The following is a 55655-nucleotide window of genomic DNA, read 5'->3' as shown; positions in this document are numbered from 1 at the left end:
CTGACCAGCGATCGGAACGTTGATCGAGCCGACGTTGCCCGCATTTGCGCCCTGCGCAAGGCAGACATCGCGCAGCACGCCGGTCGGCTCCGGTGCGATGCGATCGCCCTCGTCGTTGATCGTGGCGCACGGATCGTTCGTCAGGTTGGTCAGCAGCGTATTCTCTGGCGTGAACAGTTCCGCAATATTCGGCGCACGCACGGCACGCGAATAACCGCCGCGAATGTTCAGACCAGCGGTCGGCGCCCAGTTACCCTGCACCTTCCATGTCGTGGTGTTGTAACCCGGCTTGCCGGCCGCATCGACCGTGTAGCTGGAATAACGCACACCAGCCTGGACGGTCAGTTCGTCAAAGAAGGGCCGGTCGCTGATGATCGGCAGCACGAGTTCGCCGATGGCTTCGTAAACGTCGTAGCCACCATCGATGTTCGGCGCAGCGCCGCCGGCACCGCCCAGATCACCCGAACGCGCCAGTTCGTCCGACTGCTGACGAGCGCCATATTTGCGATACTCGCCACCGACCGCGAAGGAGATCGGCTGAGCGGCCCACGGCGACGTGACACCGAAATCACCGCTAATGGTGCCGCGTACCTGGGCCAACGTGGTGCGGGTCTGCACCGTGCTGTTGGCGGTCAGGAATGCCGCGCCCTCCGGCGAAATGCCACCGGCAGTCGGGGAGAACCAATTGACCGGAACACACTCAGCATTTCCACTCAGGCAGGTTTCGGTGTTGGTTGCCAGCATCGATTCAGCGACACGCGAGTTAAGCGTATAGCCCTGGATGGTCTGAACCTGGTCGCTTTCGCCGTAGGCACCAAAGATATCCCAGTCGATAGTGTCGGTGATACCGCCACGCAGACCAAGACGATAATCGAAAACAGTGTTCGAATAGTCGCTGATGCGGGGGCCAACCTCAACGGCGCGGCGGAACATCGCGCTCGTCACAGTCTGATAATTAGGATCGTTCGGGTCCGTTGCCAGCGCGCCAGCATCGCAAGCCGCCTGGCCAATGCCGTTGGCCGCGCAAAGCTGATTGCGGATACCTGCAGTCAGATAAGGGTTGGCCAGGGGGATATCGACGGCGATACCGAACGAACCCGACGGCGCGATGATGGTGCTGACCGTGTTCTTGGTGAACAGGCCGCGCGAATAAACTTCGACGGCGTCGCTGATTTCATAGCGACCAGCGGCATAGATGTTGAAGCGTTCAAAAGGCGTCTGGAAGATGTTGTCCGGCGCGAAGTTGAACGGGGCATAGGTGCCGACGAGCGACTGACCGTCAGGCGCGACCTGAAGCGTGCCGCTGCCCGGAACGCTGAAGCGAGTCGGGACAGACGTGCCCGAACCTGCGCCCTGGCCGGTGCTGGAACTGATCGTGTTCTGACCGATCTTGCGAGCGCCCTGGTAAACCGGGTCCGCCTGCTGATAACCGATACCCAGCACGACGTTGCCGCGGCCGTCGTCGAAATTGGCGCCCGTGGTGACGTCGAAGCGGATGGTATGGCCGTCGCCTTCGTCCGTGATCTGGTTGGCCAGCGATGCTTCGAAGCCCGAGAAGTCCTGCTTCGTCACGAAGTTAACCACGCCCGAGATCGCGTCGGCGCCATAAGTGGTGGACGCGCCACCGGTCAGGACGTCCACGCGCTCGATCAGAGCGAGCGGGACGTTGTTAAGGTCGAACCGACCGTTCAATTCAGCGGGAACAATGCGTACGCCATCCAGAAGAACGACGTTACGGTTCGAACCCAAGCCGCGCAGGTTGACGAACGAGAAGCCGCCATTGCCGTTGTTAACAGCCGAACCAATGCTCGGGACGATACCCGGAATTTCACGCAGCAGTTCTTCTGCGACGTTGGCCTGCTGCAATTCAATTTCATCAGCCGTGGTCGCGTTGACCGGGGATGCCGACTGAAGATTGGGGTTACGGATCAGAGAGCCCGTAACAATGATGGTGTCGCCAGCAGCGGGCGCTTCGGCCGCCTGGGGCGCGTCTTGCGCGATGGCGGCGCTGGCGATCAGCGACGCGCCCAGGATCGCCGGTGCGGCGCTGGCACGCAGCAGTGCCCTTTTCGAAAATGTCTTCACGGTCCAGTCCCTTGCTCTGGAGTCGGCAGATTATCTGCCACCTAGTAGCCCGTACGGAGGGATATGGTGCCCGACAGCGATCCCCCCATATGGATTGGTGGAACCTGCGCGGGCTTCAGGGCGCTGTAAAGCATGGGAAAAGGCCGATCGCCGCTTTTGGCGAGCGCTGTATCATAATTGCAACAAGGCGGCAGTGCCCCGGTTTTACGATCATGTTGCAATATAATTTCATTGAAATGTCACGGAGTGCAGCTTTCATACATCACCCCGTTAAACGCTGTTCTAAAATATGTCATCTCTTAGCGTATGCGCGTTGCCACCCTCTCTTGACGCATATTTTCCGCGAAAGGCATGGTAAGGCAGCGGCGAACGGCAAGGGAGACAGAGTGACATGAAACGCGGATCGACGATGCTGGGCGTCATGGCGCTGGCGCTGATGACGGGGTCCGGGCTGGCTGCGACCAAAGCGCGCCCGCCTCAGGCCGAGCTTTTCACCAATTTGCTGCAATGCCGCTCAATCACCGCTGATGCGGACCGCCTTGCCTGTTTCGACCGCCAGGTCGGCGCTATGGAAACCGCTTCGCAACGCGATGAAGTCGTGGTCCTCGACAAGGGCGAACTCAATAAGACCCGCAAGACGCTGTTCGGCTTCTCCTTCCCGAAACTGCCTTTCCTGGGAGGCGGCGACGATGACGGTGCAGCCAAGGAAGAGGAGGGCGTCAGCCACATTCAGGCGACGATCGCCAGCCTGCGCAGCCTGGGTTATGGCAAATGGCAGATCGGGCTGGAGGACGGCGCACAATGGATGACCACCGAAGCGGTCACCGGTCGCGATCCTAAGGTCGGCCAGTCGATCGAGATCAAACGCGCGGCCATGGGCAGCTTCATGGGCAAGGTGGAAGGCGGACGCGCCATCCGCATGAAGCGGGTCAGCTAAGGTTCTATCAGCGCCCCTGCGGCATCGGCCCGGCGATCAACAACGGGTCGATGCGCGCATCGTGCCATTTCATGCCCCAGTGCAGATGCGGTCCGGTTGCGCGGCCCGTTGCGCCGACAGCCCCGATCTGTTGCCCCTGTGCCACATGGTCGCCCATCTTCACGTCGATCCGTGACAGGTGAAGGAAGGCGCTGTTGAGACCATGGCCATGGTCGATCATCAGCAAATGCCCTTCCAGCGTGAAGGGCTTGTCGATCGCCGCCAGGATCACCACGCCATCGGCGGGCGCCCGCACCGGCTCGCCCGTGGCGGCGGCGATATCGACGCCGCCATGATAGGACCCCGGCTCGCCCTGATAGATGCGCTGTGCGCCGAACAGGCCGGAAATGCGCCCGACGCGCGGCCAGATGAATGTCTGCCGCCATCCTTGCGCATCCGTCACCTTCGCCCGCGCCGCTGCTATCGCTTCCAGTTCGGGGCGGCGCAGCGCCAGAAAGGCTTCGCTGCTTTTGCCCACACGCAGCGGCGCGTTGATCCGCTCCAGACGCCAGGCGCGCGGCGCCACGATCAGTGACTGGGTGAGAACGCGTCCGTCGGCCAGGCGTGCGGTTAGCAAGGCGTCGGGCTTCGCATCCCGGTCGAAGGCGATCAGGAACCGGCCATCAGCGTCGATCGCCACCGGCTGGTCGCCGAGTGTCAAAGCCACTGTTCCAACAGGCGCCGTGCCAAGCAGCCTGCCACCCTGCACCGCTGCGCCCTCAAGCCGGAATGCGGCCGATACCGCATTTTGTGGCGCGATGGGCTGCGCCGTCGCCCCACCGGCAAGCCCAACAATTGCCGCCAGGACAATCGCCTTCATCGCTCGCCTGCCGCCTTCTGCTCCGCCTCCACCGACGCTTGCGCGCTGGCATAGGGCTCCTGCCGGGCGATGCTCCAGTAGCGCAGGTCCTGCAAGGCGATAGGCTGTCCGGTCATGGCGCACAGCACATGATCGCCGGCCTTCAGCACGCGAAAGCTGTAGGGCAGATAATGAAGCTGGGCGATCCGGTCGCGGCTGGACATCAACATGGGGACGACACTTTCTTCATCTGTCAGGAGAACAAATCCTGCTGTGCATGGGCGGGATCACGCGGCTTGCGCGTGGGTCGCGCCGACGGCGACGGCGCCATCCCGGCGGGGGCCTCAGCCTGCCCAACGGCCGCGTCCACGGTTCCATCGTGGAAGTGCAGGACGACTTGCTCGGCCGCGCGTGCGGCCTCGACCGACCGCACCAGCCGGTCGCCAGCCATGACCCGGGCATAGCCGCGTTGCAGCGGCAGATCGGGATTGAGCGACGCGAAATGCCGCGAGACGCGGTCGAACGCCGTGGCGCAATCGCGCTGCGCCCGGACCAGATTTTCCGGCCTCAACCGCAACCGATCGAGCCGCTCGCCCGCACGCGCCAGTTGCTGGCGCAGCAGCGCGGGGCGCAGCGCGCCGCTCGCCTGCCCCAGATGCGCGCGCGCATCGGCCAGGCGATGACGCAGACCGCTGGCCAAGCCGTCCGACACCTGGTCCAGCCGCTGCCGCTGGGGGCTCAGCAACGTGTCGGGCGTGGGCATCAGCCGCGCCTGCATGTCCAGCCGCTCGCGCGCCTGCGCCGCGCCGCGCCGAACGGCACGGCCCGCACGCAGCCCCATGTCCGTCAATCCCGCCAGCAATTCCGCGCGCACCGGCACCGCCATTTCGGCCGCCGCCGTTGGCGTGGGCGCGCGCCGATCGGCGGCATAGTCGCACAGCGTCGTGTCGGTCTCATGCCCCACCGCGGAGATGATCGGAATGCTGCATTCCGCGACCGCACGCACGACGATCTCCTCGTTGAAACTCCACAGATCCTCGATCGACCCGCCACCCCGCGCCACGATCACCAGGTCCGGCCGGGGCAGCGCACCATCGCCAGCCATTTCCGAAAAGCCGCGAACCGCGCGCGCGACCTGCTCCGCGGCGCCCTGCCCCTGCACCAGCACCGGCCACAGCAGCACCTGGGTCGGACAGCGATCCGCCAGCCGGTGGAGAATGTCGCGAATGACCGCGCCCGTGGGCGATGTGACGACGCCGATGGTGCGTGGCAGGAAGGGCAATGGCTTCTTACGCTCCGGCGCGAAGAGCCCTTCCCCCGCCAGCTTGGCCTTGAGCTTCTCCAGCAGCGCCATCAGCGCGCCTTCGCCGGCCAATTCCATCCGGTCGATCACGATCTGATATTTGGACCGGCCGGGATAGGTGGTGAGCTTGCCCGTGGCGATCACCTCCACCCCGTCCTGCGGCGCGAAGGCCAGCCGCTGCGCCCCGCCTTTCCACATGACGCCGTCGATGACGGCATTGTCATCCTTCAGGCACAGATACAGATGCCCCGACGCCGCACGCTTGAACCCCGAAATTTCGCCACGCAACCGGACATGACCGAACCGGTCCTCCACCGTGCGCTTCAGCATCCCCGACAATTCGCTGACGCTGAGCGGCGGCGCGTTGTCGCCCGCGCGATCCTCGGCTAACAGGCGGCCCGAACTGTCATAGGCATCATATTCCGGGGACATGGGCGACATGAACATCCTTCTGCTTGGCGGCGGCGGCCGCGAACATGCGCTGGCGTGGAAGCTGGCGCAATCGCCCGGCCTCGACACGCTTTATGCCGCGCCCGGCAATCCGGGCATAGCGCAGCACGCCACGCTGGTCGACCTTGATGCGGCGGATCATCGCGCGGTCTTGGACTTCTGCATCCGCCATTCGATCGGGCTGGTGGTGATCGGTCCCGAAGCGCCGCTGGTTGACGGGTTGGCAGACAATCTGCGCACCATGGGCGTTCCCGTCTTTGGCCCCAACCGCAAGGCCGCGCAATTGGAAGGGTCAAAGGGTTTCACCAAGGATTTGTGCAAGCGCGCAAATATCCCAACCGCTGCCTATGTCCGCGTGACCAGCAAGGATGGAGCGATCGCCGCGCTGGACGATTTCGCGCTCCCCGTCGTCATCAAGGCGGACGGCCTGGCCGCCGGCAAGGGCGTCATCATCGCACAAAGCCGGGAAGAGGCGCTGGAAGCTCTCGATTCGATGTTCTCCGGCGCATTTGGCGCGGCTGGCGAGGAAGTCGTGCTGGAAGAGTTCATGACCGGAGAGGAAGCGAGCTTCTTCGCCCTGACCGACGGCAGCGCGATCTTGCCCTTCGGATCCGCCCAGGATCACAAGCGCGTGGGCGATGGCGATACCGGTCCCAATACCGGCGGGATGGGCGCCTATAGCCCGGCGCGAATCCTGACGCCCGACCTGGAACAGCAGGTGATCGACACGATCATTCGCCCGACTGTCGATAGCTTGGCCGCTGAAGGCATGCCCTATTCGGGGGTTCTCTATGCCGGCCTGATGCTGACCGAGGCTGGGCCCAAGCTGATCGAATATAATGCCCGCTTCGGCGACCCAGAATGCCAGGTGCTGATGAGCCGCTTCGATGGCGATCTTGCCGCGCTGCTGCTCGCAGTCGCGCAGGGTCGGCTGGCCGATCAGGGACCGGTTTCGCTGGCCGAACGCGCCGCCTTGACGGTCGTCATGGCCGCCAACGGTTATCCCGGCACGCCGGAAAAGGGCGGGCGCATCGCGGGTCTGGACGCCGCCGAGCGGGCAGGCGCCAAGATTTTTCATGCCGGCACGGCGGACCGGAACGGATCGCTCGTCGCCAATGGCGGCCGGGTGCTCAACGTCACCGCGACCGGCGACAGCGTCGCTGCTGCCCAGGCCGCAGCCTATGCCGCCGTCGATACGATCGACTTTCCCTCCGGCTTCTGCCGCCGCGACATTGGCTGGCGCGAAGTGGAGCGAGAGGCGAAACAAGGGTGAACCCTTGCGGCGCGACGGAAAGCATCCTTAAATAGCAGAACGACACACCGAGGGGAGACGTAGCGCGATGCAGGAATTCTTCATGGACTATGGCCTGTGGCTGCTGATCGCGCTGCTGGTCCTTATCGGCCTGGTGTTCCTGCTTTCGGGCAAACGCAAGCCCGACGTGGAAACCCTGGCGGACACGACCGCGCCTGTGGAAACGGCTCCCCTTGCCGCCGCGCCGCCGGTGGCTGATCCCGTCACGGTGCCGCCGACGCCCGCTCCGGTGGCGACGTCGCCCGCGCCTGCCGCCGATGTCGAGCCCGTCGAGACAGTGGAGCCTGGGTCGGCGGTGGAACCGATCGCCGAACATGTCCCGCCGGCCGACGCCGAACCGATCCCCGCCTCACCCGCTATCGCCGCCCCGGCCGATGATGCTGCCCCCGACGATCTTCTCCGACTGAAAGGCGTTGGCCCCAAGCTCAAGGCCTTGCTGATCGAACTGGGCGTCAGCCGCTATGCGCAGATCGCCGCCTGGACGGATTCCGACATTGCCGCCATCGACGCGCGGCTGGGGAATTTCAAGGGCCGCCCGGTCCGCGATCAATGGGTGGATCAGGCAAAATATCTTGCGGCTGGCGACACCGCGGGCTTTGAAGCGAAATATGGCAAGCTTTAGCCGCGGCCCAATATCTCCTGCGCGCGCGGGGCGAGCCGTTCCTGCGCGGCGCCATGAATGCCCGGCGCAGCGCACAACAGGCCAAAGGCGGTGGGCTGCGGCCGGTTGAAACGCAGCGGATCGCCCAGCGCGTCGGTGACGGTGGCGCCAGCCTCCTCACAGATCAGCGCCGCCGCCGCGACGTCCCATTCATTGCCCCAGCGCACCGTCGCGACCAGATCGGCCTCGTCAGCGGCAACCAGCGCCATGCGCAGCGCGATGCTGTTGGGCTTTTCCACCGCGACCAGATCCCGGTCGGCGCGCGGCAACTGGTCTGCGGGCACCCGCGCCCCCGGCAGGATCGTGCGCGTTCCCGCCTTCAGCACCTTTCCATTGCGCGTCGCCCCGCGCCCTGCCTGCGCCACCCATAATTCGTTGCGCGCGGGCGCGGCCAATATGCCGATCCGCACCGCGCCATCTTCAACCAGGGCAACCGATACGGCCCAGCCACGCCGCCCGCGCAGATAATCGCGCGTGCCATCGATCGGATCGACCACCCACACGCGCGACAGGCCAAGCCGGTGGACGGTATCGGCCGTCTCCTCCGACAGCCAGCCGGCGGTGGGATCGATCGCGGTCAGGCTTTCGCGCAGCATCGCGTCCAGCGCCAGATCCGCCTCGCACACCGGGTGGCCGGGCACTTTTTCCCATTGCCGCACCCGTGTTTCGCCGTTGGCCCACAGGGTCAACCCATGGTCAGCCGCATCCGCCACGGCGGACACGATTGCGCGTACGGGAAGTTTAGCCTCCGGCAACGGTCATCCCGTCGATGCGGATGGTAGGTACGTTCATGGCATAGCGAAAATACAGGTCGCTCGCTGGCGTCAGGCTGCGAAACATGTCCTTGAGGTTGCCGGCGATTGTGATTTCCGACACTGCATTCATGACCGCGCCATTTTCGATCAGGAACCCGGACGCGCCCCGGCTGTAATCGCCGGTGACGGGATTGACGCCCATGCCGATCAATTCGGTCACGTAAATGCCGCGCTTCACGTCATAGCGCAGGTCGCCCGGCGACGTCCTGCCTGCCTCCATATACACGTTAGTGACACTCGCGCCCGGCGCGCCACTGCCGCCCCGGCTCGCATGTCCCGTTGGCTCCAGCCCCAATTGCCGGGCCGATGTGCTGTCGAGCAGCCATCCGGTCAGCACGCCATCCTCGATCAGCGCGCGCCGTTCGACCGGCAGGCCCTCACCATCGAACGGCCGGGAACGTAGGCCTCGCGGGCGCAGCGGATCGTCGATAATGGTGACGGCGGAATTAAAAACCGCCTCGCCCAGCTGATCGAGCAGGAAGCTCGACCGGCGGGCGATGGCCGGACCGACGATGCCGCTGATGAGATGACCCACCAGGCTTGACCCGATGCGCGGGTCGAAAATTACCGGCATGACGCCGCTGCCGACCTTGACCGGGTTCAGCCGGGCGACTGCGCGTTGCCCGGCCCGCGCGCCTACGGCGTCGGCATGGTCAAGATCGCGCAGATGCCGCGCCGAATGGCTGGCATGGTCGCGCTGCATGTCGGACCCGCTGCCCGCCAGGACGCTGGCCCAGGTTGCGTGGTTGGTGCCGGCATAGGCGCCGGCAAAGCCGTGACTGGTCGCCAGCGCCACCTGGCTGCGCCCGCTCGATGCGCCGCCGCCTTCGCTGTTGGTGATGCCCGGCACGCCGCGCGCCGCATCCTCCGCCATCAAGGCGCGCTCGCGCAGCGCAGCGGGTTCCGGCTCCTCCTCGTCGGTCAGGTCGAGCGAGGGCGGCCGTTTTTTGAGCAGCCGGTCTTCGGGTGCCAGGCCCGCATAGGGATCTTCCGGCGCTTCGCGCGCCATCGCAATGCAACGCTCGACCAGCGTGCCCAAGGTTGCAGGATTCATGTCGGACGCGGAAATGCTGGCCGAGCGCTGGCCGATGAAGACGCGCAGGCCGATGTCTTCGCCCTCGGACCGCTCAACATCCTCCAGCGCGCCCAAGCGCACCGACACGTTGGTCGACGCATTGCAGGCATAGATGGCGTCGGCCGCATCCGCGCCCGCCTTGCGCGCTGCATCGACCAAATCCTGCGCGCGCGACTGGGCTTCGTCTAGGCTGAGCATGGAGAGAAGATAGTCCTTGATGGGGGGAAAGGAAGGCCCGGCCTTACGCGCTTGGGGCGGCGGGAACAACCTTCCCCAGCCAATGGTCCAGCAGATGCCAGGCGACGGCCATCTGCGGCGGCGCGACGAAGGGCGCGTCCGAATCGCCAGCCATCGCCGCGCGCACGCCATCGGCATCGCACCAGAAAGCATGTTCGATCTCGGTCTCGTCAATCCGCAAGGCATCATCCTGCGCCTGGGCGACGCAGGCGATCATCAGGGACGATGGGAAGGGCCAAGGCTGGCTCATCACATAGCGCACCGAATGGACCCGTACGCCCGCCTCCTCATGGATCTCGCGCGCCACCGCCTCCTCGATCGTCTCGCCCGGCTCGACAAAGCCGGCAAGCGCGGAATAGCGACCTTCAGGCCAGCTATGCTGCCGGCCCAGCAGCACGCGCCCCTCATGCTCCGCCAGCATGATGACGACGGGGTCGGTGCGGGGGAAATGCTCCGCGCCGCACGTCTCGCACCGCCGCGACCATCCGGCTTTCACGGCCTGCGTCGCGCCGCCGCAGACCGAACAAAAGGGGTGCCGCGCATGCCAATGCACCAAGCTGCGCGCCGCGCCATAGAGCGCCACTTCGTCGGCCGGGATCAGTCCTGCGATGGCGCGGCTGCGCGGCGTGGGCACTAGATTGGGGCCAAGGTCCTTCACCAGCCGCGCAAAGATTGGCCGCGCCTGCCGATCGACCCCCAGCAGCACATGGTCCATCATCTGCGCGTCTGCGCCAATTGGCTCCAGCACCAGATGACCCTCCACTTCGACCGGCTCCAGCCCGTCCAGCACCAGTCGCCGCGCGGCCGGATCAGCAAAGGCTTGCGCCAGCAGCGCGGGATTGGTGCGGACATGATCGACCCGATCCAACGTCCCGCCGACAAAGCCGGGCAACGGCCGATCAGTCTTTTGCGTCCCGTGCATCCTTGTCCCTCCTAACCGCTTCCACTGCGCGTGCGAATAACGTGGGCAGTCCCGCCTCCCCTATCCGGTCGATCGGCCACCATTCGCCTGTCCCATTTGGCTCCATGCCTGCGTCCAGATGGGCGCGATGAAGCGCCAGCGCCAGCGAGAAATGGGTGAAGACATGGCTGACTGGCTCGGCAAGACTGGTCCATGCCGCATCGACGGGCGGCGTCCATTCGGGCGCCGCGCCCCAATCCGAGCTTGGCAGTGCGCGCATCCCGCCCAACAACCCCTTGTCCGGGCGGCGCACCAGCCAGACATGGCCGTCGCGCTCGATCCACCAGCCATGGCCCAGCCGGTGCGGCTTCACCTTTTTCGGTGCCTTGACCGGAAAAGCGGCAGGGTCGGCAGTTGCAAAGGCAGCGCAATCCTGCCGCAGCGGACAAATGCCGCAGGCCGGGTTACGCGGCGTGCAGATGGTCGCGCCCAGATCCATCATGGCCTGCGCAAAATCGCCGGCCCGCGCGTCCGGTGTAATACGGTCGGCGGCGGCGCGGATTGCCGAGCGCGCGGCCGGCAGCGGGGTATCAATGGCAAACAGGCGCGCCACCACCCGTTCGACATTGGCATCCACCACCACCGCCCGCCGGCCAAAGGCGATGGCCGCGACGGCGGCAGCGGTATAGGCGCCCACGCCTGGCAGGCCGCGCAGCCCCTCCTCGGTATCGGGAAAGCGTCCATCATGGTCGCGCACCACCGCCCGCGCGCAGGAAAGCAGATTGCGCGCCCGCGCATAATAACCAAGCCCCGCCCATGCCGCCATGACGTCCGCATCCTGCGCCGCCGCCAGCTCCTCCACAGTCGGCCAGCTGGTGGTGAATCTGGCGAAATAGGGCCCAACCGCCGCCACTGTCGTCTGTTGCAGCATCACTTCGGACAGCCAGACACGATAGGGGTCGCTCGCATTGGTGCCCGGCGGCGCGCGCCAGGGCAGGCGGCGCGCATGAACATCATAATGCGCAAGCAGGGCACCCGCGATTTTTGATTCTCGACCCTCGACGCGCATGGCAGCCCTATGCCATTAAGCGGGCCATGACGGAACGCCCGGCCAGCCCGAAAATGAAAATGCGCAAAGCACCTGCCGAAGAACGCCCGCGCATCGGCGCTCCGCGACAGATCGCGGACCTGATGCCCGACATCGGCCGCGCCGCCTTCCGCAAGTTCGGCTTTGTCCAGTCCAGTATCGTCACCCGCTGGACCGACATTGTCGGCCCACATTATGCGGCGGTGTCCGCGCCTGAATCGATTCGCTTTCCGGTCGGCAAGAAAGCCGGCGGCACGCTGCAACTGACGGTGATGAGCGGCCATGGACCCATGATCCAGCATGTCCTGCCCGACATCATCGAGCGCGTGAACCGCTTTTTCGGCTATGCCGCGGTGGCCAAGATCGCGATGCGCCAGGGCCAACTCGCCTCGGTCAGCGCGGAACGCCGGCCGCCACCCCGCAATCTTCGGCCCATTCCGGTCGAGCTGGGCGATTCGCTGCGCGACATTGGCGATCCCGAATTGCGCGCAGTGCTCGAATCGCTGGCGCAGGGTCTCGCCAACAGCAGCGGCCTGCCCAAGGTCAGCTAGTTTAGCTGCGGTTCAGCCTGCCCTGTCTATGTCAGCCTTTTTTGGACGCGCCCCATGAAGAAGCTTCTGTCGCTCAGCCTGCTTGTCCTACCCGCCGCCCTTGTCGCAGCGCCCGCCGCCAACTGGGCCAGCCGCGTGACGATGACGCCGATCGGCGGCCATTATATGGGCAATCCCGCCGCTCCCACCAAATTGGTGGAATATGTCAGCTACACCTGCTCGCACTGCGCGCATTTCGTGAGCGAGGCGAGCGCGCCGCTGCGGACCGATTATGTGAAGGGCGGCAAGGTCGGGGTCGAGGTGCGTAACGCCGTGCGCGACAAATATGACCTGACCGCCGCGCTGCTGGCGCGCTGCGGCGGGCCAACCAAGTTCATGAGCAATCATGAGGCACTCTTCGCCAACCAGAGCGCCTGGATCACGCAGGTCGAAAGCTACGACCGCGACGCGCAAAAGCCCGCCGATCAGATCCCGGCGCTCCAGGATATCGGCCAGAAGACAGGTCTTTATGCGCTGATGAACAAACGCGGCTTTACCAATGCGCAGCTCAACGCCTGCATCGCCAACCCACAATCCATGAAGCAGGTGCTGGCGATGACGGACGAGGCATGGACCAAGGTGAAGATCACCGGCACGCCCGGCTTCACCATCAACGGGACGAAGGTTGACGGTTCGAACTGGGCGACGGTGAAGGCCGCATTGCCCCCTGTCGTCCGCTGATCTACACCGCTTCCAGTCGCCAATCATCGGAGCCTTGCCCGTCGTGAAAGCCTTTACCGGTCTTGCCATCGCCGCCCTCAGCCTCAGCCTTGCCGCCTGCAACAGCAGTGAGGAGGCCGCCAAGCCCAGCGGCACGCCGATCGCCGCCGTGCCCGCGCCCGCCGGCACGACATGGTCGGCCACGGTCAACGAAACGCCGGATGGCAATTTCGTGATGGGCAATCCCGACGCCAAGCTCAAGCTCGTGGAATATGGCTCCTTCACGTGCAGCCATTGCGCCGAATTTGCCGAGACCGCTTCGCCGGAAATCCGCAAGCTCGTCGATACCGGCAAGATGAACTATGAATTTCGCACCTATGTGCGCGATCCGATCGACCTGACCACCGCGCTGCTCGCCCGTTGCGGCGGAAAGGACGTCTTCTACCCCTTGTCCGAACAGTTTTTCGCCAATCAGGGTGCGATGTTCGAGAAGGTTCAGGACAATGACGACGCGTTCAAGGGCGTGGAGCAACTGTCGCCCGCGCAGCGCCCGGTGGCGATCGCCCAGATCGCTGGGCTGATCGACTTCGCCAAGCAGCGCGGCATTTCGGAGGATCAGGCCAAGCAATGCCTGGCCGACACGGCCACCGCTGAAAAACTGGCCAAGGGTGTCGAGGCTGCGAACAACCAGTATCAGATCACCGGCACGCCCAGCTTCCTCATCAATGGGGTGCTGGTGGACAATGCCGCCAACTGGGCCTCGCTCGAACCCCGTCTCAAGGAAGCAGGTCTCTGATTGCGCGGCGGGGGGCTGACATCTCCGCCTGAGCGAAGAAAAGCCGGGGCGGCGCGCTGCCCCGGATTGCCGCCATGCAGATAAAGCGGCTCAAGCTTTCCGGCTTCAAAAGCTTCGTCGACGCTACCGAATTGCGGATCGAACCGGGGCTGACCGGTATCGTCGGCCCCAATGGCTGCGGCAAATCCAACCTGCTCGAAGCCATTCGCTGGGTCATGGGCGAATCGAGCGCCAAATCGATGCGCGGCGCGGGCATGGAGGATGTGATCTTCGCCGGCACAGCCAGCCGGCCCCGGCGCGACTTTGCCGAAGTCTCCCTGCTCACCATCCAGGAACAGGGAGAGTTGTTCAACGCGGTGGACGTCGGCGCTGATGGGGAACTGGACGTCACGCGCCGGATCGAGCGCGGCGCGGGCAGCGCCTATCGCGCCAATGGCAAGGATGTGCGCGCCAAAGATGTGGCGCTGGTCTTTGCCGACGCCGCGACCGGTCCGCACAGCCCCGCCCTTGTCAGCCAAGGGCGTATTGCCGCCGTCATCGCCGCACGGCCGCAGGAACGCCGCGCCATGCTGGAAGAAGCGGCGGGCATTGCCGGGCTACATGTCCGGCGCAAGGATGCCGAACAGAAATTGCGGGCGGCTGAAACCAATCTTGCGCGCCTGGATGAAATCCTGCTCGACATGGACATGCGCGCCAATGCCCTGCGGCGTCAGGCAAAGGCAGCGGAACGCTATATCCGCCTGTCCGATCAGATCCGCGTTGCCGAAGGCCGCGTTCTCTTCGCGCGTTGGCGAGAGGCCCATGCCAGTGCCGAAGCCGCCCGCGCGGAAGCGCGGCAGGCCGACGCCGCCGTCGCCGCCGCGCAGGAGGGACAGCTCGCCGCGGCCGCCCATGCGCAGGCCGCGCTCGCCGCGCTGGCGGAATGCCGGTCCGCAGCGCAAAGCGCGCGTGACGCCGCCAATGAAGCGGGCCATCGGCTCGCCGCGCTGCGCACCGAACGGGACTCGGCGGTTCGCCGCCTTGCCGATCTGGTACAGCAGGCCGGCCGGCTGGCGGAAGATCGCGCGCGCGAAGGCACGCTCGCCAATGATGCAGCCGACGCGATCGCGCGCCTGACCGCCGAAATTGCGACGCTCAAGGTCCGGATCGCTGAAACCGAAAAGCTGAGGCCCGATTTTGCCGCGCGCATCGCGACGGCCGAAGGAGAAGCGCGCGACGCGGAACTGGATTTGGCCCGTGCGATGGCGACGCAGGCGGCGGAGCAGGCCGAACTGCGCGTCGCCGAAGCCGCGCTGGCCTCCGCCCGCGCTCAGCGCGACCGCACGGAACGGGACGTGGCGCGCCTGGAAAGCGAGGCCACAGCCTTGCCGGATTCCGATCCGCTGATGGCGCAGCGCGCCAGTGCGCAGGCCGATCAGACGCGCGCGCAGGCCGACCGCGATACCGCCGAAGCCGCGATCGAGGCCGCTGAACAGGACAGGCAGGCCGCCGCAGATGCGCGCGCGGCGGCGCAAGCCGCGCTGGCTTCGGCCCGCGCGTCCCTCGCCGCACTGGATAGCGAAGCCGCCGCGCTCAAGCGCGCGGTCGATGGCGGCGCAGGCCCCAAGGCCCGCGCTCTGGACGAGATGAAGGCCGCGCCCGGCTATGAACGCGCGCTCGCCGCCGCGCTGGGTGACGATCTCGAAGCACCCGTTTCGGCTGATGGCAAGCGTCGATGGGCCGGGGCAGAGCCGCTGGCGCAGGATCCGCATCTTCCCGCCGGCGCGATGCCGCTCGCCGACCATGTCACCGCGCCCTCTGCGCTTGCCCGTCGCCTGGGCCAAATCGCGGTGGTGGACAGGGATGAAGGCCAGCCGCTCGCCGTGGGGCAACGGCTCGTCACGCGCGATGGGCAGCTGCGCCGCTGGGACGGCTATGTCGCGCTGGAGGGCGGGGCGGCGGCGGCCGAACGGCTGATCCGCCTCAACCGGCTGGACGCGATCGCCGCAGCGCGCCCGGCGGCACAGGCGGAGGCAGACAAAGCCGATGCCGCGCAGCACGACGCAAAAGAGCGCGAGCAGGCCGCGGTCGCCGCACTGTCGGCCGGGCGCACCGCTCTGACGCAAGCGGACCAGCGCCTGCGCGCCGCGCTGCGCGCTGCCGATGAAACGACGACGGCCTTGGAGCGGCTCGCCGGGCGGCGCGAAGCGGTGGAAGAGCGGCTCGCCGCCGCACGCAGCGATCTTCAGCGCGCGCAGGCCGATCATGAAAAGGCGCAGGCCGCGCGTGCGACCATGCCCGATGGCGCGGCGACCGGCCAGCTGGTTGCTACCCTCGGCCAGGCCAGCGAGAAAGCGCGCGCCGTCGTCAGCCAGTTGCAGGCCGATCAGGCGCTGGCCGATCGCGCGCTGGACAGCGATCGCGACAGGCAGGCCGCCGCCGATGCAGAGATTAAGGGCTGGCGTGCCCGGGCCGGAGAGGCCGCCAAGCGCATCGCCGCCATGGCCGGGCGCGGCGAAGACATTGCGCAGGAACGCGCTGCGATTGAGGGTGCACCCGATCGCCTGGGCCAGGCGATTGCCGACCTTGAAACGCAAGGATCGACGCTCACCGACGCCGCCGAGCGCGCACGCACCGCTGAACAGGCGGCGGAAGCCGCGCTGCGCCAGGCCGAAGCGCAGGCGGCACAAGCCGCAGAAGCGCTTGCGGCCGCTCGCGAAACCCGCGCCACCGCCGTCGCCCGCGCCGAAGCCGCCGACGAACGCCGGATCGAAACCAATCGCCTGTCGGGTGAACGCTTCGAATGCCCGCCCCCGGTGCTGCCCGAAAAGCTCGGCTTTGCCAGCGCCGACATCCGCATTGCCCAGACCGAACAGGCCGAACATGACCGCTTCGTCGCCGACCGCGAACGGATCGGGCCAGTCAATCTGGTCGCGGCGCAGGAATTGGCGGAGCTGGAAACCAGCCAGGCGACCAGCCGCGCCGAAAGCGCGGAACTCACCCAGGCCATTCATCAATTGCGCGGCTCCATCGGCAGTCTCAACCGGGAGGGGCGCCAGCGCCTGCTTGCCGCATTCGAGGCGGTGGACGGCCATTTCCGCCGTCTCTTCACCACGCTGTTCAACGGCGGCCAGGCGCATCTGGAACTGATCGACAGCGACGATCCGCTGGAGGCGGGGCTGGAAATCATGGCCCAGCCGCCCGGCAAGAAGCTCGCCGCGCTCACGCTTTTGTCGGGCGGCGAACAGGCGCTTACGGCCGTGGCGCTCATCTTCGGCCTGTTCCTCACCAACCCCGCGCCGATCTGCGTGCTGGACGAAGTGGACGCGCCGCTGGACGATGCCAATGTCGAGCGATTTTGCGATCTGCTTGACGCGATGGTGGCGCAAACCAACACCCGCTATCTGATCGTTACGCACAATGCCGTCAGCATGGCGCGGATGCACCGCCTGTTCGGCGTCACTATGGTCGAACCCGGCGTCAGTCGCCTGGTGTCCGTCAACCTGCACGGGGCCGAAGCGCTGCTGGCGGCGGAATAAGGCCAGCGGGTCGCGCCTGGCCCTTGCTCCGGCGCAGCAATCCGCGTCATTCTTCTCCCAGATGACAAGGAGGTCATGTCTTGGTGCATTTGCCGCCCTTCGCGCTGGATCACTGGCTTTCGGCGCACGACTTCGCCGATCCGCCGATTGCCTTCAATCTGGCCTCCAGTACCGGGCCGCGGTGGAGTGTGGCGGACCTGTGTGCGCTGGGCGATCAGCCGCTCGATCTTGGGGATGTTGTTCTGAGCTACGCGCCGCCGGCGGGCACGCCTGCGCTGCGCAGCGCCATCGCCGCCTTTCACGGCGTCGATGCGGACATGGTCGTCGCCACCACCGGCGCATCGGAAGCACTCTCTATCCTCTTCTGCCTCCTTTCCCGACCGGGCGCGCATATCCTGCTGCCCGATCCTGGTTATCCGGCCTATGACGCCGTCGCCCGCGGATGGGGCCTCACTGCCCGAACCTACAGGCTGGAACGCGCGCGCGGCTTTGCCCAGGAAGCGGATGCCATCCTCGCCGATGTCGATCGCGACACCGCGCTGGTCATCGTCAACACGCCGCATAATCCCAGCGGCAGCGTCATGCCCCGCGAAGGCATTGCCCGGCTTGCCGGCGCCCTCGCCGATCGGGGCATCCCCTTGCTGGTGGATGAAGTCTATCACCCGCTCTATTTCGGCCCACCGCAGCAATCGGCCGCGGGCCTCGCTAATGTCATCGTCACCAGCGACCTGTCAAAGTCGTTGTCGCTTCCGGGGCTGCGCACTGGCTGGCTGATCGACGCCGATTCAGAGCGGCGCGCGCGCATCGTCGACGCGCGCAGCTATTTCACAATCAGCGCCTCGCCACTGCTCGAACGACTCGCCACCCATGCCCTGCATCATAGCCGCCTGATACTCGACAGGCTGGCGACCGTTGCAGGCGCGAATCTGACGCGTCTGGATGAATTTATGGATAGCACCGCTAGCGCCCTTGCCTGGGTCCGGCCGTCGGGCGGTACGACCGCCTTCCCCTGGCTGGTGGACGGGCAGGACAGCCGGCCCTTATGTGAGGCGCTGGCAAAGCAGGGGGTCTTGCTCGCCCCGGGTGATTGCTTCGGCCACCCCGATCATATGCGGATCGGCTTTGCCCAGCAAGCGGAGGGGTTTGGGGTCGCCCTCGCCCGCTTTGGCGAAACGCTGGACCGGCTGGCTATCGGTTAGGGGCGGCCGAACCAGCCCTTCATTCGGCGGAACAGGCCGCGCTCGCTGATCGGCTCGAACATTTCCTCCGGGCCTTCGGGGTCCAGCACCTCATTATCGGCCAGCCATTCCTGAACCGCATTGAGGTCCGGCGTCCGGTACGGTCGCAACGTCCGGCCGGGCTTCTGCCGCAATTCCTCGACGCCCGCGATCAGCCCCCGCTCGGCGATCACCGCCGCCACCCGCTCCAGTGGCAGATCGAGATGTTCGGCGATCAGGTCGTCGCGAATCCGCAGGATCGTCTTTTGTCGGCCCGCATTGGTGGGCAGCGCGGTGTCGATGCAGATGTCGCATTCGGTGTCCAGCCGCAGCGAACGATTGTTCATGTTGGACGACCCCACCCGGATCAGCCGATCATCGACGATCAGGATCTTGGCATGGACATAGATTGGCGCGCCGCGCTGGGTGAAGGGGTGATAGAGGCGCAGGCGGCCATGCGGATCGCGCGCCTTCAAGGCCTCGACCAGTCGAGCGCGCGCCGAATCCATCGCCTGGCTTTCCAGCCAGCCATCGGCCTGCTGCGGGTTGATGATGACGAATTCCGGCCCGTCCGGCTCGGCCAGCCGTTTGGCGATTGCCTCGGCAATACGGCGCGATGCAAAATACTGGCTTTCGGCATAGACGTGCCGTTTTGCCAGCGCGATCTGGTTGAGATACAGTTGCTCGATCTCGGTCAGGCCGTCCTGATCGTCCATTTCGGGCGCAGTGCGGGCAATGGCGACATCGACATTTTCAAACTGCACCGGCAAGGTTTCGGGCCAGCATTCATAGCTGCCCGTCACCGGCTCCAGCTCCTCGCCGCCCGCACCCTTCCATCGCGCGCGGGCATGGTCGCCCAGCGCTGCGGCGACCGGGCCCTTCAGCGCCGTGGTCGCGTCGTGCCAGGGGCCATAGGGCGATCCATCGGGATGATGCCGGCCATATTCCTCATCACGATGATGGCGCGTGTCCCACCGGTCGCCGGTCATGTCGATGCCACCGCAAAAGGCGAAACAATCGTCGATGACGACAATCTTCTGGTGATGCGATGCGGCCGGCGGATGATGGCTGTCCAGCTTCACGGTGACGCGCGGGTGCGCCATCCATTTAAGCGTGGTGAAGAAATTGGTAGGCCGCGCCATCGCCTTGATCGCGCCAACATCCCAGCGCAGCAGATAGATTTCCAGCTCCGGCGTTTGATCGACCAGCCAGCTGATGAATTCGCCGATCGTGGTCGGCGCGCCGTCATGCGCTTCCTCCTCGCGCACCAGGCTGATCGCTGCATCGAAGTCCCATCCGATCAGCATAATACGGCGCTTCGCCTTCATCATCGCGGCCCGCGCATGACGAAAATAGGTGTCCGCGTCGATGACCACGCTGGCCTTGTCGGCCCGCTCGATCCGCCAACAATCGGCGCCCGGCTGAGGCGTCATGCAGCGCTTCCCACGGTGAGGCAGCCCAAGAACATCAGGAAACCGGCAAAGCGGTTGGAGCGGAATTTAAGCAGCGGGTCGATCCCGTCCTCCTTCAACGTGCCGACCTGCCACATCAGATGCGCCGCCATCGGCAGCAATGCCGCCAGCGCCAGGCCCTGCCCGCGCATCAGCCAGATCGCAGCCGCCCATAGCGACAGCGCGGCCAGATAGCAAAACGTCACGCCCGCGCGCACATGGCGCCCCATCGACAGCGCGCTGGACCCGATCCCGATCAGTGCGTCATCCTCCCGGTCCTGCAAGGCATAGATGGTGTCATAGCCAATGACCCAGAAGATGGATCCTGCGTAGAGGAGAAGGCCGGGCGTCGTCAGCGCGCCCGCCACCTCGCTCCATCCCACCAGGCATGCCCAGGAAAAGACGAGACCCAACCAGACTTGCGGCCACCCGGTGATGCGTTTCATGAAGGGGTAGGCCGCGACCAGCGCCAGGCTGCACAGCGCGACGACCTGCGCATAGGGGCGCAGCTGCACCAGCACGACCAGCCCGACGAGGCAGAGCGCGAGCAGCCAGACCCAGGCAGTCTTGAGCGCCATCGTTCCGCTCGCAAGCGGCCGCGCGGCAGTGCGCGCGACCTTGAGGTCCAGGTCGCGATCGACAATGTCGTTGAACACGCATCCCGCGCCGCGCATGGCGATGCTGCCCAGCAGCAGCCAGGCGATCAGCGGCCACCGTGCAAAGCCGCCGCCAGACAAGGCAACCGCCCAGGCGCCCGGCCAGAACAGCAGCCACCAGCCGATCGGCCGGTCCAGCCGCGCCAGTTGCGCCAGCATGCGAGGCGTTGGGGGCAACCGCGCCAGCAGACTGCGCGCCTGGCTGTCGGGGACGATGGTATCAGTCATGCGCTCCAACTATCGACTGCGTCGCGATCCGAAAAGCCCGTTCGGCCTGTCGCATATAGCCCTCACCTTACCAGCTTGGGACATTTCTGCGACAATTTTAGCGCATAGTGGTCGGGTAAGAGGAATAACGCTCATGAGAAAGACCGACATCGCTTGGAGCCGCTTCGGCCTAGGCCCCAGGCCGGGCGATGAGCCACTGACCGATCCGATCGGGTGGTTGCGCGATCAGATGGACGATTACCGCCCCGACCTTGCCAGCACTGGTGCGCTGGCGTCGCGCGCGCGCATAAACGCTGACTTTTATGCTCTTCGCACCGCGCGCAAGCAAGCGATGCAGGCTGCGTCCATGGCGGGCGACGCCAAGGTGAAAGTAGCTCAGCTTCCGCAAAGCCGACAATTTCGCGGCCATTATGAGGCTCAAGCCGCTGTGCGGATTCGCGCGGCCGTGGCCAGCGAAACGCCATTTGTCGACCGTCTGGTCCATTTCTGGTCGAATCATTTTGCGGTGTCGATCGACAAGCCGCTTGTGCTTGGCCTTGCCGGATTGATGGAGTTCGAGGCGATACGCCCTCATGTCCTCGGCCGGTTCGAAGACATGCTGCTTGCCGTCGTCCAGCACCCTGCAATGCTGCTTTATCTGGATCAGGTACAATCCATTGGCCCCAAGAGTCAATTCGGACAGAAAATAGCCGCTCGTGGCAGAAATCAGGGCCTGAATGAAAATCTGGGGCGCGAAATACTGGAACTTCACACGCTGGGCGCGCGCAGCGGGTACAGCCAGAGCGATGTGACCGAACTGGCCCGTGCGCTGACAGGCTGGACCGCCGTTGGCCTGGGCAACGGCCCGGTGCAACGACTGACCACGCGGCTAGGGGGCGAACCGGGCGATTTCCTGTTTGCGCCACCCCTTCATGAACCGGGGAAGCGCACGATTCTCGATCGAACCTACCCGCAGGCGGGAATGCAACAAGTCCGCGCCATTCTGACCGACCTCGCCCGCCATCCAGCGACAGCGCGGCATCTTGCCACCAAGATTGCGCGACATTTCATCGCCGACGAACCCCCCGCTCCCCTGGTGGCACGCTTGGAGACAGTCTATCTGGAAAAAGGTGGAGACTTGCGCGCGGTCTATGCGGCGCTCATCACTGCGCCCGAGGCCTGGGCCAATACCGAATCGAAATTCCGCACCCCCTGGGACTGGCTGATCGGCGCATTTCGCTTGCAAGGTGGCGTGCCCGAAATGCCTGACAATCCCGATCAGGCCGACCATCAACTCGCTGGCCTCTTCGCGCAGCTTGGCCAACCCATTTGGCAACCGGGGTCTCCTGCCGGTTTCGCCGACTCTGCGGGGGACTGGGCCGGGCCGGAAGCACTTTTCCGACGCGTAGAGGTTGCGCAAAGGCTTGCCCGACACACATCTCCGGCAACTGACCCCCGCGAGGTTGCCGGTCGGGTTTTTGGCGAGGCGCTTCGTCCCGCGACCGCGCAGGTAGTCGCTCGGGCGGAAAGCCCGCAACAAGGCATGGCATTGCTGCTGGTCGCGCCAGAGATGATGAGGAGATAGGACATGCTGGATCGACGCCGATTTCTTGGCGCCGCTGGCGCGCTTGCCACGACAGCCTTATTGCCCCGCATCGCCTATGCAGGGCCTGCAGCCACGGAACAACGCTTCGTCTTCATCATCCAGCGCGGTGCGGCCGATGGCCTTCATATCCTTGCACCCACCGGCGATCCAGCCTTCCTGAAGCAGCGCGGTGTTATGGCCGACACTGTGCTGGGCGGAGAAGTGCTGGGTGAATCCTTCTTCACCCTGCATCCCTCGCTGAAGCGGGTCGGACTGCTCGCCAAACAGAAACAGGCGCGTTTCGTTCATGCCAGCGCCTCGGCCTATCGCGACCGCTCCCACTTTGACGGGCAGAATGTTCTGGAGAGTGGTGGGCGACAACCCTACACCGAAAAAACCGGCTGGGTAGGCCGGCTGCTGATGCAATTGCCGGCCATGCAGGACCGGGCCATGGCCATCGCGCCATCCGTACCCATGGCAATGCGGGGTTCCACACAGGTCGCGACTTATGCGCCATCGGCACTTTCCGATGCGTCTGATGATATTATGACGCGCGTTTCAGCCCTATATGCTGATGATGCGCAGTTGGCATCGCTTTGGGACAGCGCGCGCGCCACGCACGAACTCGCGGACAATCTCGACCTGGACGGACACCGCGGTGCCGCCGCTATCGGCATGCTCGCCGGGCAGATGCTGGCGCAACCCGACGGTGCGCGGATCATGATGATGGAAAGCGATGGGTGGGATATGCACAGCTCACAGGCACCGCGCATGGCAATGCAACTCAAGAATCTCGATGCCATGATCGCTTCGCTCGCCGACGGATTGGGTGCTGCCTGGACAAAAACGCTGGTGATTGTCGCGTCCGAATTCGGTCGAACCGTTGCGATAAATGGGACGGCAGGCACTGATCATGGCACAGGTGGGCTGATGATGCTGATGGGCGGCGCATTGGACGGGGCTGGGCAGGTCGATGCGGACTGGCCTGGACTGAACCCGGCCGCATTGCTCGATGGCCGCGACCTGAGACCGACCATCGCTGCTGAAGCTGTCATTGGCGCTTCTCTGGCCGCGCATTTCAGCTTGGATCCTGAGCGGCTGATGGCCCGCCTATATCCCTCTCAACCTGGGCTGAAGCCGTTTCGAGCCTAACTGCCGCTCGACAGGCGCATCACGGTGCGGCAAGAGCTTGCCGATGACCGCCACCCCCGCCTGGCCGCCGCAGAGCGCCCCGCGTTTGCATGTCGAAACGCAATTGGGCGACGGCGTTGCCGTGCCGGTGGATGGCAACCCGGCCCATTATCTGATCAGTGTGATGCGGGTGAAGCCGGACGATGTCGTCCTGCTGTTCGATGGCCGCTCGGGCGAATGGGCGGCGCGCGCGCGCGACATTCGCAAGCGGGATTTGGTGCTGGAATGCGTGGCGCAGACCAGGGCGCCCGAGCAGGTCCCTGACTATTGGCTGTGCTGCGCGCCCATCCGCAAGGGCCGCATCGACCTGATCGCGGAAAAAGCGTGTGAACTGGGCGTCGCCAAGCTGCAACCGGTGCTGACCCGCCGCGCTGTCGTCGACAAGTTGAACCTTGATCGGCTGCACGCGCATCTGGTCGAAGCGGCTGAACAATGCGGACGCACCGCCCTGCCCGATCTAGGCTCGCTGATGAAGCTGGACGCGCTCCTTGGCAATTGGGACAGCCGCCGCCATCTTTTCTTCGCGGACGAAAGCGGTGGCGCGCCGCTGGAACAGACGCTGCGCGCCCATCCCGGCCCCGCCGCGTTCCTGGTCGGGCCAGAGGGCGGATTCGACCCGCAGGAGCGGGACGCGATCCAGGCGACGCCGGGCGCCGTGGCCGTATCGCTCGGCCCGCGCATTCTGCGCGCCGAAACCGCCGCCATCGCGGCGACATCAGCCTGGATGGCGATCAACGGCGACTGGAACTAGTTTCGTTTCGCTATCTTCTTGCCTTGCCTGCAAGGGCAACTTATCTGATCGCGGCCGGTCCGGTTTGACGCGCCGGGGGGAAGCACTAAGGGCGTGGCATGAGCACAAGAACCGACTCAGCGGGTCATGATCCCGTCATCGAAAGCCGCGACCAGCTGATCGCGGCCTTTGCCAAGGGCGAAAAGCCCAAGGACCGCTGGCGCATCGGCACCGAGCATGAAAAATTTGTCTACGACCGCGGCGATCATCATGCCCCCTCCTATGAGGAAAAGGGCGGCATTCACGCGCTGTTGCTTGGCCTCACCCGCTTTGGCTGGGAACCGGTCTATGAAGGCGGCAAGATCATCGCCCTGTCGGGCAGCGACGGCACGATCAGCCTGGAGCCCGCTGGCCAGCTCGAACTGTCGGGGGCGCCGCTGGAAAATCTGCACCAGACCTGCGCGGAGACGGGCCGGCATCTGGAACAGGTGAAATATGTCGGCGACCAGCTGGGCCTTGGCTTCCTTGGCCTTGGCATGTGGCCGGACAAGAGCAGAGCCGACCTGCCGATCATGCCCAAGGGCCGCTATGCGATCATGCTGCGCCACATGCCGCGCGTCGGTTCGCTTGGCCTCGACATGATGCTGCGGACCTGCACCATCCAGACCAATCTGGATTATGGCAGCGAAGCCGACATGGCGCAGAAGTTTCGCGTCAGCCTGGCGCTGCAACCGCTGGCGACCGCGCTGTTCGCCAATTCGCCCTTTACCGACGGCAAGCCCAACGGCTTCCTGTCCTATCGCAGCCACATCTGGTCGGATACCGACCCGGCGCGTACCGGCATGCTGCCCTTTGTGTTCGAAGACGGCTTTGGCTATGAACGCTATGCCGACTATGCGCTCGATGTGCCGATGTATTTCGTCTACCGCGACGGCAAATATATCGATGCGGCGGGCCTTAGCTTCCGTGACTTTCTGGACGGCAAATTGTCCGTTCTGCCGGGTGAAAAGCCGACCGAGAAGGATTGGGAGGATCATTTGTCCACCGCCTTCCCCGAAGTTCGGATGAAAAGCTTTCTGGAAATGCGCGGCGCGGACGGCGGGCCGTGGAACCGAATCTGTGCGCTGCCTGCGCTATGGGTCGGCCTGCTCTACGATAGCCAAGCGCTCGATGCGGCCTGGGACGTGGTGAAGGACTGGAGCATGGAAGAGCGGCAGGCGCTGCGCGATTCCGTCCCCAAACTGGGCCTCGACGCGCCGGTCGGCGGCGGCCGCAAGTTGCGCGACATTGCGCGCGAGGTGATCGACATCGCCCGCTCGGGGCTTGCCGCGCGCGCCCGCCTCAATGGGTCGGGCGACAATGAGACCGGCTATCTGTCCTTCCTGGAAGACGTCGCCGCATCGGGCAAGACCAATGCCGAACGCTTGCTCGATTGCTATCATGGCGAATGGCAGGGCGACCTCAGCCGCGTCTATGCCGGTGAAAGCTTCTGACCTTTATTCGGCCGGCTGCTCGCTGATCTGGACCTTACGCTTGCGCCCGGTTGCCCAGGCGAAGAAGCGGGGCACCGGCGCGTTGCGCTCCATCCAGTCGCTATAGGCGCGATAATCGGGATCAGCCGACAAATGCCGCTCCTCGGTCTTGGCGCGCCAATAATAGACCGCGTTGGTAAGCGCCAGCATCGCGCAGTTGCGCACCATGTCGGTAACGGAGCCCGTGACCGTCAGAAACGGCAGCGAGGCGAACCACCAAAAGAGATTTTTCGACAGATAGGCAGGATGACGGGTCCATCGATAGGGGCCATGGGTTAATATGCCGCGATGGGTGAGGTTGGAAAAGCGGATGCCGAACGCCACGGTCGCCCAGGCATAGATAGCGGTCAGCAGGACCAGCCAGCCGCCCAGGATCCATTGCAGCGCCGTTGATCCCTGTGTCCAGACGTCCCATTCCGCGCCGCCGGAATGATAGTCAAGCGGCCCTCCATTGCCCATCAGGACGAAGGGTGGGTAGCAGATCAGCGCCGCCAGCCAGCCGCTGAGATAAGGATTGGCGGTGCGGATGTGGGAATCGAGCGGCTTGAAGGTCAGGATATAGCCGACCGTCGCCAGGCACACGTCCACCATGAACATGATCGCGATCAGGAAGCCCGCGAGCGCCACCGGGTGGGACATCGCATCGCTGACCCGCCATTCGACCACGCTGGCGAAATTGCCTGGAACGATCGAGACCATGAAGGCCAGGAAGAAGCCCTTGACCGCCCAGGCACGGGCGTGATTGGCCACCTCCACCATGTCCGCCGCGCCAGCCGCGCCGCCGATCACCCACTGCCCGAAACTATAGGTGGCGTCGCGTGGCTCGATCAGCCGCCTGTCGACCCAGAGGATATAGGGAATGGACGCCGCCAGCATCCAGGGCGCGGCGTTCATGAACAGGTCCATGGAAAAGCGGTAATTGCCGCTCCAATACCAGCGCGCGATGCAATAGAAGATGGCGATGGCAAGCCATGTCGCCCACAGGCCGGCGATCTTGACGATGCTGATGTCGAGCACGTCGCAGACAGGCCGGGGCGGGGCGGACCAGTCGATGCCGGTCGATGCGTTGCGATGCACCTTGTCGACGATCAGCGACCACAGGACCATCGGTACGCCGCAGGCCACGACTGCCGCCAGGCCGGCATTGGGACCGTTCATGCCATAATGGCGGGCGACGATGGTCCATAGCGCAAGCCCCGCAAGGCCGGCTAGGCCGACACCATGGCTGACGGCGGACCGGGGACAGGAATCACTCTTCGACATGGGCGTCATGCCTAGCAGAAAAGCGTAAGCAAGCGATGAAGGCGCTTGCGCACGGACGGCATACTCAGGCCAGCAGCCACGCCTCCGCTGCTGCCGCATCGTCGAAAAAGGCGACGCCCTCCCGGTCGGTCAGGCGCTGCGCCTGCAACCGGGCGAGTGTCGATCCGCAGAGGAAGGCGAGCTTGCGGGACCGGATATCGGGCGCGGCCATCACTGATCCAAAGGCCGCGACGACGTCCTGCGCCTGGATCTTCATGTCGCGGATATCGACCAGCGTCAGCTGACCGGGATGCGCCACAAGGCTAAGTTCCGCACGATAGTCCGCCGCGAAAGACTGAACATCCGACTGATCGAAAAAACCGCCCATTTGGACGCGGATCATGCCCCGCGCCGGGTCGGCCCTGATCTCATATCGCGCGTCCACATCCCTCTCCCGTCCTGCACTGCGCTCGATTATCCGGACGGTTCGGGCCTGGTCTTTTACAAGACCGCGGCCACCAACCCCCTCGCTTGTGCTTCATTGGCTTCCAGATACCAGTTTTCCGGCGCCTTCTGTAGCACCTCGTCCATCGTGACCTGCGATCCCAGGATCAGGTTTTGGAACCCTTCATTCTGGATCGCGATCGATGTTTCGATCTCGTGGATATTGGCCTTGAGCGTGGCGATGCAGGTGGACAGCGGGCCGGACAGGTTCACCGTCTTGGTGATCAGCCGTTCGTGGATCATCACCCGCGTCCCGCGCGTCAGATATCGATTTTCCGTCGCAAAAAAGCTCATGAAGGTCGCGCCCGCAGAATAGACGGCGGTCTTGCCCAGAAACACCAGTCGCCGATCGGGATAGAGGTCCGAATGGAACCGGATATCCTCACCCATCATGCGCGCGATTTCCGGGTCGCCGCCCAGCGTCGAAATCTCGACCACCACCAGCCCTTGCTGCGGCGCGCTGGTCAGGCAGTTCTTGAAATGCAGATACATGCCGTGATCGACCACGCCAGACAGTGCGATGGCGGGGAATTCGAAATCCTTGGGCGACAGCAGCGGAGCATTCATGGGATTATCCTTGGTCAGAGTCGGGCTGCAATACGCGCGGGCATGCAAAAGGTGCCGTGCTTTGGGACTGGTATGTGATGGCGCAGCCTGTAAAGAACAGATCATGACCATGGGACAGCGGGCATGATTGCGAAACTCAGGGGGCTTTTGGACAGCACCGGCATTGACCATGCGGTGATCGACGTCGGCGGAGTCGGCTATCTCGTCGGCGCGTCGTCGCGCACATTGGCGGCGTTGGGGCCGGTCGGCGAAGCCGTCACGATTCACACCGAAATGCTGGTGGCCGAAGATTCGATCCGGCTGGTGGGCTTCGCCCGTGCAGACGAGCGCGACTGGTATCGGCTGCTGACTCATGTGCAGGGCGTGGGATCGCGCGTCGCGCTCGCAATCCTCTCGGCATTGGAGCCGGCCGAGCTGCATCGCGCGGTTGCGACAGGCGACAAGGCGATGGTCGCGCGCGCCAATGGCGTTGGCCCCAAGTTGGCGCAGCGTATCGTCAATGAACTGAAAGACAAGATCGGCGCTGCGCCTGCTGGCGGCCCGATCGGCGTGGGCGGCGCGGTGGCGATGCCCGTGGGCAATATGAGCACCGATGCCCTGTCCGCGCTTCAGAATCTCGGCTTCAAGCCCGCCGAAGCGAGCGCCGCCGTCGCAGCGGCCGAAGGGGAACTGGGTGAAGGCGCCAGCCTTGACGCACTGGTGCGCCTGGCGCTGCGAAAGGCGGCGAAGTGACGGACGACCGCCTGCTCACCCCCGCGCGCCGGCCCGAAGATGTGGACGCGGCGCTGCGTCCCAAATCGCTGGACGAATTTGTCGGCCAGCAGGCTGCACGCGAAAATCTGCGCATCTTCATCCAGGCGGCAAAGTCCCGTGGCGATGCGCTGGATCATGTGCTGTTTTTCGGCCCACCGGGCCTGGGCAAGACGACGCTGGCGCAGATCGTCGCCAAGGAAATGGGCGTGGGCTTTCGCGCCACGTCGGGCCCGGTCATCGCCAAGTCGGGCGATCTGGCCGCCCTGCTCACCAATCTGGACGAAGGGGATGTCCTGTTCGTCGACGAAATCCACCGGCTGAATCCAGCGGTCGAAGAAGTGCTCTATCCCGCGATGGAAGACCGCGCGCTCGACCTGATGATCGGCGAAGGCCCGTCCGCACGATCGGTGCGGATTGACCTGCCGCGCTTTACGCTGGTCGGCGCGACGACGCGTCAGGGCCTGTTGACGACGCCGCTGCGCGACCGGTTCGGCATTCCCGTCCGTCTGCAATTTTATACGGTCGAGGAACTGGAGCGGGTCGTGCGCCGCGCGGCGCATCTGTTGGACCTTTCCATCACGTCCGACGGCGCGGTCGAAATCGCGCGCCGATCGCGTGGCACCCCGCGCATCGCCGGACGATTGCTGCGCCGGGTACGCGACTTCGCCAATGTCGCGGGCGCACCCGCTGTCGACAGGCAAGTGGCTGACAGCGCACTGCAACGGCTGGAGGTCGACCAGCTTGGCCTCGACCTCATGGACCGGCGCTATCTGATGATGATTGCCGATATCTATCGCGGCGGCCCGGTTGGCGTCGAAACGCTCGCAGCCGGCCTGTCGGAAGCACGCGACACGATCGAGGAAGTGATCGAGCCCTATCTGATCCAGCTTGGTCTGATCGCCCGCACCGCGCGCGGCCGATGCCTCAACGGCCCGGGCTGGAAGCATCTGGGCCTCAATCCACCGCAAGATGTGCAGAACGGCCTGTTCGACTGACGCAACTGTGCAAAAGGCATAGCCGTTACGGCAGGGGGCGTTTATAGCCTTGAAACATGCACAGGCGCGCGCCAGACGCGCCGGAAACCGCAGGAGTTGAGCCTTGAGGGCGATCGAGAAATTTCCCAACCTTGTCACTATGTTCTTCACCCGCGCCAAGGAGAAGGGTGACACGTCCTTCCTGTGGCGCAAGAGCGATGGCCAGTGGCACTCGCTCAGTTGGACCGAAGTCGCGCGTCAGGTGGCAGCGCTCGCCGCCGCTCTCAAGGCACAGGGGTTGAAACCGGGCGATCCGGTCATGCTGGTGAGCGAGAACCGGCCCGAATTCTGCATCGCCGACCTGGCGATCATGGCGGCCGGCTGCATCACCGTGCCGACCTACACCACCAACACAACGCGCGATCATCAGCATATTTTGACTGACAGCGGCGCGCGCGCGGTCATTGTGTCGACAGCCAAGCTGGCGCAGGCGCTGATGCCCGCAGTTATCCGCTCGCAGGCCGATTTCGTCATCGGCATGGAGCCGCTGCGCGGTGCGCAGGGCAGCTGCGCCTGCCATCTTTGGTCCGATCTGATCGCGGCGCATGCCGGCGACCCCGCCGCCGATGTCGACATTGTCGCCGCAACGCAGACCGCGACGCGCGAGGATCAGGCCTGCATCATCTACACCAGCGGCACGGGGGGAAGCCCACGCGGCGTGATGCAGCATCATGGCGCGATCCTGCTCAATTGCGAGGGCGCGGGCGCAGTCGTGACCGAGGATTTCGGCTGGGGCGACGAAGTCTTCCTGTCCTTCCTGCCGCTCAGCCACGCCTATGAACATAGCGGCGGCCAGTTCCTGCCGATGCTGCTGGGCGGACAGATTTATTATGCCGAAGGGCTGGAAAAGCTCGCCAGCAATATCGAGGAAGCGCGGCCGACGATCATGGTCGTCGTGCCGCGCCTGTTCGAAGTGCTGCGCGCGCGTATCATCAAGTCTATCGAGAAGCAGGGGAAGTTCCCCACCTATCTGCTGAACCAGGCGCTGCGCATCGCTGCCAAGGAACAGGCGGGCAAAGGCTCCATCCTCGACGCGCCGATGAAGGCGTTGCTCGCCCGCACGCTCATCCCCAAGGTTCGTGCGCGCTTTGGCGGACGGATGAAGGCCTTGGTATCAGGCGGTGCGCCGCTGAACCCGGACGTGGGCCTGTTCTTCCAGGCGATGGGCCTCACCCTGCTGCAAGGCTATGGCCAGACCGAGGCAGGTCCGGTCGTCAGCTGCAACCGGCCGCGCGCCGGCATCGCCATGGATACGGTCGGGCCGCCGCTCGACGGCGTCGAAGTCAAGATTGCCGACGATGGCGAAATCCTGGTGCGCGGCGAACTGGTGATGCACGGTTATTGGCGCAATCCGGCCGAAACCGAAAAGGTGCTCAAGGGCGGCTGGCTGCATACCGGCGACATTGGCGAGATCGACGCACGTGGCCGCATTCGCATTACGGACCGCAAGAAAGACCTGATCGTCAACGACAAGGGCGACAATGTCTCTCCGCAAAAGGTGGAAGGGATGCTGACACTGCAACCCGAAATCGGCCAGGCCATGGTCCATGGCGACCGCCGCCCCTATCTGGTCGGGCTGGTCGTGCCGGATGCTGAATGGACGCACGAATGGGCGGAACATCAAGGCGTGCCGATGGACGCCGTGGGCGCTCTGCCGGCATACCAGGCGGCGCTGCGGGCTGCGGTCAACCGCGTCAATGACGACCTGTCCGTGATAGAACGGGTGCGCCGCTTCATATTGGCCGACGAACCTTTCGCCATCGACAATGAGGAGCTGACCCCCTCCATGAAGATCCGCCGCCATATCATCCGCAAACGCTATGCGGATCGCCTGGACGCCCTCTATAAAAATTGACCGGGAGCGGCCGGACGCTTCCTCGCGCTATTTCTTCGGCGTGCGGTAGGGAATGAAATCCCCCAGCGCGCAGGCGCCCGAGGTGATGCCCGACATCGGGCTCGCCGTTGTCGTCATATCGCCCCGGCACATTTGCGATCCGAAACTGCGGACGATCATAATGTCGCCGCGGGTCAGGCCATTGCAACTGCCGATCAGCTCATTCTTGTAGATCAGCTTGCTGCTGGCCCGATACAACAGCACGTTATTGCTGATGACGCGCAAATTGGTCTGCGGCACACGGCTGATACAACTTTGCGGCTCACCCGCCACCTTGCCGGCCAATGCCTCGTCCAGTTCGGCCATCTGCTTTGGCGTCAGCGGCTTTGGCTCATAATTGCCGGCGCATCCCGCCAGCAGCAACGGCATCATCGTGAACATCCAGGCGCGCATCTCCGTCTCTCCTTCTTGGCCATTCTCAATGACGGAACCGGGGTCCGTGATCCGTCAGGCCGCATCCTTGGCGGCGCGACGTTCCGCCAACTGATCGGCGTCGCGCGCACGCATGAAAATATTGGTTTCCCGTTCCGCACCGATGCTGGTCGGCACAGTGGGTTCGCCACGCGCCCGCGCCGCTTCCACCGCTTCCATCCGCTGTTTCAGTGCGACATTGTCAGGTTCCACGCCCAGCGCAAAACGCCCGTTTGCTAGCGTATATTCATGGGCGCAATAAATTTGCGTGTCGTCCGGCAGGGCTGCCAGCCGCTGCATGTTGGCGAACATCTGCGCCGCCGTACCTTCGAACAACCGCCCGCACCCCATGGCGAATAACGTGTCCCCGACAAAGGCCATCCGATCGTCGAACAGGTGATAGGTTATATGCCCCGCCGTATGCGCCGGCATGGCCATCACCTGCGCGACATGGTCGCCGATGCGGACGCTATCGCCCTCCCCAACCAGCCTGTCCAGCGTGCCGATCCGTTCGGCTTCCGCGGCAGGCCCGGTCACCAGGCATCCTGTGGCGGCCTTGATCGCCGTGTTGCCACCGGTATGGTCGCCATGCCAGTGCGTGTTCCAGATCTGGCCGATCCGCCATCCGCGCGCCTTCGCCGCCTCCAACACGGGATCGGCCACCGCCGGATCGATCACGACGGTATCGCCGCTCGCGCTATCATGCATCAGCCAGATATAATTATCGGACAGCGCCGGGATGCGCATAACCTCGAGCATGATTACCACACTCCTGTATTGGGCATGGATGCCCAGGGCTCAGCCGGCGGCAAATGGCCGTCCTGCAGCAACTCGACCGAGATATTGTCGGGCGATCGCACGAAGGCCATATGTCCATCGCGCGGGGGGCGATTGATCGTCACGCCTGCATCCATCAGGCGCTGACAGGTTTCGTAGATATTTTCGACGCGATAGGCGAGATGCCCGAAATTGCGTCCGCCCTCATAAACTTCGGCGGGGCTGCCATCCTCGGCCGGCCAATTATAAGTCAGTTCCACCTGCGCATCCTCATCCCCCGGCGCAGCGAGGAACACCAGCGTGAAGCGGCCCTGTTCATTGTCGAAGCGACGGACTTCGCGCAGGCCGATCAACTCGAAGAAGGCCTTGGTCTTTTCGACGTCAGCAACGCGAATCATGCTATGCAAATATTTGGGCAATTCCGCCTCCGTTCGTCGCTATAAAGCAACGGTTCATCTTTAGGGTGACAGTCTGCGCTTCAAGATAAGAACGCGACCGGTGGAACGAAAGGGGCAGCATCATGGACATGCGGGACAAGGTGTTTCTGGGCAGCGCGGCGCTGCTGGCTTTTGGCGCGATCACCGGGGGCTATTTGCTGGGCGACGGGTTGCGGCGCGCCAAGGCCGCTGACCGATCTGTCACGGTCCGGGGCCTCGCGGAAAAGGATGTCACCGCTGACCTCGCCACCTGGGCGATCAGCTATTCTGCAACGGGCTTCGACCTGCCGAGCGTCCGCAGCGAGATTGATGCCAATACGCGCGAGTTGCGCGCCTATTTCACGCAGTTGGGCTTCAAACCGGATGACCTGACGCCCGTTGGCGCAGGCGTCAATCAATGGCTCAACAATGGGGTCAACACGATCACCATTACGCAGCGGATGCTGTTGCGCACGACCGACATCGCGCGCGCACAAAAGGCCGTCGCGCAGCAATTCGACTTGGTCCGCCGGGGCGTGACGCTGCAGGAGGGGTCCGGCATGCGCTACAGCTTCACCAAGCTCAACGACATCAAGCCGCAAATGGTGGCGGCGGCGACCCGCGACGCCCGGGCCGCCGCCGAACAATTCGCCAAGGATTCAGGCGCTGGCGTAGGCGGGATCAAGAGCGCCACCCAGGGGTATTTCTCAATCGATGCGCGTGATGGCGAAAGCAGCGAGGGCGGCAGCGACACGCCCTACAAGAAGGTCCGTGTCGTCACCACCGTCGACTTCTACTTGCGCTAAAGACCTTATTTGCGGTCGTCACCGATGATCGCACCGGCCGTGCCGCCGATCACCGCGCCCTCGGTCGTGCCCAGCCCGGTCGCGTCGCCAACCACTGCGCCGCCCGCGCCCCCGATCAGTCCGCCGGCGGTGGCGCCACGCGAGCAGGCACCGGTGGCGAGCGCGCCCGCGACCAGCAGGCCGATCGCCATGCTGCGCTTGATATTGCTGTCCATGTCGCTGTCTCCTTTGTCTGACCCACCGCGCACCGCGAACGGCCGATGCTTGGCCCCGGTTCCGTGACAAAGTCTTGCTGACAGCCTCGCTTGGCTCTTATCGGGCGGTCGCAACGCCCGCCGGTAGTCGTGACAGATTATCGGCCGCAGCCTTCCCGGCAACGCTTTCGGGTGCGATTCTGACGGCCCGCTCCCACGCCGACCTGGCGACATCTTCATGATCGGTCAGGATCGCGATATTGCCCTCCTCCAGTGCCACGGAGGCATCGTCGGGCGATAACTGCACGGCCCGCGCGATGTGCGCCTGCGCCAGCCGCATTTCCCCCTGCCGCCGCGCCAGGGTCGCCGATAAAAGCCAAGCGAGCGGATCCCGGGACGCCTGCGCCAGCGCGAAATCTATCGATTCCCGCGCCGCATCCGCGTCGCCCAGTGCGACCAATGCCCGCGCGCGGTCCAGATGCACCTCGCCCTTTTCCAGTCCATCGGGCATGCCCCGCGCGAGGGCAGCGTCAAAATCCTGCCGCGCCTTGGCAGCATCCCCGCTCGCTAGCGCAGCATTGCCCGCCTGAGCCCACAGACGCGCGCTCTGCGCCACTTCCCCCTGGCGTTCCGCTTCCTCGGCCGCCTGTTCAAAGGCGACGATCGCAGGCGCCCAGCGCTCCGCGCGCGTATAGGCGAACCCCATGCAATCGCGCGCGTAGAAACTGCCGCCGTCGATCCGCCATTTCTGCGCAAACGTGACCCCGGCTTCGGGCGAGTCCAACGCTGCGTCGAGACAGGCCTGGAACGGCGCAGCGAATTTTTCGGGAACCGGGATCTTCCCGTCACCGCGGGCCGCCGACGGGTTCGCTGCCGCAGCTGCGGCAGCGGCCTGTTCCTGCTGTTTTTCTCGTCGGCTGCGATTCATCACCGCCTCGATTTCGGGATCATAGGCCTGAAGCAACAGCGGAAGAAAAAAGAGCATCAGGATTTGTCCAGCAGGCTGGCGACAGTGCGGATCAACAGGGCGATGTCGCTGTCGCGCGAAAGGCGATGGTCGCCATCCTTAATCAGCAGCGTCTGCACATCGGATGAACGCAGCCGCTCGGCCGTCCGCACCGCTATGTCCCACGGCACGACGGGGTCACACTGTCCCTGCAACAGCCGCACGGGGCAATCGATGGCGATGACATCCTTCAGGAGCAGGAGTGCCTGGCCCGATTGCCAGAAAGCCAGCGTCGTCACATAGGGCTGATCGCCATAAGGGGTCGGCTCCTCAATTGGCCCCTCGGTATGCAGCAACGCCTTATCCGCATCGGTAAAGCCCCATTGCGTGAAATCGGGCGCCGCGGCGATACCCACGATGCCGGCCACGCGTTCCGGGCGCGCCTGAGCGACCAGCAAGGCCAGCCAACCGCCCATGGACGATCCCACCAACACGACCGATCCTTTGATCAGCCGGTCGATCAGCAACAGCACATCATCGCACCAGCTGGCGAGTGTGCCGTCCGCAAATCGCCCTTCGCTCGCGCCATTGCCCGCATAATCGAGGCGTAACATCGCGCGCCCCTGCGCCCTGGCCCAACCGGACAACGCCACGGCCTTGCCACCTTCCATGTCGGACATATAACCCGGCAGGAAGACAATTGTCGGCCCCTCGCCCTCATCATGCCGATAAGCCAGCCCCAGCCCATCGGGCCGTACAAGATAAGCCGGCGGCGCGGCATCAGCATAAGTCATGGGCAGCTTCATCCTGTTTAATACGACTCAAGGCGGCCTTAGCCGCCCTTTTGCGCGAACCCAAAAAATAATATCGACTTCGCGTTGACAGCCTGAAAGCCACCCGGTAGAGGCGCCCTCCTACCCCGTGCCCAGATGGCGGAATTGGTAGACGCACCAGCTTCAGGTGCTGGCGATCGCAAGGTCGTGGAGGTTCGAGTCCTCTTCTGGGCACCATTTGTTCTTCCGGCGACGTCTGTGTACGTCCCGAAAGTGGCTGATTTCAGCCGTTTTTTGTGCTAAGACCGTCCGGTCAAATCCGGCACCAATCGGGAACAAATATAGTATCCTGCATGGTATCGAAGGCCCCTTATGGACGGGCCGATACCATGAGAAAACTCTTCGCGACGACCGTCACGAGCGCCAGGCCGAGGGAGCGCGAATATAAGCTCACCGACGGCGCCGGCCTCTATCTCCTCGTCAAGCCGAACGGCCGCAAGCTCTGGCGGCTGAACTATGCCTATCTCGGCAAGCAGCGCACGCTTTCCTTCGGCGCCTGGCCCGACGTCGGCCTCGCCGATGCGCGCGAGCGGCGCGACGAGGCGCGCAAGCTGATCGCGGCCGGGCTCGATCCCTCGCACGAAGCCAAGCTCGCCGAGGCGCGCGCAATGCTGTCCGAGGAAAACAGCTTCAAGCTGGTCGCCGAGGAATGGGTCGCCAAGCAGGAACGCGAGGGCATGTCGGAGGTCACGCTCAGCAAGATCCGCTGGCTGCTCGCCAAGGCCTATCCCAGGATCGGCAGCCGTCCGGTAGCCAAGATCACCCCGCAGGAAGCGCTGGCCGTGCTCCGCTCGATCGAGGCCACCGGACGCTACGAAAGCGCGCGCCGGATGCGCAGCGTCCTCGGTCGCGTGTTCCGCTACGCCATCGCCACCACGCGCGCCGAAATGGATCCATCCCGCGATTTGCGCGGCGCGCTGACGGTTCCCAAGGCCAAGCATCTCGCCGCCATCACTACGCCCAAGGGCGCGGGCGAACTGATGCGCGCCATCGAGGGGTACACCGGCCACGCCATCACTCTCTTCGGGCTCAGGCTGTCGGCGCATCTGTTCGTACGCCCGGGCGAACTGCGTCAGGCCGAGTGGAGCGAATTCGACTTCGACCGCTCGGTCTGGAACATCCCCGAGCAGAAGATGAAGATGCGGCGGCCGCACCGCGTGCCGCTGTCCACGCAGGTCATCGCGCTCTTCGAACAGCTCTGGGAACTCACGGGCACGGGAAAATATTGTTTTCCCTCTTTCCGCTCGCCGCTTCGCCCGATGTCCGAGAACACGGTCAACGCGGCCCTTCGAGCGCTCGGTTTCAGCCAGGAGGAGATGACGGCGCATGGCTTTCGGGCGATGGCGGCGACGCTGCTCAACGAAACGGGCAAGTTCAATCCCGACGCCATCGAGCGCCAGCTTGCCCATATGGAGACCAACGCCATAAGGCGGGCCTACACGCGCGGCGAATATTGGGACGAGCGCGTGCGCATGATGCAGTACTGGTCGGATCAGCTCGACGAGATGCGCGACGGCGCGAGGGTCTTGAAGCCCAACTTCCGACGCGCCTGAGGCTCCCGGCCTAGTAGTCACGGCTCCTCTCCGTCACTTCGGCGATCGACCGGAAGACAGCGCACGAACCCTGTGTGAGCGGATCATGGGCCTGCACATGCGCTTGCGCCCATTCCAGCCACTCGGCGGCAGGCCTGCCGCCAATTTCCAATGAAGAATCCGGGATCGCGGCGCGCAGCGCCATGAGGAAATCCCGCGCCAGTCCAGCTTCGCGCCATCTGCCGGCCTGCTCGAGGAAGCATCGGAAGCGGTCGCGGTCGAGCTTGAGCTCCTGCGCCAGGATTTGGCGGCGCCGTTGCTCGGTCTCCCGCAGTCGCTGCCGCTCCTCGGCCTCTTCGCGCGCAGCCGCCATCATCGGGAATGCCGCAAGCAGGGTGGTGAGTATGTCGCCCACCCTGTCCTCGATCATGCCCTTGCGGCCGTCCTGCCAGGCGCGGGGCAAGTCGCCGGGCAACCAGCGCTTGATCTCGAAGACCAGCACATCCGTCTCGACCAGTTCTCGCCGGTATTGCTTGCCGGAGCCATGCCACCGTCTCTCGTCGAGAGTAAGGAGTTGGCGCACTTCCTTAAGCCGGGGCCTGAGTTGAAATGCGATCTCGTCCTGTCCGCACCGCGCAACGGGGCCATGCCGGTCTGTTTCGGCGACGACGATCTCCTCTGCTTCCAAGGCTTTGAACAGGGTGTCCAATATCCTGAGACGACGCCGTTCGATCGGCGTGAAGGGCGCGGCCCGGACCGGCCTGTTGGGCCAGATATCATAGACCAGCCGGCCCCTGGCGATCGCCTCCCTTCGATTTGCAAGCCAGCCGGCAATGACAGAGTGCGGAGCCGAAAGCCGATCTGCCACGCGCACCGCTTTGCCATTTTGGCGGGCCGCGGCAAGGGCGGCGTGCGCAGTTGACGACGCACCACCATCCGTGTGCGGGGTAATTTCTATCTTCTCGTCCATGCCGGCTTTTGCGTGCGGCAAGGCCGGCACGGCGATCTCCTTTCCGGCGGCGACCTTGTTCCAGTGCCCAGGCCGAGGACGCGGGATATCGAAACGATCGCATAGTTTGGCGAGACTTTGATCCGAGATGCCGAAGCGTCCTGCGAGGTGGCGGAGAGGTTCGGCCCAGACCAGGGCGTGAAGTTCGGTACGGGACAACAATGCGGGGGCCAACAGGGTGGTGGGCATATCCATCGGACAGTCTTTCACTCCAAAGCCACATGCATGAGGACGCCGGAAGCTGCCGATCCGCAGCCCAAAGCCATTTCGCCATCATTCCATGACGCTCGGATTCAGAAATACCCGACAAGAAAAACTCATCGGCAATGGCGCCGCTCGATTTGAAGGATATTATGCGTGTTCAGAGCCTTAAATCGCCTTGTCCCGCAGAGCCGGGCTTGCGTCTTGGACGACCTGCGATAAGCTGAAGGCGCGCCATCGATGCATGGCGCCGAGGCGTGAGAACCTCGTGCGAGATGAAATGGATCCGCCATCGTGCGGCCGGGTGGCCGACGCGCATGTCCAAGCCGTTCGCGGCCAAAGGCGTTGGCGCATGTGCTCGTGTGGATTTTCACACATGGGCGCTGCTCAAGGGCGTAGCGATATCGACCCTGCTCGGCGTGGGTGCGAACCTGACGTTCACCGGCGAAAGCGACCTTGTCCAGGCGATCCGGGAGTCGACGCAGCAGAACGTGTCGCGCGCCGGCGACCAGATCACATCCCGCAATTTGGCTATCCAGCCGACGATCACGATCCGGCCTGGCGCGCCGGTGCGGCTGATCGTGCACCGTGATCTCATACTCGCGCCGTGGCGCAATTAGGAGGAACACATGCCGGAACTCAAGCTCCCCAAGCTGCCGGACAGGACGGCGATCAAGCTGTCCATCGCCGTCACGCCAGACTTGCATCAAATGCTCCAGGACTATGCCGCGCTCTATGCAGAATCCTATGGGCGCGAAGAGCCGATTGCAGAACTCATTCCAGCAATGCTGGCCGCATTCCTCGAAAGCGACCGGGCCTTCCTGCGCTCGCGGCGTGTCCCGGTGCGATGATGATTGCCTACGCTTCCCGCACCGGGACACGCCGCAATCTGGATGCCCTGCATGTCGCCGGATGGCGGCTGATGGCATCGACACCCGGTGTCCATCGCACCAAGGAATACCGCTATGCGCCCGACAACGGCGAGTGGACCTCGTTCCAGCGTAGCGAACCCTTGCATGCAGCCGCGTTCGAGAGGCTGGCTAGCAGGAGGGGGTACGCCATGACGCTCAGTCGCCTGCGATCACGGCCATGACGAGATCACCGACCATCGAAGAGCGCAGGCAGGCGAGGCAGGAAGCCCTTGCCGCTTTGGAGACATTGCCGGCCGAGCCGATCAGCGTGCGGGTCTCCACGGCGGTGAAGCTCACAGGCATCCCCCGATCGACGCTTTACGAGTTAATCAAGTCCGGCGAGATCGAGACCGTCAAGATCGGCAGATCGACATTCATCCCCTATCGCTGCCTGAGGCGGCTGGTTGAAGGCTGAAACAGCAAATTGTCGAGGATGTACGCACGGCAACGCAAAAAATGTTCCTGATCGGGAATGATTGCGGCGGCAGAAGATCGATAGGAGGGCCATATTCCCGATCGGGAACATGGATAGTCGTTCTCTCGATAAGGTGCGTGAGACGTTTGAGCCATGATATTCGTCTTCAATCGGGCTGTGAAACAAAGGCGGGCAAATCGTCGTCTTCATGCGGACGCATCAACGCCCGGACGGCCGGGACCATCGCTTGCGGCACCAGCATCATCTCCAGTCCGAGCGCACGGGAGACATTCATGAGCGTCGTGGCGCGCGCAGCAGCAATGCCCGTTTCGATATCGCGATAGCGTGGACGGGATATGCCAGCCAGATCGGCCACCTGCTCTTGCGTCAATCCCGCGGCCAGCCTCGCCTGCCGCAGGAGGTCGCCAAGTTCGCGCAGGGTTTCAGATATAGCGCCCATGATGATCCCTATACAATTCAAAATGAAATCACATGAAACGTCTACATATCTTTCTTCGGCCAGCACGTCAAATTGAGTGATCCCTTTTCATATCATATCGACTAATGTGATACGTAAACGCGTCATCGCTGAAGGCATGGTCGTTTCGGGAGCGGAGAGAGATGCAGGCCGTTGTGGGTTTCGGCGGGGCCATAGGTCGAGAGCGTCCGTCACCTTCCTGCCATCATTCACCAAGGTTCAAGAAATACCGCGTGCGCTTCAGTTCACCCTGCTTGCGCAAAGCTCCCAACCCGACCAGTTCCGCGAGATCGCGCGTGGCTGTCGCTGGAGCAGCATCGGTGATGGTCCGGTAGTTTGCAGCGCTCAGGCCGCCCTCGAAGCCATCCGGTCCTTCGGCGAACATGCGGAGCATGGCCTTTTCCTGCCGTGGATTGAGGTGGTCGCGCAGGCGATCGAGCAGCTTCGTCTTGGCGAGGAGGAAATAAACGCGATCCAGCGTGCGCTGTTGGGCCGCAAGCGCGATCTCGGAAAACCAGTCGAGCCATTCGTCGATGCGGTTCGACAAGCTCGCCCGTTGAAGCTGGGTGTAATAATCCTTGCGATGGCGCTGGATGGTTTCCGCAAGGGCGGTGATCGCGGGTGCATCAAGCCCCTGCGCCAAGGCCTTCTCCGCAATCGCCCGGCCAAGGCGCCCGTTGCCATCTTCGAAGGGATGGATGGATTCGAACCACAAATGAGCAACCCCCGCCCGCGCGAGAACGCTCACGGGTGAGCGTCCATCCGGCCTGCTGTCGTTGAACCATCCGATGAAAGCCTTCATCTCGGCCGGCACCGCTTGAGATGGCGGCGCATCGAAATGCACCTTGGGCGCGTGCAGGGCTCCGGAGACGATCTGCATGGGATCGGCGTGCGTTCGATATCGGCCGATGTCGGCAAGATCTCGCCTGCCGTTCATCAGCAAGGCATGCCAGTGGAATAGCATGGCGTCGCTGACCGGCTCGCGATAGCTGTGGAAGAGGTTCGCCATGAGTTCCGCAGCGCCCGCCTCGGCGGCGTTGGCGCGGCGGTGGTCGGTCTTGATCCCCAGATGCTTCGCGACGGATGACTGCACGCTCGCGCGATCGAGAATCTCTCCCTCGATTGCGGAGCTGTCGACGGCTTCCTGTGCGATGAGTTCGATAGAAAGATTCTGGCGATCGTCGGCATCGAGATGGGCCATGACGCCGACCAGCATGCCCGCACCTTTCAGAAACCGATCCTCACGGCTTCTCAGATATGTCGCATCGTAGGCAAAGTTCGGCCAATCGGATTGCTGCCAGTTCCAACGCATGATCGATAGCACACCTTTCTATCGATCAAATTAGAGCATTATTTGATTTATAAAAGATGTTTCTATCGCTCAGGACGAGCGCCTGACTGTGTGCGCTGGCCAAGTGTTGTTCGCCGTAAAGGGAGCGACGAATCGGCAATGCAAACCGGCGATTTCGAGCCTTTGGGACTCGAACCTCCCAGATAAAAAGTCCCAGGGTATCGGTTATGGTATCGGTCGGCATGGTCTGATATAATTCACTGAATTATAAAGATAAATATGATGTTTGCGAGTCCTCTTCTGCTTGAAATCCGACGACGTCCAGCGGCGTCCGGGCGTGTCCGGCCAGCGAGAGACCGCGATAGCTTCGCACTCAATTTTTAGGGAGAAACCTTGCGCCGCATTATCGAAGCCAGCCATTCAAGTTGATCACTTGGTGTGGCTTACCCGCGCCTGCTGAAAGGCGGGACTTGAGACTTCGCGGTCGTTCAAGTGAGACAGACTGAACGGCAGCGCTTGTCAGAGACTGCCGTTCAGCGCTTGGCGAGAAGCTTCCATGGGCGAGCGCCGAGCGGCACCGTTAGACGGTGCGGATGGTCCCGCCATCGATCACAAACTCGGCGCCGTGGATCGCTGCAGCACGGTCTGCGGCGAGATAGGCGATAAGGTCGGCCACCTCTTCGGGCTGGGCTCCTCGTCCAATCGAGATCCCGCCCAACGCATCGAGCACGGACTGGTGCGCGTCCTCGATCGTTCCGCCATTGGCAGTCCGAAGCATTTCAAGAAAGTCTCCGGTGGCCTCCGTCATGATCCAGCCAGGCGAGACGGCGTTGACACGGACACCCTTGGGACCGATCTCTTTCGAGATCGACTTGCTGTAGGTCCTCAGCGCAGCCTTGGCAGCGGCGTAGCCCGTCGTGGACTCGGGAAGCGGCAGAACGGACTGGATCGAAGTAACGTGAACAACGGCGCCTGTGCCACGATCCAGCATCTGCGGGATCAATAGACGATCAAGCCGGACTGTCGCCAACAGGTTGAGGTTCAGCTCGGCAAGCCAGTGGTCATCCGTCAGCGCGGCGAAGCCACCCGCAGGCGAAGCCGAGCCGCCGACGACATGGGCGAGAATGTCGATGCCGCCAAACTGCTCGATTGCAGTCCTGGCGACCGTTTCGCCGCCCTCCCGCGTGGTCAAGTCCGCCTCGACATATTCGACGCCCTCGACAGTGTCCTTGATCGTCCGGGCGGCAGTGATGACGTGGGCTCCGCCGGCCAGAAAGCGCTCGACCGTTGCGCGCCCCAAACCCTTGGTGCCACCGCTGACGAGCACGCGCTTGCCAGCGAATTCGGTGGGATCTGCTTTGATGCTCATACCGTAACCTCCAAGGTTTTGATCGCGCCGTTTGCCAGTGTGAAGCGATAGGTGAAGCGGAGCGGGCTGCCCGGGAAGTTACCATAGGCTGGACCTTCGACCACGACGTTGTTGTCTTCCTCCCGGACAGTGTCGGGCACGAAGATTGCCTTCACCGGAACCACTTCTTCTTCGAGCAGCTCACGGATTGCTGCATGCCCTTCGAAATGCTTGCCGTTGTCGATGAAGACGGCGTCTTGAAGGAACGGCTTCAACATGCCGTCAACATCGAGACCGGCATTTGCCTCGACATAATCGGCGATCGGTTTCGGTAGATCGATTGGCATTTTTATCTCCTTGCTGCTCAGGAGACCTATTTAGCGATAGACATCTCTTTTGATAATCGAGACAAATCGGCATGGAGTGTCACGGAGATCGGGATTATGAGTCGCCATTCGCTGATCGAGCTCGAGGCGGTTCTCGCGATAGTTCGATGCGGCTCGTTTCGAGCAGCAGCGCTTGACCTTGGTATGTCGACCACCGCCATTAGCAACGCGGTGGGCAAGCTCGAACGGGACCTGGCCGTACGATTATTCAATCGCACTACGCGCAGCGTGGCGCTCACTCATGCGGGGCGGATCTTTGTCGCGCAGATCAAACCAGCGTTCGAAGGCATCCAGAAAGCGATGGATACGGCGCGGTCGCAACAGGAGACGCCGTCCGGCACTTTGCGCATCAACTCTTTCGCAACGGCCGCGCGCGAGATCATGGTGCCGCTGGTCCTGAACTATATGCAGCGCTACCCGCAGGTTCATATCGACTTAGTCACCGAGGGGCGGCTGGTCGATGTCGTGGCGGCGGGATTTGATCTGGGTGTGCGACGCTCGGATCTGGTTCCCAGCGACGCGATCGCCATACCGCTGGGTCAGATGCAACGTATCGCGGTCGTCGCGTCTCCCGGCTTTTTTAAAGACAGAGCTATTCCCCAGGTGCCGCAGGAATTGCTTGCTTACCCCTGCATTCGCGGGCGGCTTCCCAATGGCGCTTTGCTTCGATGGCGGTTCGAGAAGGACGGCGAATCACTTCAGCTCGACGTCGAGGGGCCGATGACGCTCGACGAGGCCTCTCTGGCGCGCATCGCCGTCACTAATGGCGTCGGCATCGGCTATCTCATGGAACCCGATGTCCGTGACGAGATCGCTGCGGGTCGGCTTGTGCGCATTCTTGAAGACTGGACGCCGCCGCTTGCGCCCTTGTGCCTCTACTATTCCAACCGGCGCAATTCGTCCGCAGCTTTCCAAGCCTTTATTGCGCTCGCGCGCGACTTTGCTGCCGGACGGCTCACGTAGTCAGAAGCCGGTACCAGCACGTCAGCCACGCTGCAGGAATGGCATCACGCAACCCAGCGACAATCAAACTGAGATCGGCTTTGCGATGACGGACAAAACCATCCCTGCCTTGCTTAAAGACATTCTCGGACCGCAGGCGCTTACCATCATCGCCGATGCGGGAGCGTCAGTATCGTCGCGGTTCGATCACGCTGGTTTTCTCAGCGCTGCCTCAGATGGACTCGACACGCTGTCGATCATGGAGCGTGTGCGCCATATCGCCGACGCCCTCTACGTCGTACTGCCTCGCCAGTATATGGACGCACTTGAGATCATCCGTGCTATGGTGCCAAGCCTCACCCATGGCTTCCAGGCGGTCGCCGTCACCGAGTTCGTGGCACGATATGGCCTTGACGATTTCGACAGATCGATGGACGCGCTTGCTGACCTGACTCGCTTCGGATCCGCCGAGTTCGCCATTCGTCCGTTTCTGCTTAAGGATACTGAACGTACGCTCGCCGTGATGAAGCGCTGGACCGGCAGCGCCGACGAACATGTCCGCAGGCTCGCAAGCGAAGGTAGCAGGCCAAGGTTACCATGGGCATCGCGCATCCCGGCGCTAAGGGACGACCCAACGCTCGCTGCGCAGATCCTCGAAGCGCTCAAGACCGATCCCAGTGCCTATGTTCGCAAGTCTGTCGCCAATCATCTCAACGATATCGCCAAGGATCGTCCGGACTGGCTGCTGGATCGCTTATCCGAATGGCCGATCAATGACCCGCATACGGCCTGGATCATTCGTCATGCGTTGCGAACCTTGATCAAGAAGGGCGAACCTCGCGCTCTTGCTCTCATCGGCGTCGGGCACGGAGCCTCTGTGACCGTACGCCGCTTTTCGATTGAGCCGCACGTAGTTTGGCTAGGCGAAACAATCGTGATCGATGCCGAACTGGCCTCCATCTCGCCATACGATCAACGTCTGGTCGTCGATTATCGCATCCATTATGCGCGTGCCGGCGGAAAGGCTGCGGCCAAAGTCTTCAAGCTCAGGACATTTAACCTCCCTGCCGGACAAACCGCCAAGCTTGGAATTCGCCAGGCTATTCGTGATTTCAGCACGCGTCGCCATTATCCCGGCCGCCATAAGGTCGAACTCATCGTCAACGGTCTGACGATGGCGAACACTGCTTTTGAAATCGCCAAAGATGCTTCTGACTGAGGAACCAGCGACGCTGCTGCCGCCGTTCGCCCGACGGTTTGTGAGCGGCGTTTTCTGCTCGATAGCCGCCGAGAAAGCGGACCTTCCGCACATGGGGAGTGAAAATTAGCTGCTGAGAGTCCGGCAAGGGTCGGCCTTGGTACCCCCATGTCCGGTCCTCACAATCGGCTCGGAATTTGCCTTGAACGCTCAGTCAGCTAAGGTCTGGATGTGAAAAATTCTCCCAACACCGTACCTGCTGCAATCACACCTGACCTGATGCATTTCTGTCGCAGAATTGCTGACGCGGTTCCCGTGTTTGTAACGTCCGTCCCCTTCAGAAGTAGCGGTGCGTCATTCTGCTTCGGCAATGTCGAACGGAAAATTGCCAAATCTGGCGGCGATATCGCCTATGGATGGGCGATTTGGCACATCTCAGACCTTTACTATGAAGCTGAGCATCACGCCGTTTGGCGGAACAAAGCTGGCAATCTGATCGACGTCAGCCCTCAATTAGGCGGACGTAGGCGCCTCCTTTTCCTGCCTGACGAAAGCGCTGTCTATGATCCGTGGAAGCCAAGAAGCAACATCATGTTTCCCGCCGATGACACCCCTCTTGCTATCGAGATGGCGAGATTAGGCAGGGCTCGACAGGAGCTTTTCGCGCGGTGTCGGATACCAGGCAGCGCTGAACTCCGCCTCTACGAGCAGGATCAATTGGAGCTCGCAGACATCAATCAAAGGATCGCAAGAGTGATGACCGCAGCCGGCGTTGTCAGCCAGTAGAGAGCCGCCGCTTTCGGCCCTGCTGGAGAACGGCGCATTTTAGTCGCGAGCCGCCGGAATAGCGGACGGTCGGCACCTGAGGATCAAAAATTAGCCGGCGAGCGTCCGGCATGGGTCGATCCTGCAAACGCCCGGCCAGAATTATTTTACGCGTCGAAAGGGCATGTTCAAAGTAACCGCGAAAGTTGGCGTCAACAAGCGTCACACCAGCCAATAGCGTATTCCCAGCGACACGAGCAGCAGCGCCGCAACGCTTGCTGCCCATATCCCCACGAACCAGCCCAGCCGGACCATCCGCCCGCGCATCAGTGATATCCCTCACTTCCGACCTTGCCCCGAAACACCCAATAGGCCCATGCGGTATAAGCGAGGATCACCGGTACGAGAATGCCACCGCCGATCAGCATGAACAGTTGACTGCGATAGGGCGCGGCGGCTTCCCAGATGGTTACGCGCGCCGGGATGACATATGGCCAGATCGATATGCCCAGCCCCAGCAGGCACAGGCCGAACAACGCCAGCGCCCAGAGGAAGGGCTGCGCATCCCGTTGCCGAGACAGGCTGCGATAGAAAAGGGCGGTGACGATCACCGTCGCCAGTGGCACCTGCGCCGTGGCAAGCACGCCGGGCCAGGAGAGCCAACGGCTCTGGTAGCTGGCTTCCAGCGTCAGCGTGGCCAGGCTGACAGCGCCGATCAGGATGAGCAGCGCGATGCCCAACCTTCCGGCATAGGTCACCACCTGCCGCTGCAACCCGCCTTCCGTCTTCCAGTTGAGCCAGCACGCCCCCAGCAGCGAATAGCCGACCATCAGCGCCACCCCGGTCAACAGCGAGAAAGGCGAGAGCCATTCCCACCAGCCCCCGGAATAGGCGCGGCCCTGCACACTGATCCCTTGCAACAATGCACCCAGCGCCACGCCTTGCGCAAAGGTCGCTACTGCCGATCCGCCCGTGAAAGCATGGTCCCAAATCGCGCGATGTGCCGGGTCGCGCCAGCGAAACTCGAACGCGACGCCGCGCAGGACGAGGCCGAGCAGCATCGCGATCAGCGGGGCGTAGAGCGCGGGCAGGATGATGGCATAGGCGAGCGGGAAGGCCGCCAGCAGACCCCCTCCACCCAGCACCAGCCAGGTTTCATTGCCGTCCCATACCGGCGCGATGCTGTTCATCGCGGTGTCGCGGTCCTTGCCCACCTTGAACAGTGGAAACAGGATGCCGATGCCCAGGTCGAACCCGTCCATCACGACATAAGCGACAATCGCAAAGCCGATGATCCCGGCCCAGATGACAGTCAGGTCTATCATCCTTCGCCTCCTTCGATGGCAGGTGCCGGGGTTATGCCAGCGGTGCGGATCGGCGCGCCGTCCAGCGTGCTTTCATGCGCTTCGGGCGGCTTCTTCATCAGGTACAGCAGATACCAGATACCCATGCCGAACACGCTGAAATAGACCAGCACGAAGGCCAGCAGCGATGCCGCAACCGCAGGTGCGTCGAGTGGCGATGCGCTGTTGGCGGTGCGCAGCAGGCCGTAGATGGTAAAGGGCTGCCGCCCGACCTCGGTCACCACCCATCCGGCCAGAACGGCGATAAATCCCGCTGGCCCCATCACCAAGGCGGCCCGGTGCAGCCATGTCCAGTCATGCAGCTTGCGACGAGCGCGGGCAACCAGGCTCCACAGGCCCAGGCCCAGCATCGCAAACCCAATCCCCACCATCACCCGGAACGCCCAGAACACGATGCCGACCGGCGGCTTGTCACCGTCGGGCACTCTATCCAGCCCCTTCATCGGTGCGTTGAGATCATGTTTGAGGATCAGCGACGACGCCTTGGGAATGGAGATGGCGTAATCGACCCGCTTGTTGGCGCTGTCAGGGATGCCGAACAGGATAAGCGGCGCGCCGTCGGGGTGGCTGTCATAATGGCCTTCCATGGCCATTACCTTGACCGGCTGATGCTCCAGCGTGTTGAGGCCGTGCATGTCGCCTGCAAATATCTGGATCGGCGCGACGATTGCCGCCATCCACATCGCCATGGAGAACATGGTGCGTGCGCCCGGATTGGTCCGGTCCTTGAGCAGGTGCCATGCCCCCACCCCGCCCACCGCAAAGGCGGTCGTCAGATAGGCGGCCAGCACAGTGTGGACCAGCCGATAGGGGAAGCTGGGGTTGAAGATAATCGCGATCCAGCTGGGACCGGGCAGGAACTGGCCGTTCGCACCCATCTCATAGCCGGTCGGGGTCTGCATCCAGCTGTTGACCGAGAGTATCCAGAAGGCGGAAATGAAGGTGCCAACCGCCACCGCGCAGGTCGCGGTGAAGTGCAGCTTCCGCCCGACCTTGTTTATGCCGAACAGCATGACGCCCAGAAAGCCGGCCTCCAGGAAGAAGGCGGTCAGCACTTCATAAGCCATGAGCGGGCCGATGACCGGCCCGGCCTTGTCGGAAAAGACCGACCAGTTGGTGCCGAACTGGTACGACATGACGATGCCCGACACGACCCCCATGGCGAACACGACCGCGAAGATCTTGAGCCAGTAGCGGAAGAGATTGGCATAGACGCCCTTGCCGGTCGCCAGCCACAATCCTTCCAGGATCATCAGGTAGCTGGCAAGGCCGATGGAAAAAGCCGGAAACAGGAAGTGGAAACTGACGGTGAAGGCGAATTGCGCGCGGGCCAGAAGCAGGGCGTCAAGCGAGTCGAACATGGGACATGTCCTTTCGCCCACCATGTAGCAGGCGGGCAGAGGGATAGGGATAGGTCAGATTGTCATGCCGGGCAGGAAGGCAGCGGCGCTGCGCCAGAGCATGTAGAGCGCGACGATGAAGATCAGCCCGGCAAAAACCGTGGTCAGCCGGCCGGTATTCCCGCCCAGCGCCTCGGCCAGCCGGGTGCCGCCGATGCTGCCCGCAACACCGCCGACAACGAACATGGCTGCCAACGGCCAGTCGATCAGCCCTGAAAAGGCATAATTGGCCGCCGTCGTCAGGCCAAAAGCAGTGACCGCGACCAGGGAGGTGCCGACCGCCATCAGCATCGGCATCCCCGTCGATGCCACCAGTCCGGGTACGATCAGAAAGCCGCCACCAATACCGAAAAAGCCGGAAAATAGCCCGGACCCCAAGCCATAGGCGACGACCTTGGGCGCTTTTTCCCGATTGCACTCCGCCCCCGGATTGCCCGGATTACCGCGCCCCTTCAACATCAGCACGCCGACCAGCAGCATTACCAAAGCAAACAGCGCCAGCAACTTGTCGCCATCGACCATCTTGCCAAATGTCGATCCCGCCAGCGCGCCGACGATCCCCGCCGCCGCATAGATGCCGCCGCACCGCCATTTGACATGATGGGCGCGGGCATGGCTCGCTAGGCCAGCCGCCGCGTTCGCCGCCACCGCCAACGCGCTGGTGCCGATCGCGACATGGGCATTGGGCACGCCGACCAGATATACCATCAGCGGCACAGCGAGGATAGAGCCGCCGCCGCCGACCAGCCCCAGTACGAAGCCAACCAGCCCGCCCGACAGGCCACCCAGCAGATATTGTGCGGTGGTCATCATGGCCGCGCGCCGATCATCTGCGGCTTGACCATCCACTCGCGCCCCTTGAGCATCCCGTGCCAGTAGACAGGCGGCAGGATTGTGTCCTTGAGCAGCCAGGACAGGCGCGATGGCCGGGTGCCGTCGATCAGCCAATTGGGGAAACTGGGCATCAGCTTGCCGCCATAGCCAAATTCAGCCAGCACGATCTTGCCTGCTTCTACCGTCAGCGGGCAACTGCCATAGCCATCATAGATCGCGACTGGCGGTTGGCCGTCTAGCGCCGCCAGTGCGTTGACCGCTACCACCGGTGCCTGCTTGCGCGCGGCTGCCATCGTCTTGGCATTGGAGGTCGAACAGGCGTCGCCCAGCGCGAAAATGCCGGGATAGAGCGGATGGCAGAGCGTGGCTTCGTCCACCTCGACAAAGCCCGATGCGTTGGCCAGCGGGCTGGTGCGGATGAAGTCGGGCGCGACCTGCGGCGGCACGACATGGATCATGTCGAACCGCTCGGCCACGCGCTTCACTGCATCGCCGTCCGCCTGCTCGAAGATTGCAGTTTTGCAAGCACCGTCTATTTCGACCAGCTTCGACCCGAAGTTCAGGCTGATGCCGTAGCGATCGACATAGTCCATCAATGCCGGGACATAAGCCGAGACGCCGAATAATACGGCTCCGGCGGTATGAAACTGCACGTCACTGTCCGCCAGCACGCCCGACTTCTCCCAACGGTGGCAGGACAGATACATCGCCTTTTGCGGTGCGCCCGCGCATTTGATCGGCATGGGCGGCTGGGTGAACAAGGCGCGGCCGCCCCTGAACTGCTTGACGAGCCGGTTGGTATAGGGGGCCAGATCATAGCGATAGTTGGACGTCACGCCATCATGCCCCAATGCGTCGGACAGGCCAGGGATGGCGTTCCAGTCCAGTGCGATGCCGGGACAGACGACCAGCACGCCATAGCCGATCCTTCGGTCGTCATCGAGCATCACCATCTTCTCGTCGGGCAGGAAGGCGCTTGCCGACGCCTTGATCCATTCCGCGCCACGCGGGATCAGTCCGGCCTCGCCCCGCCGGGTAAAGCTGCTGTCGAACACGCCTGCGCCAACCATGGTCCAGCCGGGCTGGTAATAATGCGCATCACTGGGTTCGATAATCGCGAGGCGGATATCACGCCGCCGCTTGAGGATGCTGGCTGCGGTGGCGATACCGGCGCTGCCACCGCCAACGATCAGCACATCATAATGGCTTGCGTCCTTGGGGCGTAGTAGACCTGCCATCTCCGCCAGCCTTTCCGCCCTGGCACCCGACCGGCAATAGGCCAGCGCCGGACCCGGCAGACTGTCGAGCGCGCCCCGCATTGCCGCTGCATCGGCATCGGTTAGCGACCCCGCCACCGCCGGGACATAGGCAAAGCCAAGTCCTGCGGCACGCGCCACTGCGCCAATCTCGGCAGCCGTCGGCTGCTCCGCGCCTTCGCCATCGGGCCTATTGCAAAGGATCGCACGAAAACCTGCCGCCACGGCTTGCGCGACGTCGGCTGGCATAAGCTGCGCGGTGACACTCAGCGTCGGGGTCAGTTGCTTGATGTCCATGGGGAACCTCCTGGGTCCGGCGCCAGGCCGATTATGATATGGTGAAGCGATGAAGCGCCATGCCGACCAGCATGGCGAGCACGAACGGGGCTACAGCCGCCGGGGCGAGCGACAGGCTGGCAATGGCGGGGCCAGGGCACAGCCCGCCAATGCCCCAGCCGATACCGAACAGGATTGCGCCCAGCGCTAGCTTGCCGTCGATCCCGTCCGTGTTAGGGAGGGTAAAAGCCCTGTCGGCGAATGGGCGATCGATCCGCTTCTGAACCATCCAAGCCAGCGACATCGGTATCATCGCCCCGCCTATGACGAAGGCGAGCGTGGGGTCCCATGCCCCGACCAGATCGAGGAACGCGCGCACCCGCATCGGATCCGCCATGCCGGAAATCGCCAGTCCCGCGCCGAACAGCACGCCTGACAACAGCGCCAATATGATCCGCATCAGATTGCGCCTGCCAGACGCATCAGCGCCACGGTCGCAAAACCGCTACCCATGAACAGGGCCGTGGCGACGATCGAGCGGCGTGACAGGCGCGACAGGCCGCACACGCCATGGCCGCTGGTGCAACCCGACCCAAGCCGCGTGCCGAAGCCGACGACCAGCCCCGCGACAATCAGCAGGCCCGGCGCAGGGAAGCTCGCAGGCACTCCGTCCCACAGCCAGGCGACCAAGAGAGCACCAAGCGGCAAGCCGATGATGAAAGCCGCCGCCACGCTGCGCGGCGCACCGCTATCCGCCAGTCCGGTAGCGCGCGCCGTCAGCCCGCTGACCCCGGCGATCCGCCCCAGCCCTAGCAACATGATCGCAGCGGCCAGACCAATCATCAGCCCGCCAATTAGCCCCGCAATCGGCTGCGCGTCTGGAAAGCCGGGGATCATAGCTGGTTCACCGGGATCTTGAGGTAGGTGACGCCATTGTCGTCGGTTGGCGGCATATGGCCCGCGCGCATATTCACCTGCACCGACGGCAGGATCAGGCGCGGCATCGCCAGCGTGGCATCGCGCGTTTCGCGCATAGCGACGAAATCATCCTCGCTCACCCCGTCATGCGCATGGATATTGGCGCGACGCTGCTCGGCAACGGTGGTTTCCCACACATAATGGTCGCGCCCTTCGGGTAGATAGTCGTGACACAGAAACAATCGGGTTTCGGGCGGCAATTCCAGCAGGCGGCGCAGGGAGCGGAACAGGGTGCGCGCGTCGCCGCCAGGAAAGTCGGCGCGGGCGGTGCCATAATCGGGCATGAACATGGTGTCCCCCACGAACACTGCGTCACCGATGACATAAGCAACACAGGCCGGGGTGTGACCCGGCACATGCAGTACCGTGACAGCCAGATTACCGATCATGAACTGGTCGCCATCGACCCAGAGATGATCGAAGTCCGACCCGTCGCGCTGAAAATCAGCACCTGCGTTGAACAGCGAACCGAATGTTTCCTGCACTTCGCGGATATGCGCGCCGATCGCGATCTTTCCGCCCAGCTTCTGCTGGAGGTAGGGCGCAGCCGAGAGATGATCGGCATGGGCGTGGGTTTCCAGATGCCAGTCGACGGTCAGCCCCTGCTCTTCCACATAGGCGATGACCGGATCGGCCGCCTGATGCCCGGTTCGTCCGGCCGCGGGATCATAGGTCAGGACGCTGTCGATCACGGCGGCGCGGCGGGTTTCGCCGTCATGGACCACATAGGTCACGGTGAAGGTCGGCACGTCGAAGAACGCCTTGACCACCGGTACGCCGCTTTGGGCGACACTGACCTGGACACAGGCATTGGCAAGTGCAGGGTCGGACATGCGACTCTCCTTTGATTTCATATTTACACTAATGATGTATTTATATAAAATGCAATCGTCAAGGGCTTGCTACATTCCTCTGACGATTGCAGGAAAGCGCCATGAACGACGTCACGCCCGCCCGCCCGATCCCGCTTCGTATTGGCTCCCTCGCGCCCGATTTTCGCGCGCGTTCGACCATGGGTGATTTTCAGCTGTCGGCGCTGCGGGGCCAGTGGGTGATTTTCTTTTCCCATCCGGCTGACTTCACACCGGTATGCAGCAGCGAATTTGCAGCCCTTGCGCGGCGGCAGGCGGATTTCGATGCGCTCGACTGCCGGTTGGTGGGCCTTTCGGTGGACAGTCTCTATGCCCACATCGCCTGGGTTCGAGCGTTGCGTGACCTGTTCGACGTCAAGATCAGCTTCCCGATCATCGAAGATCCCAGCATGGCCGTGGGCCGTGCCTATGGCATGATCGATGAAGATGCAGCGGACAGCATGACGATGCGGTCGACCTTCTTCATTGATCCGCAGGGGGTGATCCGCGCAACCACAGCATATCCCCACAATGTCGGTCGATCAGTGGACGAGATGCTACGACTGTTGCACGCGTTGCAGCTCGTCGATGGCGGGAGCAGCCTGACGCCCGAAGGCTGGGTGCCGGGTCAACCCGCATTGTTGCCTGCTGCCGAAAACGCCGACGCAGCACCCGACTGGTTCTGTCGGCTGGAGGCCCGGCCATGAGCGCTCTTTACGAGGATCGCGACGCGGCGGCGGCGGCAGCCGAAAAGATCAAGATCTTCGCCCAGTCCCAGCGCCTGATGATCCTGTCCTGCCTGTTGCGAGGCGAACGCAATGTGGGCGAAATCGCCGATGTCACTGGCATCGGCCAGCCCGCACTGAGCCAGCAATTGGCCGAATTGCGCCGCGCGGATCTCGTCCAGACGCGCAAGGAAGCCAAACAGGTCCGGTACAGACTGGCTGACGAAAATGTGGCACTGTGCGTGCGCAATATAGAGGCGATCTTTGGCAGCGAGGGCAACCTTGAATTGCCACCAGTAGCAAGGCCGACTTTACAGTCGCCGCCAGCCGGCGGCGTGGCAGGTTTTGCCCGCGTCCTTTGACTGCAGAATTTCAGCCTTTCAACGCTGAGATCATAAAATGGACTGAGCCTGTTGAGCAGCGCATTGCTACTTCAACCCGATGGCGAATTTGAGCTCGGCTGGTTCGATTTAAGTTTCGCGCGTTCTGTCTTTGGCCATTGTGGCCAAAGGAGAAGTGTCATGGGATTATCGGAATTTGATCCCGCCGCTCGCGAACGAATCTTTTGGAATGCAGGCCGCAAAGTTGGCGCAAGGCGCGCACTGAAACCTCGACAGATTTGGGCAGTCCGTTTCTTCCTGGATCAGCATCGTAGGGTTCGCGATAGGGCGCTTTTTGATCTGGCTATCGACAGCAAGTTGCGGGGTTGTGATCTGGTAAAGATCAGGATCAGCGATATCGTATGTGATCGGAAGATCCGCACACGGGCAACCGTGGTCCAACAAAAGACCGGGCGGCCGGTTCAATTTGAACTCATGGATGACGCACGCGCCAGCCTTTTAAAATGGCTCGAATTGCGCGGCGGCTCACTGGACGAGTATGTCTTTCCCAGCCGGGCCAACCATGCTGCCCATGTAAGCACAAGACAATATGCTCGCTTGGTCGATGAGTGGATCACCGGAATTGGTTTGCCCGCCGAGGATTACGGAACTCATTCGCTGAGACGTACAAAGGCTTCGATCATTTATAAGGCGACCGGAAATCTTCGGGCTGTCCAGATACTGCTCGGGCACACGAAGATTGAAAGCACGGTCCGATATCTCGGAGTTGATGTGGAAGATGCCTTAACATTGGCAGAGGGGACTGAAATCTGATGTCGTCTGGCTCCTTGCAACTGCAGGGAGCCAGAACCGGCTCGCGGAAGCTAGGTCGTGTCCCGCGGGGTGGTGTAGGAACCGTCGATCTACGGCAGGATCGGGTTCAGGTCAGGCCGCCAGTGCTGGC

58 protein-coding genes, 1 tRNA gene and 1 pseudogene (1 of these 60 running past the window's edge) are annotated in these 55655 nt (G+C 63.4%); 28 read left to right on the top strand and 32 right to left on the bottom strand.

The annotated features are described in order from the left end of the window. Window positions 1-2085, bottom strand: partial view of a TonB-dependent receptor domain-containing protein gene (locus tag LL253_RS12075; RefSeq protein ID WP_228227337.1) — the 5' portion only. Its footprint begins 852 nt before the window's first position; 2085 of the gene's 2937 nt are visible here — the first part of the coding sequence; it begins with the start codon at window positions 2083-2085; the stop codon falls past the left edge of the window. A 436-nt stretch (window positions 2086-2521) separates the two neighbouring features. On the opposite strand from LL253_RS12075, the gene LL253_RS12070 reads away from it, so the two are divergent. After that, entirely contained in the window at window positions 2522-3022 is a 501-nt protein-coding gene (locus LL253_RS12070; RefSeq protein ID WP_371388675.1) for a hypothetical protein, read from the top strand. 7 nt (window positions 3023-3029) lie between these two features. On the opposite strand, the gene LL253_RS12065 is transcribed toward LL253_RS12070, so the two are convergent. Genes LL253_RS12065 through xseA form a run of 3 tightly spaced genes read right to left on the bottom strand, consistent with a single transcriptional unit; the run spans window position 3030 to window position 5595 of the window. Beyond that, window positions 3030-3881: a M23 family metallopeptidase gene (locus LL253_RS12065; protein WP_228227336.1), complete on the bottom strand. Its 852-nt coding sequence runs from the start codon at window positions 3879-3881 to the stop codon at window positions 3030-3032. Further along, entirely contained in the window at window positions 3878-4090 is a 213-nt protein-coding gene (locus tag LL253_RS12060) for a DUF2093 domain-containing protein (protein ID WP_228227335.1), read from the bottom strand. The genes LL253_RS12065 and LL253_RS12060 overlap by 4 nt, the downstream gene beginning before the upstream one ends. A gap of 23 nt (window positions 4091-4113) precedes the next feature. Continuing rightward, window positions 4114-5595 carry an exodeoxyribonuclease VII large subunit gene (gene xseA, locus LL253_RS12055; RefSeq protein WP_228227392.1) on the bottom strand — a complete coding sequence of 494 codons (1482 nt, stop codon included), beginning with the start codon at window positions 5593-5595 and terminating at the stop codon, window positions 4114-4116. 7 nt (window positions 5596-5602) lie between these two features. Between xseA and purD the strand changes: the two genes are divergently transcribed. Together purD and LL253_RS12045 are read left to right on the top strand one after the other, a co-directional pair. Continuing rightward, window positions 5603-6886, top strand: a complete 1284-nt coding sequence (purD, locus tag LL253_RS12050) for a phosphoribosylamine--glycine ligase (RefSeq protein ID WP_228227334.1) — start codon at window positions 5603-5605, stop codon at window positions 6884-6886. Between the two features lie 67 nt (window positions 6887-6953). Beyond that, window positions 6954-7547: a hypothetical protein gene (locus LL253_RS12045; RefSeq protein ID WP_228227333.1), complete on the top strand. Its 594-nt coding sequence runs from the start codon at window positions 6954-6956 to the stop codon at window positions 7545-7547. On the opposite strand, the gene LL253_RS12040 is transcribed toward LL253_RS12045, so the two are convergent. From LL253_RS12040 to LL253_RS12025, 4 genes are read right to left on the bottom strand one after another with little or no spacing between them, the layout of a single operon-like run. After that, window positions 7544-8341, bottom strand: a complete 798-nt coding sequence (locus LL253_RS12040) for a 3'(2'),5'-bisphosphate nucleotidase CysQ (RefSeq protein WP_228227332.1) — start codon at window positions 8339-8341, stop codon at window positions 7544-7546. The genes LL253_RS12045 and LL253_RS12040 overlap by 4 nt on opposite strands. After that, window positions 8328-9674, bottom strand: a complete 1347-nt coding sequence (locus LL253_RS12035) for a TldD/PmbA family protein (protein ID WP_228227331.1) — start codon at window positions 9672-9674, stop codon at window positions 8328-8330. The genes LL253_RS12040 and LL253_RS12035 overlap by 14 nt, the downstream gene beginning before the upstream one ends. A 43-nt stretch (window positions 9675-9717) precedes the next feature. Next, complete coding sequence (gene nudC, locus LL253_RS12030; RefSeq protein WP_228227330.1) at window positions 9718-10635, bottom strand: NAD(+) diphosphatase; 918 nt, start codon at window positions 10633-10635, stop codon at window positions 9718-9720. Further along, entirely contained in the window at window positions 10613-11683 is a 1071-nt protein-coding gene (locus LL253_RS12025) for an A/G-specific adenine glycosylase (RefSeq protein ID WP_228227329.1), read from the bottom strand. Before LL253_RS12025 ends, nudC begins: the two co-directional genes overlap by 23 nt. A 26-nt stretch (window positions 11684-11709) precedes the next feature. Between LL253_RS12025 and LL253_RS12020 the strand changes: the two genes are divergently transcribed. The 5 genes from LL253_RS12020 (at window position 11710) to LL253_RS12000 (ending at window position 18464) form a co-directional block, all read left to right on the top strand. Next, a complete protein-coding gene (locus tag LL253_RS12020; protein ID WP_009820464.1) occupies window positions 11710-12252 on the top strand; it encodes a DUF721 domain-containing protein in 543 nt (180 codons plus the stop codon). A 54-nt stretch (window positions 12253-12306) separates the two neighbouring features. Beyond that, the gene (locus tag LL253_RS12015) at window positions 12307-12972 is read left to right on the top strand and encodes a thioredoxin domain-containing protein (RefSeq protein ID WP_228227328.1); all 666 of its coding nucleotides are present in this window, start codon (window positions 12307-12309) and stop codon (window positions 12970-12972) included. Between the two features lie 43 nt (window positions 12973-13015). Then, window positions 13016-13747: a DsbA family protein gene (locus tag LL253_RS12010; RefSeq protein ID WP_228227327.1), complete on the top strand. Its 732-nt coding sequence runs from the start codon at window positions 13016-13018 to the stop codon at window positions 13745-13747. Window positions 13748-13821: 74 nt separating this feature from the next. Next, a complete protein-coding gene (gene smc, locus LL253_RS12005) occupies window positions 13822-17265 on the top strand; it encodes a chromosome segregation protein SMC (protein WP_228227326.1) in 3444 nt (1147 codons plus the stop codon). Between the two features lie 83 nt (window positions 17266-17348). Continuing rightward, window positions 17349-18464 (top strand): pyridoxal phosphate-dependent aminotransferase, encoded by a 1116-nt coding sequence (locus LL253_RS12000; protein WP_228227391.1) that lies wholly within the window; start codon window positions 17349-17351, stop codon window positions 18462-18464. Here the strand turns inward: LL253_RS12000 and LL253_RS11995 are convergent. Both LL253_RS11995 and ubiA read right to left on the bottom strand, forming a co-directional pair. Next, window positions 18461-19915 carry a phospholipase D-like domain-containing protein gene (locus LL253_RS11995; protein WP_228227325.1) on the bottom strand — a complete coding sequence of 485 codons (1455 nt, stop codon included), beginning with the start codon at window positions 19913-19915 and terminating at the stop codon, window positions 18461-18463. The genes LL253_RS12000 and LL253_RS11995 overlap by 4 nt on opposite strands. Further along, complete coding sequence (gene ubiA / locus LL253_RS11990) at window positions 19912-20817, bottom strand: 4-hydroxybenzoate octaprenyltransferase (RefSeq protein WP_228227324.1); 906 nt, start codon at window positions 20815-20817, stop codon at window positions 19912-19914. Before ubiA ends, LL253_RS11995 begins: the two co-directional genes overlap by 4 nt. A 133-nt stretch (window positions 20818-20950) precedes the next feature. Between ubiA and LL253_RS11985 the strand changes: the two genes are divergently transcribed. The 4 genes from LL253_RS11985 to LL253_RS11970 all read left to right on the top strand — a co-directional run bounded on the left by LL253_RS11985 (window position 20951) and on the right by LL253_RS11970 (window position 25795). Beyond that, window positions 20951-22381: a DUF1800 domain-containing protein gene (locus tag LL253_RS11985; RefSeq protein ID WP_228227323.1), complete on the top strand. Its 1431-nt coding sequence runs from the start codon at window positions 20951-20953 to the stop codon at window positions 22379-22381. A 3-nt stretch (window positions 22382-22384) separates the two neighbouring features. Further along, complete coding sequence (locus LL253_RS11980) at window positions 22385-23533, top strand: DUF1501 domain-containing protein (protein ID WP_228227322.1); 1149 nt, start codon at window positions 22385-22387, stop codon at window positions 23531-23533. 43 nt (window positions 23534-23576) lie between these two features. Further along, entirely contained in the window at window positions 23577-24323 is a 747-nt protein-coding gene (locus LL253_RS11975; protein WP_228227321.1) for a 16S rRNA (uracil(1498)-N(3))-methyltransferase, read from the top strand. A gap of 98 nt (window positions 24324-24421) precedes the next feature. Further along, the gene (locus LL253_RS11970) at window positions 24422-25795 is read left to right on the top strand and encodes a glutamate--cysteine ligase (protein WP_228227320.1); all 1374 of its coding nucleotides are present in this window, start codon (window positions 24422-24424) and stop codon (window positions 25793-25795) included. A gap of 3 nt (window positions 25796-25798) precedes the next feature. Here LL253_RS11970 and LL253_RS11965 read toward each other — a convergent pair whose 3' ends face one another. The 3 genes from LL253_RS11965 to LL253_RS11955 all read right to left on the bottom strand — a co-directional run bounded on the left by LL253_RS11965 (window position 25799) and on the right by LL253_RS11955 (window position 28147). Next, window positions 25799-27106, bottom strand: a complete 1308-nt coding sequence (locus tag LL253_RS11965; RefSeq protein WP_228227319.1) for a methyltransferase family protein — start codon at window positions 27104-27106, stop codon at window positions 25799-25801. Between the two features lie 55 nt (window positions 27107-27161). Further along, complete coding sequence (locus tag LL253_RS11960; RefSeq protein WP_228227318.1) at window positions 27162-27479, bottom strand: hypothetical protein; 318 nt, start codon at window positions 27477-27479, stop codon at window positions 27162-27164. Window positions 27480-27577: 98 nt separating this feature from the next. After that, entirely contained in the window at window positions 27578-28147 is a 570-nt protein-coding gene (locus LL253_RS11955) for a peptidase S14 (RefSeq protein ID WP_228227317.1), read from the bottom strand. 123 nt (window positions 28148-28270) lie between these two features. On the opposite strand from LL253_RS11955, the gene ruvA reads away from it, so the two are divergent. The 3 genes from ruvA (at window position 28271) to LL253_RS11940 (ending at window position 31789) form a co-directional block, all read left to right on the top strand. Then, on the top strand, window positions 28271-28879 hold the full coding sequence (gene ruvA / locus LL253_RS11950) for a Holliday junction branch migration protein RuvA (protein WP_228222271.1): 609 nt from the start codon (window positions 28271-28273) through the stop codon (window positions 28877-28879). Continuing rightward, window positions 28876-29895 (top strand): Holliday junction branch migration DNA helicase RuvB, encoded by a 1020-nt coding sequence (gene ruvB, locus LL253_RS11945; RefSeq protein ID WP_228222270.1) that lies wholly within the window; start codon window positions 28876-28878, stop codon window positions 29893-29895. The genes ruvA and ruvB overlap by 4 nt, the downstream gene beginning before the upstream one ends. A 139-nt stretch (window positions 29896-30034) precedes the next feature. Continuing rightward, entirely contained in the window at window positions 30035-31789 is a 1755-nt protein-coding gene (locus tag LL253_RS11940) for an AMP-dependent synthetase/ligase (RefSeq protein WP_228227390.1), read from the top strand. A 27-nt stretch (window positions 31790-31816) separates the two neighbouring features. Here the strand turns inward: LL253_RS11940 and LL253_RS11935 are convergent, their stop codons facing one another. The 3 genes from LL253_RS11935 to LL253_RS11925 are packed head-to-tail and all read right to left on the bottom strand — an operon-like array spanning window position 31817 to window position 33435. Then, window positions 31817-32221 (bottom strand): hypothetical protein, encoded by a 405-nt coding sequence (locus LL253_RS11935; protein WP_228227316.1) that lies wholly within the window; start codon window positions 32219-32221, stop codon window positions 31817-31819. Between the two features lie 54 nt (window positions 32222-32275). After that, window positions 32276-32998, bottom strand: coding sequence for a hydroxyacylglutathione hydrolase (gene gloB / locus LL253_RS11930; protein WP_228227315.1), 723 nt, complete (start codon window positions 32996-32998; stop codon window positions 32276-32278). 2 nt (window positions 32999-33000) lie between these two features. Beyond that, the gene (locus LL253_RS11925; RefSeq protein WP_228222267.1) at window positions 33001-33435 is read right to left on the bottom strand and encodes a VOC family protein; all 435 of its coding nucleotides are present in this window, start codon (window positions 33433-33435) and stop codon (window positions 33001-33003) included. 101 nt (window positions 33436-33536) lie between these two features. On the opposite strand from LL253_RS11925, the gene LL253_RS11920 reads away from it, so the two are divergent. Then, on the top strand, window positions 33537-34238 hold the full coding sequence (locus tag LL253_RS11920; RefSeq protein ID WP_228227314.1) for an SIMPL domain-containing protein: 702 nt from the start codon (window positions 33537-33539) through the stop codon (window positions 34236-34238). A 5-nt stretch (window positions 34239-34243) separates the two neighbouring features. On the opposite strand, the gene LL253_RS11915 is transcribed toward LL253_RS11920, so the two are convergent. From LL253_RS11915 to LL253_RS11905, 3 genes are all read right to left on the bottom strand, one after another. After that, window positions 34244-34453, bottom strand: coding sequence for a hypothetical protein (locus LL253_RS11915; RefSeq protein WP_037542394.1), 210 nt, complete (start codon window positions 34451-34453; stop codon window positions 34244-34246). Between the two features lie 97 nt (window positions 34454-34550). Then, on the bottom strand, window positions 34551-35417 hold the full coding sequence (locus LL253_RS11910; RefSeq protein WP_228227313.1) for a tetratricopeptide repeat protein: 867 nt from the start codon (window positions 35415-35417) through the stop codon (window positions 34551-34553). Next, complete coding sequence (locus LL253_RS11905) at window positions 35417-36172, bottom strand: alpha/beta fold hydrolase (RefSeq protein WP_228227312.1); 756 nt, start codon at window positions 36170-36172, stop codon at window positions 35417-35419. The genes LL253_RS11910 and LL253_RS11905 overlap by 1 nt, the downstream gene beginning before the upstream one ends. Before the next feature lie 129 nt (window positions 36173-36301). Here LL253_RS11905 and LL253_RS11900 point away from each other — a divergent pair. Both LL253_RS11900 and LL253_RS11895 read left to right on the top strand, forming a co-directional pair. Then, window positions 36302-36388, top strand: a tRNA-Leu gene (locus LL253_RS11900). A 152-nt stretch (window positions 36389-36540) separates the two neighbouring features. Then, window positions 36541-37764, top strand: a complete 1224-nt coding sequence (locus LL253_RS11895; RefSeq protein WP_228227311.1) for a tyrosine-type recombinase/integrase — start codon at window positions 36541-36543, stop codon at window positions 37762-37764. Window positions 37765-37774: 10 nt separating this feature from the next. Here LL253_RS11895 and LL253_RS11890 read toward each other — a convergent pair whose 3' ends face one another. Further along, the gene (locus LL253_RS11890) at window positions 37775-38947 is read right to left on the bottom strand and encodes a hypothetical protein (RefSeq protein ID WP_228227310.1); all 1173 of its coding nucleotides are present in this window, start codon (window positions 38945-38947) and stop codon (window positions 37775-37777) included. A 353-nt stretch (window positions 38948-39300) separates the two neighbouring features. On the opposite strand from LL253_RS11890, the pseudogene LL253_RS11885 reads away from it, so the two are divergent. The 4 genes and pseudogenes from LL253_RS11885 to LL253_RS11870 all read left to right on the top strand — a co-directional run. After that, window positions 39301-39573 (top strand): annotated as a pseudogene (locus LL253_RS11885) (TrbI/VirB10 family protein); the annotation flags it as partial. Window positions 39574-39582: 9 nt separating this feature from the next. Further along, a complete protein-coding gene (locus LL253_RS11880; protein WP_148625352.1) occupies window positions 39583-39804 on the top strand; it encodes a DUF2274 domain-containing protein in 222 nt (73 codons plus the stop codon). Then, on the top strand, window positions 39801-40046 hold the full coding sequence (locus LL253_RS11875) for a hypothetical protein (RefSeq protein WP_228227309.1): 246 nt from the start codon (window positions 39801-39803) through the stop codon (window positions 40044-40046). Before LL253_RS11880 ends, LL253_RS11875 begins: the two co-directional genes overlap by 4 nt. After that, a complete protein-coding gene (locus LL253_RS11870) occupies window positions 40043-40279 on the top strand; it encodes a helix-turn-helix domain-containing protein (protein WP_228227308.1) in 237 nt (78 codons plus the stop codon). Before LL253_RS11875 ends, LL253_RS11870 begins: the two co-directional genes overlap by 4 nt. A 166-nt stretch (window positions 40280-40445) precedes the next feature. Here the strand turns inward: LL253_RS11870 and LL253_RS11865 are convergent, their stop codons facing one another. From LL253_RS11865 to LL253_RS11850, 4 genes are all read right to left on the bottom strand, one after another. After that, entirely contained in the window at window positions 40446-40805 is a 360-nt protein-coding gene (locus LL253_RS11865; protein ID WP_228227307.1) for a helix-turn-helix domain-containing protein, read from the bottom strand. Window positions 40806-40962: 157 nt separating this feature from the next. Further along, on the bottom strand, window positions 40963-42069 hold the full coding sequence (locus LL253_RS11860; RefSeq protein ID WP_228227306.1) for a Fic family protein: 1107 nt from the start codon (window positions 42067-42069) through the stop codon (window positions 40963-40965). 559 nt (window positions 42070-42628) lie between these two features. Then, window positions 42629-43417, bottom strand: coding sequence for an SDR family oxidoreductase (locus LL253_RS11855; protein WP_228227305.1), 789 nt, complete (start codon window positions 43415-43417; stop codon window positions 42629-42631). Further along, window positions 43414-43743: a nuclear transport factor 2 family protein gene (locus tag LL253_RS11850; protein ID WP_228227304.1), complete on the bottom strand. Its 330-nt coding sequence runs from the start codon at window positions 43741-43743 to the stop codon at window positions 43414-43416. The genes LL253_RS11855 and LL253_RS11850 overlap by 4 nt, the downstream gene beginning before the upstream one ends. Before the next feature lie 96 nt (window positions 43744-43839). Between LL253_RS11850 and LL253_RS11845 the strand changes: the two genes are divergently transcribed. The 3 genes from LL253_RS11845 to LL253_RS11835 all read left to right on the top strand — a co-directional run bounded on the left by LL253_RS11845 (window position 43840) and on the right by LL253_RS11835 (window position 46708). Beyond that, the gene (locus tag LL253_RS11845; RefSeq protein ID WP_228227303.1) at window positions 43840-44745 is read left to right on the top strand and encodes a LysR family transcriptional regulator; all 906 of its coding nucleotides are present in this window, start codon (window positions 43840-43842) and stop codon (window positions 44743-44745) included. Between the two features lie 85 nt (window positions 44746-44830). Next, window positions 44831-45943 (top strand): DNA alkylation repair protein, encoded by a 1113-nt coding sequence (locus tag LL253_RS11840; RefSeq protein ID WP_228227302.1) that lies wholly within the window; start codon window positions 44831-44833, stop codon window positions 45941-45943. 210 nt (window positions 45944-46153) lie between these two features. Beyond that, the gene (locus LL253_RS11835; RefSeq protein ID WP_228227301.1) at window positions 46154-46708 is read left to right on the top strand and encodes a hypothetical protein; all 555 of its coding nucleotides are present in this window, start codon (window positions 46154-46156) and stop codon (window positions 46706-46708) included. 201 nt (window positions 46709-46909) lie between these two features. Here the strand turns inward: LL253_RS11835 and LL253_RS11830 are convergent, their stop codons facing one another. From LL253_RS11830 to LL253_RS11795, 8 genes are read right to left on the bottom strand one after another with little or no spacing between them, the layout of a single operon-like run. Then, complete coding sequence (locus LL253_RS11830) at window positions 46910-47014, bottom strand: DUF2474 family protein (protein WP_228227300.1); 105 nt, start codon at window positions 47012-47014, stop codon at window positions 46910-46912. Continuing rightward, a complete protein-coding gene (gene cydB, locus LL253_RS11825; RefSeq protein WP_228227299.1) occupies window positions 47014-48012 on the bottom strand; it encodes a cytochrome d ubiquinol oxidase subunit II in 999 nt (332 codons plus the stop codon). Before cydB ends, LL253_RS11830 begins: the two co-directional genes overlap by 1 nt. Continuing rightward, on the bottom strand, window positions 48009-49412 hold the full coding sequence (locus tag LL253_RS11820) for a cytochrome ubiquinol oxidase subunit I (protein ID WP_228227298.1): 1404 nt from the start codon (window positions 49410-49412) through the stop codon (window positions 48009-48011). The genes cydB and LL253_RS11820 overlap by 4 nt, the downstream gene beginning before the upstream one ends. Window positions 49413-49466: 54 nt before the next feature. Beyond that, window positions 49467-50264, bottom strand: a complete 798-nt coding sequence (locus tag LL253_RS11815) for a sulfite exporter TauE/SafE family protein (RefSeq protein WP_228227297.1) — start codon at window positions 50262-50264, stop codon at window positions 49467-49469. After that, window positions 50261-51838, bottom strand: a complete 1578-nt coding sequence (locus LL253_RS11810) for a bifunctional protein tyrosine phosphatase family protein/NAD(P)/FAD-dependent oxidoreductase (RefSeq protein WP_228227296.1) — start codon at window positions 51836-51838, stop codon at window positions 50261-50263. The genes LL253_RS11815 and LL253_RS11810 overlap by 4 nt, the downstream gene beginning before the upstream one ends. A 31-nt stretch (window positions 51839-51869) precedes the next feature. Further along, window positions 51870-52277 (bottom strand): DUF6691 family protein, encoded by a 408-nt coding sequence (locus LL253_RS11805; RefSeq protein ID WP_228227295.1) that lies wholly within the window; start codon window positions 52275-52277, stop codon window positions 51870-51872. Then, entirely contained in the window at window positions 52277-52714 is a 438-nt protein-coding gene (locus LL253_RS11800) for a YeeE/YedE family protein (RefSeq protein ID WP_228227294.1), read from the bottom strand. The genes LL253_RS11805 and LL253_RS11800 overlap by 1 nt, the downstream gene beginning before the upstream one ends. Beyond that, window positions 52711-53628: an MBL fold metallo-hydrolase gene (locus LL253_RS11795; RefSeq protein ID WP_228227293.1), complete on the bottom strand. Its 918-nt coding sequence runs from the start codon at window positions 53626-53628 to the stop codon at window positions 52711-52713. The genes LL253_RS11800 and LL253_RS11795 overlap by 4 nt, the downstream gene beginning before the upstream one ends. Before the next feature lie 101 nt (window positions 53629-53729). Between LL253_RS11795 and LL253_RS11790 the strand changes: the two genes are divergently transcribed. The 3 genes from LL253_RS11790 (at window position 53730) to LL253_RS11780 (ending at window position 55525) form a co-directional block, all read left to right on the top strand. Next, window positions 53730-54353 (top strand): peroxiredoxin, encoded by a 624-nt coding sequence (locus tag LL253_RS11790; RefSeq protein ID WP_228227292.1) that lies wholly within the window; start codon window positions 53730-53732, stop codon window positions 54351-54353. Continuing rightward, window positions 54350-54733 carry an ArsR/SmtB family transcription factor gene (locus LL253_RS11785; protein ID WP_228227291.1) on the top strand — a complete coding sequence of 128 codons (384 nt, stop codon included), beginning with the start codon at window positions 54350-54352 and terminating at the stop codon, window positions 54731-54733. The genes LL253_RS11790 and LL253_RS11785 overlap by 4 nt, the downstream gene beginning before the upstream one ends. Window positions 54734-54892: 159 nt before the next feature. Continuing rightward, entirely contained in the window at window positions 54893-55525 is a 633-nt protein-coding gene (locus LL253_RS11780; protein WP_228227389.1) for a tyrosine-type recombinase/integrase, read from the top strand. Window positions 55526-55655: the final 130 nt, after the last annotated feature.

The sequence above is a fragment of the Sphingobium soli genome (genome assembly GCF_020782245.1).
Taxonomy (GTDB): domain Bacteria; phylum Pseudomonadota; class Alphaproteobacteria; order Sphingomonadales; family Sphingomonadaceae; genus Sphingobium; species Sphingobium soli.
Note: the sequence above shows the minus strand (reverse complement) of the source record. Positions and strands in the feature narration are given on the sequence as shown.

Bases quoted from the DNA above. Each gene is read 5' to 3' on its own strand.
- LL253_RS12070 (WP_371388675.1), top strand. From the start codon at position 2,522: ATGACGGGGTCCGGGCTGGCTGCGACCAAAGCGCGCCCGCCTCAGGCC.
- LL253_RS12065 (WP_228227336.1), bottom strand. From the start codon at position 3,881: ATGAAGGCGATTGTCCTGGCGGCAATTGTTGGGCTTGCCGGTGGGGCG.
- LL253_RS12060 (WP_228227335.1), bottom strand. From the start codon at position 4,090: ATGTTGATGTCCAGCCGCGACCGGATCGCCCAGCTTCATTATCTGCCC.
- xseA (WP_228227392.1), bottom strand. From the start codon at position 5,595: ATGTCCCCGGAATATGATGCCTATGACAGTTCGGGCCGCCTGTTAGCC.
- purD (WP_228227334.1), top strand. From the start codon at position 5,603: ATGAACATCCTTCTGCTTGGCGGCGGCGGCCGCGAACATGCGCTGGCG.
- LL253_RS12045 (WP_228227333.1), top strand. From the start codon at position 6,954: ATGCAGGAATTCTTCATGGACTATGGCCTGTGGCTGCTGATCGCGCTG.
- LL253_RS12035 (WP_228227331.1), bottom strand. From the start codon at position 9,674: ATGCTCAGCCTAGACGAAGCCCAGTCGCGCGCGCAGGATTTGGTCGAT.
- nudC (WP_228227330.1), bottom strand. From the start codon at position 10,635: ATGCACGGGACGCAAAAGACTGATCGGCCGTTGCCCGGCTTTGTCGGC.
- LL253_RS12025 (WP_228227329.1), bottom strand. From the start codon at position 11,683: ATGCGCGTCGAGGGTCGAGAATCAAAAATCGCGGGTGCCCTGCTTGCG.
- LL253_RS12020 (WP_009820464.1), top strand. From the start codon at position 11,710: ATGACGGAACGCCCGGCCAGCCCGAAAATGAAAATGCGCAAAGCACCT.
- LL253_RS12015 (WP_228227328.1), top strand. From the start codon at position 12,307: ATGAAGAAGCTTCTGTCGCTCAGCCTGCTTGTCCTACCCGCCGCCCTT.
- smc (WP_228227326.1), top strand. From the start codon at position 13,822: ATGCAGATAAAGCGGCTCAAGCTTTCCGGCTTCAAAAGCTTCGTCGAC.
- LL253_RS11995 (WP_228227325.1), bottom strand. From the start codon at position 19,915: ATGACGCCTCAGCCGGGCGCCGATTGTTGGCGGATCGAGCGGGCCGAC.
- ubiA (WP_228227324.1), bottom strand. From the start codon at position 20,817: ATGACTGATACCATCGTCCCCGACAGCCAGGCGCGCAGTCTGCTGGCG.
- LL253_RS11985 (WP_228227323.1), top strand. From the start codon at position 20,951: ATGAGAAAGACCGACATCGCTTGGAGCCGCTTCGGCCTAGGCCCCAGG.
- LL253_RS11980 (WP_228227322.1), top strand. From the start codon at position 22,385: ATGCTGGATCGACGCCGATTTCTTGGCGCCGCTGGCGCGCTTGCCACG.
- LL253_RS11975 (WP_228227321.1), top strand. From the start codon at position 23,577: ATGACCGCCACCCCCGCCTGGCCGCCGCAGAGCGCCCCGCGTTTGCAT.
- LL253_RS11970 (WP_228227320.1), top strand. From the start codon at position 24,422: ATGAGCACAAGAACCGACTCAGCGGGTCATGATCCCGTCATCGAAAGC.
- LL253_RS11965 (WP_228227319.1), bottom strand. From the start codon at position 27,106: ATGACGCCCATGTCGAAGAGTGATTCCTGTCCCCGGTCCGCCGTCAGC.
- LL253_RS11960 (WP_228227318.1), bottom strand. From the start codon at position 27,479: ATGATCCGCGTCCAAATGGGCGGTTTTTTCGATCAGTCGGATGTTCAG.
- LL253_RS11955 (WP_228227317.1), bottom strand. From the start codon at position 28,147: ATGAATGCTCCGCTGCTGTCGCCCAAGGATTTCGAATTCCCCGCCATC.
- ruvA (WP_228222271.1), top strand. From the start codon at position 28,271: ATGATTGCGAAACTCAGGGGGCTTTTGGACAGCACCGGCATTGACCAT.
- LL253_RS11940 (WP_228227390.1), top strand. From the start codon at position 30,035: ATGTTCTTCACCCGCGCCAAGGAGAAGGGTGACACGTCCTTCCTGTGG.
- LL253_RS11935 (WP_228227316.1), bottom strand. From the start codon at position 32,221: ATGCGCGCCTGGATGTTCACGATGATGCCGTTGCTGCTGGCGGGATGC.
- gloB (WP_228227315.1), bottom strand. From the start codon at position 32,998: ATGCTCGAGGTTATGCGCATCCCGGCGCTGTCCGATAATTATATCTGG.
- LL253_RS11920 (WP_228227314.1), top strand. From the start codon at position 33,537: ATGGACATGCGGGACAAGGTGTTTCTGGGCAGCGCGGCGCTGCTGGCT.
- LL253_RS11915 (WP_037542394.1), bottom strand. From the start codon at position 34,453: ATGGACAGCAATATCAAGCGCAGCATGGCGATCGGCCTGCTGGTCGCG.
- LL253_RS11910 (WP_228227313.1), bottom strand. From the start codon at position 35,417: ATGCTCTTTTTTCTTCCGCTGTTGCTTCAGGCCTATGATCCCGAAATC.
- LL253_RS11905 (WP_228227312.1), bottom strand. From the start codon at position 36,172: ATGACTTATGCTGATGCCGCGCCGCCGGCTTATCTTGTACGGCCCGAT.
- LL253_RS11895 (WP_228227311.1), top strand. From the start codon at position 36,541: ATGAGAAAACTCTTCGCGACGACCGTCACGAGCGCCAGGCCGAGGGAG.
- LL253_RS11890 (WP_228227310.1), bottom strand. From the start codon at position 38,947: ATGGATATGCCCACCACCCTGTTGGCCCCCGCATTGTTGTCCCGTACC.
- LL253_RS11880 (WP_148625352.1), top strand. From the start codon at position 39,583: ATGCCGGAACTCAAGCTCCCCAAGCTGCCGGACAGGACGGCGATCAAG.
- LL253_RS11875 (WP_228227309.1), top strand. From the start codon at position 39,801: ATGATGATTGCCTACGCTTCCCGCACCGGGACACGCCGCAATCTGGAT.
- LL253_RS11870 (WP_228227308.1), top strand. From the start codon at position 40,043: ATGACGAGATCACCGACCATCGAAGAGCGCAGGCAGGCGAGGCAGGAA.
- LL253_RS11860 (WP_228227306.1), bottom strand. From the start codon at position 42,069: ATGCGTTGGAACTGGCAGCAATCCGATTGGCCGAACTTTGCCTACGAT.
- LL253_RS11855 (WP_228227305.1), bottom strand. From the start codon at position 43,417: ATGAGCATCAAAGCAGATCCCACCGAATTCGCTGGCAAGCGCGTGCTC.
- LL253_RS11850 (WP_228227304.1), bottom strand. From the start codon at position 43,743: ATGCCAATCGATCTACCGAAACCGATCGCCGATTATGTCGAGGCAAAT.
- LL253_RS11845 (WP_228227303.1), top strand. From the start codon at position 43,840: ATGAGTCGCCATTCGCTGATCGAGCTCGAGGCGGTTCTCGCGATAGTT.
- LL253_RS11840 (WP_228227302.1), top strand. From the start codon at position 44,831: ATGACGGACAAAACCATCCCTGCCTTGCTTAAAGACATTCTCGGACCG.
- LL253_RS11830 (WP_228227300.1), bottom strand. From the start codon at position 47,014: ATGCGCGGGCGGATGGTCCGGCTGGGCTGGTTCGTGGGGATATGGGCA.
- cydB (WP_228227299.1), bottom strand. From the start codon at position 48,012: ATGATAGACCTGACTGTCATCTGGGCCGGGATCATCGGCTTTGCGATT.
- LL253_RS11820 (WP_228227298.1), bottom strand. From the start codon at position 49,412: ATGTTCGACTCGCTTGACGCCCTGCTTCTGGCCCGCGCGCAATTCGCC.
- LL253_RS11815 (WP_228227297.1), bottom strand. From the start codon at position 50,264: ATGATGACCACCGCACAATATCTGCTGGGTGGCCTGTCGGGCGGGCTG.
- LL253_RS11810 (WP_228227296.1), bottom strand. From the start codon at position 51,838: ATGGACATCAAGCAACTGACCCCGACGCTGAGTGTCACCGCGCAGCTT.
- LL253_RS11805 (WP_228227295.1), bottom strand. From the start codon at position 52,277: ATGCGGATCATATTGGCGCTGTTGTCAGGCGTGCTGTTCGGCGCGGGA.
- LL253_RS11800 (WP_228227294.1), bottom strand. From the start codon at position 52,714: ATGATCCCCGGCTTTCCAGACGCGCAGCCGATTGCGGGGCTAATTGGC.
- LL253_RS11795 (WP_228227293.1), bottom strand. From the start codon at position 53,628: ATGTCCGACCCTGCACTTGCCAATGCCTGTGTCCAGGTCAGTGTCGCC.
- LL253_RS11790 (WP_228227292.1), top strand. From the start codon at position 53,730: ATGAACGACGTCACGCCCGCCCGCCCGATCCCGCTTCGTATTGGCTCC.
- LL253_RS11785 (WP_228227291.1), top strand. From the start codon at position 54,350: ATGAGCGCTCTTTACGAGGATCGCGACGCGGCGGCGGCGGCAGCCGAA.
- LL253_RS11780 (WP_228227389.1), top strand. From the start codon at position 54,893: ATGGGATTATCGGAATTTGATCCCGCCGCTCGCGAACGAATCTTTTGG.